This is a genomic window from Granulicella sp. S190, from assembly GCF_009766095.1.
In the GTDB taxonomy this organism is placed as follows: domain Bacteria; phylum Acidobacteriota; class Terriglobia; order Terriglobales; family Acidobacteriaceae; genus Edaphobacter.
The window spans coordinates 98,252-151,082 of record NZ_LMUD01000008.1 but is presented as its reverse complement, the minus strand read 5'-3'; the positions used below and the strand labels follow the sequence as shown (position 1 = coordinate 151,082).

48 protein-coding genes and 1 tRNA gene (1 of these 49 only partly in view) are annotated in these 52,831 nt (G+C 59.1%); 25 read left to right on the top strand and 24 right to left on the bottom strand.

What is annotated here, in order from left to right; genetic code table 11:
* Window positions 1-112: 112 nt before the first annotated feature.
* The 4 genes from GSQ94_RS03815 to GSQ94_RS03800 all read right to left on the bottom strand — a co-directional run bounded on the left by GSQ94_RS03815 (window position 113) and on the right by GSQ94_RS03800 (window position 4,144).
* The gene (locus tag GSQ94_RS03815; RefSeq protein ID WP_158941983.1) at window positions 113-898 is read right to left on the bottom strand and encodes a response regulator transcription factor; all 786 of its coding nucleotides are present in this window, start codon (window positions 896-898) and stop codon (window positions 113-115) included.
* Between the two features lie 3 nt (window positions 899-901).
* Window positions 902-1,228 (bottom strand): PilZ domain-containing protein, encoded by a 327-nt coding sequence (locus GSQ94_RS03810; RefSeq protein ID WP_254063623.1) that lies wholly within the window; start codon window positions 1,226-1,228, stop codon window positions 902-904.
* A 119-nt stretch (window positions 1,229-1,347) separates the two neighbouring features.
* Window positions 1,348-2,562 (bottom strand): hypothetical protein, encoded by a 1,215-nt coding sequence (locus tag GSQ94_RS03805; protein WP_158941982.1) that lies wholly within the window; start codon window positions 2,560-2,562, stop codon window positions 1,348-1,350.
* Between the two features lie 148 nt (window positions 2,563-2,710).
* Window positions 2,711-4,144 carry a glycosyltransferase family 39 protein gene (locus GSQ94_RS03800; protein ID WP_158941981.1) on the bottom strand — a complete coding sequence of 478 codons (1,434 nt, stop codon included), beginning with the start codon at window positions 4,142-4,144 and terminating at the stop codon, window positions 2,711-2,713.
* 114 nt (window positions 4,145-4,258) lie between these two features.
* Between GSQ94_RS03800 and GSQ94_RS03795 the strand changes: the two genes are divergently transcribed.
* The gene (locus tag GSQ94_RS03795; protein ID WP_158941980.1) at window positions 4,259-7,816 is read left to right on the top strand and encodes a polysaccharide deacetylase family protein; all 3,558 of its coding nucleotides are present in this window, start codon (window positions 4,259-4,261) and stop codon (window positions 7,814-7,816) included.
* A gap of 112 nt (window positions 7,817-7,928) precedes the next feature.
* Window positions 7,929-9,548, top strand: a complete 1,620-nt coding sequence (pruA, locus tag GSQ94_RS03790) for an L-glutamate gamma-semialdehyde dehydrogenase (RefSeq protein ID WP_158941979.1) — start codon at window positions 7,929-7,931, stop codon at window positions 9,546-9,548.
* 144 nt (window positions 9,549-9,692) lie between these two features.
* On the opposite strand, the gene GSQ94_RS03785 is transcribed toward pruA, so the two are convergent.
* Window positions 9,693-10,349, bottom strand: a complete 657-nt coding sequence (locus GSQ94_RS03785; protein WP_158941978.1) for a response regulator transcription factor — start codon at window positions 10,347-10,349, stop codon at window positions 9,693-9,695.
* Window positions 10,350-10,586: 237 nt separating this feature from the next.
* Here GSQ94_RS03785 and GSQ94_RS03780 point away from each other — a divergent pair, with 237 nt between their 5' ends.
* The 7 genes from GSQ94_RS03780 (at window position 10,587) to bshA (ending at window position 19,213) form a co-directional block, all read left to right on the top strand.
* Window positions 10,587-12,233 (top strand): FAD-dependent oxidoreductase, encoded by a 1,647-nt coding sequence (locus GSQ94_RS03780; RefSeq protein ID WP_158941977.1) that lies wholly within the window; start codon window positions 10,587-10,589, stop codon window positions 12,231-12,233.
* Between the two features lie 22 nt (window positions 12,234-12,255).
* Window positions 12,256-13,722 (top strand): ATP-binding protein, encoded by a 1,467-nt coding sequence (locus tag GSQ94_RS03775; protein WP_158941976.1) that lies wholly within the window; start codon window positions 12,256-12,258, stop codon window positions 13,720-13,722.
* Between the two features lie 109 nt (window positions 13,723-13,831).
* Window positions 13,832-14,170, top strand: coding sequence for a hypothetical protein (locus GSQ94_RS03770; RefSeq protein WP_158941975.1), 339 nt, complete (start codon window positions 13,832-13,834; stop codon window positions 14,168-14,170).
* Between the two features lie 52 nt (window positions 14,171-14,222).
* Window positions 14,223-14,645 (top strand): VOC family protein, encoded by a 423-nt coding sequence (locus tag GSQ94_RS03765; protein WP_254063622.1) that lies wholly within the window; start codon window positions 14,223-14,225, stop codon window positions 14,643-14,645.
* 144 nt (window positions 14,646-14,789) lie between these two features.
* Complete coding sequence (locus GSQ94_RS03760; RefSeq protein ID WP_158941973.1) at window positions 14,790-17,009, top strand: beta-glucosidase; 2,220 nt, start codon at window positions 14,790-14,792, stop codon at window positions 17,007-17,009.
* Window positions 17,010-17,079: 70 nt separating this feature from the next.
* Complete coding sequence (locus tag GSQ94_RS03755) at window positions 17,080-17,949, top strand: ChbG/HpnK family deacetylase (protein WP_158941972.1); 870 nt, start codon at window positions 17,080-17,082, stop codon at window positions 17,947-17,949.
* A gap of 112 nt (window positions 17,950-18,061) precedes the next feature.
* Complete coding sequence (gene bshA, locus GSQ94_RS03750; protein WP_158942001.1) at window positions 18,062-19,213, top strand: N-acetyl-alpha-D-glucosaminyl L-malate synthase BshA; 1,152 nt, start codon at window positions 18,062-18,064, stop codon at window positions 19,211-19,213.
* Here bshA and GSQ94_RS03745 read toward each other — a convergent pair.
* On the bottom strand, window positions 19,171-20,574 hold the full coding sequence (locus tag GSQ94_RS03745) for a sensor histidine kinase (RefSeq protein ID WP_158941971.1): 1,404 nt from the start codon (window positions 20,572-20,574) through the stop codon (window positions 19,171-19,173). The two genes, bshA and GSQ94_RS03745, sit on opposite strands and share 43 nt — an antisense overlap.
* 91 nt (window positions 20,575-20,665) lie before the next feature.
* Here GSQ94_RS03745 and ribA point away from each other — a divergent pair, with 91 nt between their 5' ends.
* Entirely contained in the window at window positions 20,666-21,304 is a 639-nt protein-coding gene (ribA, locus tag GSQ94_RS03740) for a GTP cyclohydrolase II (protein ID WP_158941970.1), read from the top strand.
* On the opposite strand, the gene GSQ94_RS03735 is transcribed toward ribA, so the two are convergent.
* The 6 genes from GSQ94_RS03735 to GSQ94_RS03710 are packed head-to-tail and all read right to left on the bottom strand — an operon-like array spanning window position 21,297 to window position 25,525.
* A complete protein-coding gene (locus tag GSQ94_RS03735) occupies window positions 21,297-21,806 on the bottom strand; it encodes a DinB family protein (protein ID WP_158941969.1) in 510 nt (169 codons plus the stop codon). The genes ribA and GSQ94_RS03735 overlap by 8 nt on opposite strands.
* A 17-nt stretch (window positions 21,807-21,823) precedes the next feature.
* A complete protein-coding gene (locus GSQ94_RS03730) occupies window positions 21,824-22,378 on the bottom strand; it encodes a DUF1203 domain-containing protein (RefSeq protein ID WP_158941968.1) in 555 nt (184 codons plus the stop codon).
* Window positions 22,375-23,295, bottom strand: a complete 921-nt coding sequence (locus GSQ94_RS03725) for a glycine betaine ABC transporter substrate-binding protein (RefSeq protein WP_254063620.1) — start codon at window positions 23,293-23,295, stop codon at window positions 22,375-22,377. Before GSQ94_RS03725 ends, GSQ94_RS03730 begins: the two co-directional genes overlap by 4 nt.
* On the bottom strand, window positions 23,295-23,927 hold the full coding sequence (locus GSQ94_RS03720) for an ABC transporter permease (protein WP_174240878.1): 633 nt from the start codon (window positions 23,925-23,927) through the stop codon (window positions 23,295-23,297). Before GSQ94_RS03720 ends, GSQ94_RS03725 begins: the two co-directional genes overlap by 1 nt.
* Entirely contained in the window at window positions 23,924-24,673 is a 750-nt protein-coding gene (locus GSQ94_RS03715) for an ATP-binding cassette domain-containing protein (protein ID WP_158941967.1), read from the bottom strand. The genes GSQ94_RS03720 and GSQ94_RS03715 overlap by 4 nt, the downstream gene beginning before the upstream one ends.
* A gap of 36 nt (window positions 24,674-24,709) precedes the next feature.
* Window positions 24,710-25,525 (bottom strand): ATP-binding protein, encoded by an 816-nt coding sequence (locus GSQ94_RS03710; RefSeq protein ID WP_158941966.1) that lies wholly within the window; start codon window positions 25,523-25,525, stop codon window positions 24,710-24,712.
* Between the two features lie 306 nt (window positions 25,526-25,831).
* On the opposite strand from GSQ94_RS03710, the gene gap reads away from it, so the two are divergent.
* The 7 genes from gap (at window position 25,832) to tpiA (ending at window position 31,289) form a co-directional block, all read left to right on the top strand.
* Window positions 25,832-26,842: a type I glyceraldehyde-3-phosphate dehydrogenase gene (gap, locus tag GSQ94_RS03705; protein ID WP_158941965.1), complete on the top strand. Its 1,011-nt coding sequence runs from the start codon at window positions 25,832-25,834 to the stop codon at window positions 26,840-26,842.
* 126 nt (window positions 26,843-26,968) lie between these two features.
* Window positions 26,969-27,610: a pyridoxamine 5'-phosphate oxidase family protein gene (locus GSQ94_RS03700; RefSeq protein WP_158941964.1), complete on the top strand. Its 642-nt coding sequence runs from the start codon at window positions 26,969-26,971 to the stop codon at window positions 27,608-27,610.
* 235 nt (window positions 27,611-27,845) lie between these two features.
* Complete coding sequence (locus GSQ94_RS03695; RefSeq protein WP_158941963.1) at window positions 27,846-28,322, top strand: hypothetical protein; 477 nt, start codon at window positions 27,846-27,848, stop codon at window positions 28,320-28,322.
* 1 nt (window position 28,323) lies between these two features.
* Window positions 28,324-28,698 carry a RidA family protein gene (locus GSQ94_RS03690; protein ID WP_158941962.1) on the top strand — a complete coding sequence of 125 codons (375 nt, stop codon included), beginning with the start codon at window positions 28,324-28,326 and terminating at the stop codon, window positions 28,696-28,698.
* Window positions 28,699-28,734: 36 nt separating this feature from the next.
* Window positions 28,735-29,223, top strand: a complete 489-nt coding sequence (locus tag GSQ94_RS03685; protein ID WP_158941961.1) for a hypothetical protein — start codon at window positions 28,735-28,737, stop codon at window positions 29,221-29,223.
* 1 nt (window position 29,224) lies between these two features.
* The gene (gene pgk, locus GSQ94_RS03680) at window positions 29,225-30,433 is read left to right on the top strand and encodes a phosphoglycerate kinase (protein ID WP_158941960.1); all 1,209 of its coding nucleotides are present in this window, start codon (window positions 29,225-29,227) and stop codon (window positions 30,431-30,433) included.
* Window positions 30,434-30,530: 97 nt separating this feature from the next.
* The gene (gene tpiA, locus GSQ94_RS03675) at window positions 30,531-31,289 is read left to right on the top strand and encodes a triose-phosphate isomerase (protein ID WP_158941959.1); all 759 of its coding nucleotides are present in this window, start codon (window positions 30,531-30,533) and stop codon (window positions 31,287-31,289) included.
* Window positions 31,290-31,315: 26 nt separating this feature from the next.
* On the opposite strand, the gene lepB is transcribed toward tpiA, so the two are convergent.
* Complete coding sequence (lepB, locus tag GSQ94_RS03670; protein ID WP_254063634.1) at window positions 31,316-31,816, bottom strand: signal peptidase I; 501 nt, start codon at window positions 31,814-31,816, stop codon at window positions 31,316-31,318.
* Window positions 31,817-32,247: 431 nt separating this feature from the next.
* Here lepB and murQ point away from each other — a divergent pair, with 431 nt between their 5' ends.
* Window positions 32,248-33,216, top strand: coding sequence for an N-acetylmuramic acid 6-phosphate etherase (murQ, locus tag GSQ94_RS03665; RefSeq protein ID WP_158941958.1), 969 nt, complete (start codon window positions 32,248-32,250; stop codon window positions 33,214-33,216).
* Window positions 33,217-33,283: 67 nt separating this feature from the next.
* Here the strand turns inward: murQ and GSQ94_RS03660 are convergent, their stop codons facing one another.
* The 3 genes from GSQ94_RS03660 to GSQ94_RS03650 form a co-directional block, all read right to left on the bottom strand.
* Window positions 33,284-34,801 (bottom strand): hypothetical protein, encoded by a 1,518-nt coding sequence (locus GSQ94_RS03660; protein ID WP_158941957.1) that lies wholly within the window; start codon window positions 34,799-34,801, stop codon window positions 33,284-33,286.
* Window positions 34,802-34,820: 19 nt separating this feature from the next.
* The gene (locus tag GSQ94_RS03655; RefSeq protein WP_158941956.1) at window positions 34,821-35,336 is read right to left on the bottom strand and encodes a class D sortase; all 516 of its coding nucleotides are present in this window, start codon (window positions 35,334-35,336) and stop codon (window positions 34,821-34,823) included.
* Window positions 35,337-35,407: 71 nt separating this feature from the next.
* Window positions 35,408-36,145, bottom strand: coding sequence for a hypothetical protein (locus tag GSQ94_RS03650; protein WP_158941955.1), 738 nt, complete (start codon window positions 36,143-36,145; stop codon window positions 35,408-35,410).
* Between the two features lie 371 nt (window positions 36,146-36,516).
* Between GSQ94_RS03650 and murA the strand changes: the two genes are divergently transcribed.
* Entirely contained in the window at window positions 36,517-37,797 is a 1,281-nt protein-coding gene (gene murA / locus GSQ94_RS03645; protein WP_158941954.1) for a UDP-N-acetylglucosamine 1-carboxyvinyltransferase, read from the top strand.
* A 9-nt stretch (window positions 37,798-37,806) separates the two neighbouring features.
* Here the strand turns inward: murA and GSQ94_RS03640 are convergent, their stop codons facing one another.
* From GSQ94_RS03640 to araA, 4 genes are all read right to left on the bottom strand, one after another.
* On the bottom strand, window positions 37,807-38,283 hold the full coding sequence (locus GSQ94_RS03640) for an N-acetyltransferase (RefSeq protein WP_158941953.1): 477 nt from the start codon (window positions 38,281-38,283) through the stop codon (window positions 37,807-37,809).
* 50 nt (window positions 38,284-38,333) lie between these two features.
* A complete protein-coding gene (locus GSQ94_RS03635) occupies window positions 38,334-39,386 on the bottom strand; it encodes a LacI family DNA-binding transcriptional regulator (protein ID WP_158941952.1) in 1,053 nt (350 codons plus the stop codon).
* A gap of 160 nt (window positions 39,387-39,546) precedes the next feature.
* Window positions 39,547-41,124 carry a ribulokinase gene (locus tag GSQ94_RS03630; protein WP_158941951.1) on the bottom strand — a complete coding sequence of 526 codons (1,578 nt, stop codon included), beginning with the start codon at window positions 41,122-41,124 and terminating at the stop codon, window positions 39,547-39,549.
* Window positions 41,125-41,220: 96 nt separating this feature from the next.
* Window positions 41,221-42,699, bottom strand: a complete 1,479-nt coding sequence (araA, locus tag GSQ94_RS03625; protein WP_158941950.1) for an L-arabinose isomerase — start codon at window positions 42,697-42,699, stop codon at window positions 41,221-41,223.
* A gap of 206 nt (window positions 42,700-42,905) precedes the next feature.
* On the opposite strand from araA, the gene GSQ94_RS03620 reads away from it, so the two are divergent.
* On the top strand, window positions 42,906-44,864 hold the full coding sequence (locus GSQ94_RS03620; protein WP_254063616.1) for an alpha-L-arabinofuranosidase C-terminal domain-containing protein: 1,959 nt from the start codon (window positions 42,906-42,908) through the stop codon (window positions 44,862-44,864).
* 71 nt (window positions 44,865-44,935) lie between these two features.
* On the opposite strand, the gene GSQ94_RS03615 is transcribed toward GSQ94_RS03620, so the two are convergent.
* Window positions 44,936-45,646 (bottom strand): L-ribulose-5-phosphate 4-epimerase, encoded by a 711-nt coding sequence (locus GSQ94_RS03615; protein ID WP_158941949.1) that lies wholly within the window; start codon window positions 45,644-45,646, stop codon window positions 44,936-44,938.
* 324 nt (window positions 45,647-45,970) lie between these two features.
* Here GSQ94_RS03615 and GSQ94_RS03610 point away from each other — a divergent pair.
* Window positions 45,971-46,047, top strand: a tRNA-Arg gene (locus GSQ94_RS03610).
* Between the two features lie 84 nt (window positions 46,048-46,131).
* On the opposite strand, the gene GSQ94_RS03605 is transcribed toward GSQ94_RS03610, so the two are convergent.
* Window positions 46,132-46,512 carry a hypothetical protein gene (locus tag GSQ94_RS03605; protein ID WP_158941948.1) on the bottom strand — a complete coding sequence of 127 codons (381 nt, stop codon included), beginning with the start codon at window positions 46,510-46,512 and terminating at the stop codon, window positions 46,132-46,134.
* Between the two features lie 114 nt (window positions 46,513-46,626).
* On the bottom strand, window positions 46,627-47,319 hold the full coding sequence (locus GSQ94_RS03600; RefSeq protein WP_158941947.1) for a GNAT family N-acetyltransferase: 693 nt from the start codon (window positions 47,317-47,319) through the stop codon (window positions 46,627-46,629).
* Between the two features lie 224 nt (window positions 47,320-47,543).
* On the opposite strand from GSQ94_RS03600, the gene GSQ94_RS03595 reads away from it, so the two are divergent.
* The 4 genes from GSQ94_RS03595 to GSQ94_RS03580 all read left to right on the top strand — a co-directional run bounded on the left by GSQ94_RS03595 (window position 47,544) and on the right by GSQ94_RS03580 (window position 52,257).
* Window positions 47,544-48,818 carry a Fe-S-containing protein gene (locus GSQ94_RS03595; protein ID WP_158941946.1) on the top strand — a complete coding sequence of 425 codons (1,275 nt, stop codon included), beginning with the start codon at window positions 47,544-47,546 and terminating at the stop codon, window positions 48,816-48,818.
* A 193-nt stretch (window positions 48,819-49,011) separates the two neighbouring features.
* Window positions 49,012-50,322, top strand: a complete 1,311-nt coding sequence (locus tag GSQ94_RS03590) for an ABC transporter permease (RefSeq protein ID WP_158941945.1) — start codon at window positions 49,012-49,014, stop codon at window positions 50,320-50,322.
* Window positions 50,322-51,443 carry an ABC transporter permease gene (locus GSQ94_RS03585; RefSeq protein ID WP_158941944.1) on the top strand — a complete coding sequence of 374 codons (1,122 nt, stop codon included), beginning with the start codon at window positions 50,322-50,324 and terminating at the stop codon, window positions 51,441-51,443. The genes GSQ94_RS03590 and GSQ94_RS03585 overlap by 1 nt, the downstream gene beginning before the upstream one ends.
* A gap of 25 nt (window positions 51,444-51,468) precedes the next feature.
* A complete protein-coding gene (locus GSQ94_RS03580; RefSeq protein ID WP_254063614.1) occupies window positions 51,469-52,257 on the top strand; it encodes an ABC transporter ATP-binding protein in 789 nt (262 codons plus the stop codon).
* 212 nt (window positions 52,258-52,469) lie between these two features.
* Here GSQ94_RS03580 and GSQ94_RS03575 read toward each other — a convergent pair whose 3' ends face one another.
* Window positions 52,470-52,831: the final stretch of an NAD(+)/NADH kinase gene (locus tag GSQ94_RS03575; RefSeq protein WP_158941942.1), read on the bottom strand. 496 nt of this gene lie beyond the right edge of the window; 362 of the gene's 858 nt are visible here — the last part of the coding sequence; its start codon lies beyond the right edge, outside the window — the gene reads right to left on this strand; it ends in the stop codon at window positions 52,470-52,472.

The window sequence follows — 52,831 nt, the reverse complement described above, 5'->3', positions numbered from 1 at the left end:
TCTGCATAGCGATGATCCTCCTTGTCACAAGCTGCTTCTACGATCTTCCTGCTCATGCAGGAGAATCAAGCGGCGGACCATCTCATTAGTCGGCTTCTCGGTTAGGGAGCGCTTACATTTTGGCGCGAAGAGGCTGCGACGGCTCGTTGTGGGAGGCCATCGGGATATCGGTATCTACCAGATACTTCTTCAGCAGCTCATGATGCAAGCAATAGAGGGCCAGCTCCAGACGGTCGGAGACTCCCAGCTTGTCGTAGACCTTGCGCAGGTAGTTCTTGATGACCTGCTCGGTGGTGCCGATCTGGTAGGCGATCTCTTTGTTGCGCATGCCGCGAGTGATGCAGCTGATGATGGCGAGCTCTTTTTTGGAGAGCTTGGGCTGGACCTTGGGGTCGGTGAGGCTGGTGGCCTGGGAGCGATAGGCTTCGATGACCCAGCTGATGGACTGATTGTCGATCCAGGTCTCTCCTTCGGCGATCTTGCGGACGCACTTTACCAGCAGATCGGGGGAGATGGAGCGGGGCACGACTCCGCGAACACCGCGGCGATAGAGCTCGACGGTGTTAGACTCATCGGTCTCCGTGACCTGAACGATGAGTTTGGCTTCGGGGGCCTGGCGAACGAGCTCGGGGATCGCGTCGATGGTACCGGAGATGAGCTGGCCTTCGAGCAGGACGACGTCGGTGGGGTAGCGCTGGAGAGCTGCGTAAAGATTTTGGAGGGTCTCTACCTGAGCGACGACACGGATATCGTCTTCAAGGGCAAAGACCTTCTTCATTCCTACTCTGTAGATGGCCTGAGAGTCTGCCAAAACAACACGGATTCCCGCACCAGGGGTAGACTCTTCTTCCTGAAGATCATCGTTGTTGCGGGTTGGATCAAAATTTACTACGGTCATAGATCAAGCCTTTAGGAAATATTCGTCGATCACTGCTGCGGCTTTTTTCGTACCGTCTTGCAAGTAGTGGCGTACGACCCGGCCGAGGCAATGTATGGTGACATCGTTTGCTGCACCCATCACGGCTGCCGGCATTGCTATGGTGAATTCGATCTTGCTCTCTACCGGCGGAAGCTGGTCACTGACAAAGAGCAGGCCATTGGCGGAGATATTTTCGGTCATTGCCTCCAGTTCGCCTTGTTCGGTCTGCACCCTTATTGGGAGTCTCATAGGAAAACGCACAGCGGTGCGAACTGGATTCTCCCCATTTGGCATCTGCCACTGAGCCACTCGTCCTCCTCCGGACCTGAACTGCGGTAATGACATAAATACCCTAAAACTGCCAATGCCTGACACTGTGGAGTTTACCCCACCTTCTCCAAAGCGCCAGCATTTTTATGCGAAATGTGTTACTTGGGGGGAGACAGCGCGGCGGATCCTCCCACCCACAGGTGATTGCGGTTGTGGTCGACTCCCATCATGAGACCCCGCCCGAGGCGGACGAGGGAGATGGCGGGCTGGAGTGCGCCGCCGTCGGGCCAGAGATACATGATGCGGATCTCGGCCTGGGTGGGGCCGTGGGGCGTTTGAATGACAGGGGCGAAGGAGACGCGCTCCTGCAGGAGATAAAGATTGCGGTCGGAGGATGGAATAGCGTTGAGATCGGCGTCGGTGGGAGCGAACTGAATTCCCTTCCCTGCGAAGGAGTAGAGCGGCTTGAGGAGCAGCTGGTTGCGGTCTTCGGGCAGGCCGGAGAGGTTGCGGCCGGCGTACCAGTCGTCGAGAAAGACGGCTTTTGGGACGGAGGGGTGATCGAGGTAGGGCAACGAGAACTTGCTGATGCGGAAGTACCAGTTGGGATGGCCTGCCCACTCGACGTCGAGGGGGTCGCGATAGTCGAAGGGGAGCTGGATGTTTTTGCGCTCGAGCTCGTCGACGATGGCGCGGTTGTAGATGCGGTGGATGGGGACTTCGCGGCCGTTGCGAGGATAGAAGAGGCGGTTGCCACGCTTGATGAGAGTGGTGATGTCGACGGTGGCGATGCCGAGCTTGTCTTCGTAGAGATGGAAGTCGGGGAGGGTCTTCTGATTGCCGGGGTCGATCTCGAGGAGGATTACGTTTTCGGGGTCGTGATGATTGAGGATGACTTTGCTTAATAGCTGCCAGTAGCTTTCGCTGTTGAGTCCGCCCAGATGCCAGGTGAGAGCGGGGTCGAGGTTGTAGGTCTCAATATATTGGCGGGCGAGCATGTCCTGGTAGCCGAAGATGGAGGGGAAGGCTTGAAGCTCGACCAGCTTCGGAATGAGGGTGCCGTCGGGATTGCGCGTCAGACCGAAGTCTACGGTCATGAAGTTGGGCTGGGGGTTCTCGTTGGGCATGCGGTACTGCGCGGGAACGCACTGCTCGGAGGCCTGCATGTAGGCGGGGTTGTCGAGGAGTTGATGAGTGAGGGCTGCGCCGGTTTGCGAGAGCTCGTCCATCAGGGAGGCTGGGAAGAAACAGGGTGTTTCGGCGACGCGGAACTCGATATGCGTGCGGGCGAGGTGGTCGAGGCGCGCGAGAAGATCTTCGTAGGCGGCGGTGGTGAAGTGCGCGTTGAACTGGTCGCGGTAGGGCTGCAGCATGGGAGTCAGTGTAGCCCACTTCGTGGGGTGTATACCGGCTTCGCCGTGGGCCTAACCGTTGGTCGGCGGAAGACTTTTCTCCCGGCCAACGGGAGCGCCAACCGAAGGATTCACAAGTCACGAAGTGATCGCCCTGCGCGGGCGGCGGTCACTTCGTGACTTGTATACCGGCTTCGCCCTGGGTCTCCCGTTGGTCGACGCGGAAGAGATAGCTGGCCCAGACGATGAGGAGGGGAAAGAGTTCGAGGGTGTAGCGGGGCTCGGAGTTGTCGAGGGTGAGCAGGAGGGCGCAACGCAGGACGGTGAAGGCGAGCATGGCGCAGACGATCGGGGCGTGGGGCGTCCAGCCGCGGCGTCGCCAGCGCCAGAGGCCGATGGCTGCAAGAGCGAAGTACGCGAGGTTGAGGGCTGCCGAGGCGTAGGAGAGGAGGGTCTTGCCGCGGTACTCGTGCCAGTTCCACCAGTCGAGGCCAATCTGCATCATCTCGGGGCGGGGGCGGAAGAGCATGTTGGCGAGACGTGCTGCAGGGAGAAAGACGTAGTAGCGCAGGAGGCTGGCGTGGATGCGCTGCTGGGCGAGGGCCTCGAAGCGTTGATCGAAGGCTCGGGTGGCGTTGTCCTTTTGGTTGTATTCGGAGAAGAGAGCGGCGGTTTCGGCGTACTGCTCGTCGGAGTCGAAGGCTCGGGTGGGAAGATCGCCGACGCGGAGGTCGGTGCTGTCGTAGTTCCAGTAGACCTGCTCGGTGGAGGCGAAGTCGATGGCCCAGGTGCGATACCAATGCTGGAAGCCGACGGGGACGACCTCTCCGGGGTCGGTTGCGTTGCGCGGAGCCAGGGGCTGGATGACACGGAAGGTGTGCCAGTTTCTTGCGGCCCATGGAGCCAGCGGCAGAACAACACAACATGCAGCGAGGACGACGGGACTTAGGGTCGCGAGCGAGAGACGGCGTCCGGACCTTTGCCAGACGATCCAGATCATCGCCGGGACGACGGTGGCGGGGAGGAGACCCTGCTCCGGACGCAGGAGGACGGAGTAGGCCATGGCGACGGTGGTGGCAAAGAGCCAGCGGTTGGGGGTGGGATTTGGGATCGCTCCCGCGCTGCGCCAACGTTCCAGGCAGTAGAAGGTGAGTGCGATGGAGAAGAGGGTGAGGGTTTCGGTGAGAAGAGCGGCGGCGTAGATGGCAGTGAAGGGACAGAGTGCGGCCAGCCAAAGAGCGGCGAGGGCGGCTCTTTGACCGAAGAAGCGCCTTGCCAGAGCGGAGATGAGAAGGCAGGTGCAGAGGTCGATCAGGCTCTGCAGAACCATGATGGCGGTGTAGTGACTGAAGCCGAGGAGACGGAAGCAGACGGCCAGAAAGATGGGGTAGCCGGGCAGGCGAATCAGCGTGGGGACGGGGCCGTTCGGTCCGACGCTAAAGCCGTAGACGCCGGCCTTCAACCAGTTTTTGGCGATGCTTGCGTAGATGAGCGAGTCGCCTTCGACGCGGCCTGCATGCATGACATACCAAAGGCGCAGGGCAAGCCCTGCGACGAGCGGGAGTGCAGTCCAGAGAACTGTCTTCAGCTTTCCTTTGTTCATGTCTTTTGCATCATACTGCCGTGGCGCGTGGGAACTTGCCGCTTGCGTTGACTCAGGGGATTCACCTGCATACGATGGATAGAGCCGCATGCGCCGAGCCGCAAATATTCCCTAATGAATAGACAAGTTTTTTACGATCCACAACGCAAGCGCTGGAAGCGGCTTCGCCGAATCTTTGACGTGCTTGCCCTGTTGGGGCTGTTGCTGGGGACCGTCTTCGTCATTGGGCTGCTGCGGATGAAGCCGCTGCCGGAGCTGTTTCTGCAGGCGCAGAAGCGCAACTACCGGACGCTGGCAAACCAGACGACACCGCAGTTGAAGCCGGGGCAGAAGCTGCATCGCTCCGCCCACCGCAAGACCGACTTGAAGCCGGGAGACGTGCCGCTAAACTCAGGCGAAGGCCTGCGCGCGGCGTACTACGTGGAAGATGACCCGGCGAGCTACTCGTCGTTGAAGCAGCACATCGCGCAGGTGGACCTGCTGTTTCCTGAGTGGCTACACGTAGTGACGACCGATGGCGAGGTGGTCTCTTATACACAGGACAACCGCGCCTATGACGTCGCGGACAAAGCCGGAGTGCACCAGGTCGACCGCGAGGGCAAGGTTGCGCGAACGGTGGCGGCGAATCATGTGAATCTCGACATCTTTCCGCTGGTCAACAACTACGACGCGCGGAGACAGATGTGGGTGCCAGAGGTTGGTGGATTTCTTTCAAGCGACGCGGCGCGTGCCTCGTTCGTGCAGCAGATTCATACGTTTCTGGCTGGGAATCCCAGCTATCGGGGACTGTCGCTCGACTTTGAAGATATTCCTACGAGTGCTCAACCCGGCTTCAGGGCTCTGATCGCTGCGCTCTATGATGATTTTCATCCGCGGAATCTGCGGCTCTACATCAATACGCCGGTGGGCGACGATGACTGGGATCTGAAGTTCATGGCGGACCACTCCGATGGTTTGCTGCTGATGAACTACGACGAACACCAGACCGATAGCGGGCCGGGCCCGATTGCCTCGCAGGACTGGTTTGTCGACAACCTGAAGAACGTTTTGAAGACGGTTCCCAAGGAAAAGATTATCTGTGCGCTGGGCAGCTATGGCTATGACTGGACGACGGCGCTGCCTGCGGCTGCGAGCCCCGCTAAGCGAGGCGCAAAGAAGGCAAAGGCACCGGCTCCGGAGAAGGTGCTCGCTGCGCATGACCTGTCGACGCAGGAGGCCTGGCAGGCGGCCTACGACTCCGACTCGCAGATCGACCTCGACGACGACTCGATGAATGTGCACTTCGCCTATGACGATGAGGATGCGCATGTTCGCCACCAGGTGTGGTTTCTGGATTCGGTGACGATTCTGAACGAGATGCGCGCGGCGCGGGTGCTGGGGATTCAGACGTATGCGCTCTGGCGGCTGGGCCAGGAAGATAACTCGATGTGGAAGATCTGGGACCATCCGCTGCAGGTGGACCCGGTGAAGGAGCTGACGCAGGTTGAGCCGGGGTATGACGTCGATACGGAGGGCCAGGGCGATATTTTGCGCGTGACGCGCAAGCCGCAGACCGGCAATCGCGTGGTGACGCTGGATGACGACGACTCGGTGCCGCTGGAGTACCGGATGGTGACCCAGGAGTCGATGGAGTCGTATCCGCTTTCGTACACGGTGGAGCAGTACGGCTACAACGATAAGAAGGTGGCGCTGAGCTTCGATGACGGGCCTGACCCGGAGTGGACGCCGAAGATCCTCGACATCCTGAAGAAGTACAACGTGAAGGGTACGTTCTTCATGATCGGCGAGGTGGCCGAGGACTACGTTGGCGTGATGCAGCGGGTGTATCGCGAGGGCCATGAGATTGGGAATCACACGTGGTCGCATCCGGATATCAGCGAGATTTCGAACCGGCAGGTGGACCTCGAGTTGAACCTGACGGAGCGGCTGTTTGCGTCGAAGCTCGGGGTTCAGCCGCTCTACTTCCGTCCGCCTTACTCGATCGACCAGGAGCCGGATACGAACGACCAGGCTGCACCGGTGGAGAAGATTCAGGGTCTTGGGTACGTGATTGTCGGCAACAAAATCGACACGAACGACTGGGATGAGCATCCGCGGAAGTCTCCGCAGGAGATCACTGCCAGTGTCTTCGAGCAAATTGACGACATGAAGGCGAAGCCGTGGAATCGTGGCTCGGTGATTCTGCTGCACGATGGCGGGGGCGACCGTTCGGCTACGGTTGCGGCGTTGCCCGTGTTGATTGAGGCGTTGAGGGCTCGTGGTTATGAGATTGTCCCGGTCTCGGAGCTGGTGGGCAAGACGCGGGCGGAGGTGATGCCGGCGTTGACGCCGCGCCAGCGCTGGCAGGCTCGCGCGGACTCGGTGACGTTCTTCTTCTACAGCTTCTTCCATTACTTTGTGGTGGGCGTGTTCTTTGTCGGCGATGTGCTGATGAGCGCACGGCTGATCATTATCGGTGTCTTTGCGATCATCGACCGCTTCCGCAAGAGGAAGAACTATGCGACGCCGGAGTATCAGCCGAGGGTCGCGGTGCTGATTCCTGCTTACAACGAGGAGAAGGTTATCGTGCGGACGATTCGCTCGGTGATGATGTCCACGTACAAGAACATTCGAATCATCGTGATCGATGATGGGTCGAAGGACAATACGTTCGATGTGGCGCGTGAGGCGTATCCGGCGGATATCGCGTCTGGCCGTCTGACGGTGATGAGCAAGCCGAACGGAGGCAAGGCGGACGCGCTGAACTACGCGCTGGAGCGGATCGATGAAGAGATCTATGTCGGCATCGACGCTGACGGCGTGATTGCGCATGACGCGATTGCGCGGCTGGTGCCGCACTTTGCGAATCCCAAGATTGGCGCTGTGGCCGGCAATGCGAAGGTAGGCAACCGCGTGAACCTGTGGACGCGGTGGCAGGCGCTGGAGTACATCACGAGCCAGAACTTCGAGCGGCGTGCTCTGGATCTGTTCGACGTGGTGATGGTGGTGCCGGGTGCGATTGGCGCGTGGCGTACGGCGCCGGTGAAGGCCGGCGGAGGGTATCACTCGAACACGGTGGCCGAGGACGCCGACCTGACGATGAACCTGCTGGAGCAGGGATACTGCGTGATCTATGAGGACCAGGCGCTCGCGTTTACCGAGGCTCCGGTGAATGCCGACGGGCTGACGCGGCAGAGGTTCCGGTGGTCGTTCGGAATTCTGCAGGCGATCTACAAGCATAAGGGCGCGATCAGCAAGCACCGTGCGATGGGACTGTTTGCGCTGCCGAATATTCTGATCTTCCAGATTATTCTGCCACTGGTTTCGCCGCTGATCGACCTGATGTTTGTGATTGGAGTCTTCCACTACATCATCGACAAGCACTTTCATCCGGAGACTGCTTCAACGGACAGCTTCTACAAGCTACTGGCTTTCTTTGCGGCTTTCCTGGTGATTGATTTTGCCGCGTCGGCGCTGGCATTTGCGCTGGAGCGAAAGCACCCGGCGAGCAAAGGCGACGGCTGGTTGCTGTTCCATATCTGGATACAGCGGTTTACCTACCGGCAGCTCTTTTCCGTGGTGCTGTTCAAGACAGTGAAGCGTGCGATCGACGGCAAACCGTTCAACTGGGACAAGCTGGAGCGTACGGCGCAGATGTCGAAGTCGACGGAGAAGCTTACGGAGGGCGCTTAGTTTCTTTGAGCGGCCCCATCGAATCAGAAGTGCAGTGCATCCAATAAGAGAAGCACTGTGATGCCTTTATTCCAACGAGCGCCGAGAAAACTCGCGCTAGAATCGACGCGTTATGGCTACTATGAATCTCACTCACTCCGCCCCGGCAAGCCTGCCGAAGACACCTTACTCCAACGAGCCGTTTGTTGATTTTTCGACTCCAGAGAACAAGCGCAAGATGCAAGAGGCGCTGACGCTGGTGGAGAGCGAGCTAGGCCGTGAGTATGACCTTGTGATCGGGGGCAAACGGCTGAAGACGGCAGCCAAGATTGTGTCGACGAATCCGGCGCGGCCGGCGCAGGTGATCGGGATTCATCAGCATGCAGCGGCAGAGCATGTGGAAGGCGCGATGCAGGCCGCGCAGAAGGCATTTTTGAGCTGGAGCAAGGTGCCGGTGGCCGCTCGTGCGGCGCTGCTGTTTCGTGTGGCGGAGCTGATCCGCGAGCGCAGCTTTGAGTTTTGCGCGTGGCTGGCCTTCGAGGTGGGTAAGAACTGGGGCGAGGCGGACGCGGATGTGGGCGAGACGATCGACTTCCTGGAGTTCTACGGGCGCGAGGCGCTGCGGCTGGATGAGTCGAAGACGCCGATTCAGTTTCCGGGGGAGCGCAACCAGCTTCGGCATGTACCGCTGGGCGTGGGCGCAGTGATTCCGCCGTGGAACTTTCCGTTCGCCATTATGGCGGGGATGACGGCAGCGGCGATTGTGACTGGGAACACGGTGATTCTGAAGCCTTCGGTGGATGCTCCTACGATTGCGGCGAAGTTTATGGACCTGCTGGAGGAGGCTGGGCTGCCGGATGGCGTTGTGAACTTGTGCCCCGGCGAAGGGCCTGAGTTCGGGCGAGAGGTTGTGGCGCATCCGCAGACACGGTTTATCGCGTTTACGGGGTCGAAGGCCGTGGGGTTGGAGATTCACGAGCGCGCCGCGAAGACGCAGCCGGGACAGATCTTCATCAAGCGGACGATCCTCGAGATGGGTGGGAAGGACTCGATCATCGTCGAGGCGGACTGCGATCTGGATGCGGCGGTAGAGGGTGTGGTGGCGAGCGCGTTCGGCTTCAACGGGCAGAAGTGTTCGGCGTGCTCGCGTGCGATCGTTGCGGCGGATATCTACGATGTGTTCTGCGACCGGCTGCAGGAGCGCGTGGCGCGGATCAAGACGGGCGATCCGGTGCAGAACGTCTATACCGGGCCGGTGATCAGCGAGAAGTCCTACCGGAAGACGCTGGACTACATCGAGCTCGGCAAGAAGGAGGGCACAGTGCTGAACGGAGGGCATGCCATTGAGAATCCGGAGGGCGGGTACTACATTGCGCCCACGGTGATCGCGGATGTGGCTCCGACGGCACGGATTGCGCTCGAGGAGATCTTTGGGCCGGTGCTGGCGGTGATCAAGTCGAAGAGCTTCGACGATGCGCTGGCGATTGCGAATAATACGGAGTACGGGCTTACGGGCGCGATCTACTCGGGCTCTCGCGACAAGCTGGACCGGGCGCGTGAAGAGTTCCACGTCGGCAATCTGTACTTCAACCGTAAGTGCACGGGGGCGATGGTAGGCGCGCATCCGTTTGGCGGGTTCAACATGAGCGGAACCGACTCGAAGGCGGGCGGCCCGGATTATCTGCTGCTGTTTACGCAGGCCAAGAGCATCGCGGAGAAGCTTGGGCATGCCGGGGCGGCGACGGAGAAGTAAGCCGAGAAGGTGTGTCCTGCCGGACGGGCCTCCTGCGCGGAGGGCGGTCACTTCGTGACTTGTGTCCCGGTTTTGGCAGGCTAGGAGAATCGGGCCTCCCGTTGGTCGGCGTTATCTTTATTCCGACTAGCGGGAGGCTTTCGTTCAGGCGGACTTCATCTGGAGGAGGTGCCCGGCCTTGGCTGCGGCTTCGGCCAGGACGCGGTGATGGATGGTGAAGAGGGCCAGTTCGAGCCGGTCAGAGACGCCTGACTTGTCGTAGATGCTGCGGAGGTAGTTCTTGATGACCTGTTCCTTGGTGCCGAGCTGCTGCGCGATGTCCTTGTTTTTGCAGCCCTGAACGATGAGGGCGACGATCTGCATCTCTTTTGGGGTGAGGCGGTCCCGGACGCGGGCGCCTACACTGTCGGCTCCCTGCATGGTGGTGACGTTGGCACGCTGGACAAAGCGCTGACCGCGGGTGACACGGCGAACGCAGTCCGCCAGCACAGTGCCGGAGACGTTGCGGTGAAGGACTCCATCGAAGAGCTCAGCCAGTTCCTCCGCCACCAGCTCTGAGTTCTCAGCCACGAAGATGGTGCGGCTGCCCGCCTCCTGGGTGCGCAGAAGAAGATCCTTCAGATCAAGACGCAGACTGGAGCTGACGATAACAACCGAGCCGCGAAGTCCGTCAATGGCGACGTAAAGTTTGGCTGCATCCTCGCACTGGGCGACGATCCGCATATCCTCCTCGAGGGAGAGCGTTCTGGCTGCGCCAGCCCTGAAGATTGCCTGGTTATCGGCAAGAATGATTCGGTTCATAGGTATCCTGATCTCCTGCCGTGGCGCTAAATGTCTCCCCAGCTACCCTTGTATCGGCAGGTTTTGTTGCAAAGGCTACGCCCTGTCCTCGATTCGGACATTTTTAGGCTGTCGATGGCACTTTGGGTGTAGAAGACCCTGCCCGCCAGACCGGCAACTTTCTGAACCTTCGGGGCCTAAATCTAATCGAATTGTACGTGGGCGGTATCAAACCTCGTCAACGCAGTATAAAGGGATATGCCTAAGCCTATTTTGCTAGCTATCGATGACGACACCAGCGTGCTGGAGGCGGTGGTCCAGGACCTGCGTCGGCATTACGGTCAGGACTACCGCATCGTCCGTGCTGCGTCCGGCGCCGCTGCCCTGGATATTTGCCGCCAGTTGAAGGAACGTAAGGACACGGTTGCGCTGTTTCTCTCCGACCAGCGGATGCCGGGGATGACCGGAGTCGACTTTCTTCAGCAGGCCCTGTGTATCTACCCGAATGCCAAGCGTGTTCTGCTGACCGCTTATGCCGATACAGAAGCGGCCATTCGCGCGATCAACTCTGCCAAGATTCACTATTACCTGAACAAGCCGTGGGATCCGCCTGAAGAGAAGCTTTATCCGGTGCTGGATGACCTGCTGGGAAGCTGGAAGGAAGGCTACCGACCTCCGTTTGAAGGGATTCGGGTGGTGGGTGTGCGCTGGTCGGCGATGGATCACGCTGTCCGCGACTTCCTTTCGCGCAACCGTATTCCCTACCAGTGGCTGAACCCTGAGACGAATCCGGATGCACTGGCGCTACTGAAGGAAAAAGGCATCGACGACACCAAGCTGCCGGTCATCCTCTTTGGAGACGGCACGGCTCTGGTGCAGCCGACCTCGACCGAGATGGCGAACAAGGTCGGGCTACGTACCCAGGCGCAGCAGGAGTTCTACGACGTGGTCGTGGTGGGCGCAGGGCCTGCCGGGCTGGCGGCTGGCGTCTACGGGGCCTCCGAGGGGCTGCGGACGCTGGTGATTGAAGCAGCAGCACCGGGCGGACAGGCGGGTTCCAGCTCGAAGATTGAGAACTACCTTGGCTTTCCCGAGGGGCTTAGCGGCGAGGAGCTGGCAAAGCGGGCTTTTCTGCAGGCCAATCGGCTGGGAGCGGAGTTTCTGACCCAGAAGGTCTCGTGCATTCGCGCGGAGAATCAATACCGCATACTGACGATGGCCGATGGGCAGGAGGTGACCTGCCACGTGTGCCTGCTGGCGACAGGCGTCGACTACTGCAAGCTCGACGTGCCGGGAGCCGATAAGCTGAGCGGGGCGGGCGTGTACTACGGTGCTGCGCTGACTGAGGCGATGTCGTGCAAGGAAGAGATTGTTTACATCGTCGGCGGGGCGAACTCGGCCGGGCAGGCTGCTATGCACTTCTCCCGTTATGCCGATCATGTTCATATGCTGGTGCGCGGCAAGTCGCTGGAGAGCAGCATGTCGAAGTATCTGATCGACCAGATCGAAGCGACTCCGAATATCACGGTTGAGACGGGTACCGAGGTTCTTTCGATGGGTGGTGAGACTCACCTGGAGTGCCTGACGCTGAGGACTCCGCGCGGAGAAGAGGCGCGACAGGCCAGTTCCCTGTTCATCTTTATTGGGGCTGCGCCGAAGACGGACTGGATGCCGGCTGAGCTTTGCCGCGACAGCAAAGGATTTATTCTTGCCGGTCCGGATCTAAAGGCGCAGTCGCCGAAGTCGTGGACGCTGGAGCGCGACCCATATCTGCTGGAGACGAGTGTTCCCGGCATCTTTGTCGCAGGCGATGTACGATTCAACTCGGTCAAACGGTGTGCCTCCGCCGTTGGCGAAGGCTCGATCGCTATCCAGTTTGTGCATCAGTATCTGGCAACACTTTGAAAGGTATCTAGACAATAACCCGATGAGCGATCAAACCCAAACCGTCCAAAGTCATGTCGTCGACAACGCCCATGAAGAACTAGTTGGCCTTCTGCGCAAAGTTCCCATTCTGTCGTCGCTGCGAGACGACGAGCTGATGTGCCTGGATGGTGTCAGGGACTTCCACATCGAAAAGGGTGAAGTCATTACAAGGCAGGGTGAGCTGCCGCATTGCTATTGGATTCTGCTGGACGGTGAGTTGCAGGTGAGCCAGAAGACTGCCGACCAGAGCGACATTATGCTGGCCAAGGTGGAAGCCGGCAGCGCCTTTGGAGAGATGGCGCTGCTGACTAACGTTCCGAACTCAGGGACCGTTGAGGCTGCGGCTCCAAGTCATCTGCTGGAGCTCGATGAAGAGCAGTTCTGGGGCCTGATGACGAGTTGCCCCCAGGTTCGCAAGGCCATTCTCGGGAATATGGCGTACCGGTTTCAGAAGCTTCAGAGCACGACGGTACAGCAAGAGAAGATGGCGTCCCTGGGGACTCTCGCTGCCGGCCTGATGCATGAACTCAACAATCCGGGCTCCGCCGCGCGTCGTGCTGCGTCTCAACTACGCGAAAACCTGATGCGAATGCACGAGCTTTCGCTGAAGTTTAAAGAGCGGGAGCTTTCGCAAGAGCAGAAGCATTGCATGTTCGACATGCAGAAGCAGGTTCTCGCGTCGAGACAGCCAGTGATGATGAACTCACTCGACCAGAGCGACGCGGAAGAGGCGCTTGCGGAGTGGATGGAAGCTGCCAACATCGAGAATGCCTGGAAGATGGCGCCAACACTGGTTTCCATTGGTATGTCCGCTGCGGAGCTGGAGCGTGTAAAGAGTGACTTTGACGGGCCCCTGCTCGGTGAGGCGCTGAGCTGGCTGGAGGCGATGGCCTCGAGCATGCAGCTGGTGGGCACGATCGAGGAGAGCATTGGCCGTGTCACCGACTTGGTACACGCCGTCAAGTCCTACGCCTATGAGGGCAAGGGACAACGACAGACGATCGATATCAACAACAGCATTCATGCGACGCTGATTATTCTTGGGCATAAGCTGCGCGAGAAGGAGATCGTATTGGAGAAGAACTTTGCTCCGGATCTGCCTGCGCTGCACAGCGAGTGCACGGGGCTTAACCAGATCTGGACGAACCTGTTGGATAACGCGATCGATGCGGTGCCGCAGCATGGGCACATCAGTGTGCATACCTGGGCGGAGGAGTCGAAGGCCGATCCGAACAAGCCGCATCTCGATCTCTGCATCAGTGTGAGCGATAACGGGTCGGGCATTCCGTTGGAGAGCCAGGAGCACATCTTCGATCCGTTCTATACGACCAAGCCTGTCGGCGTTGGCACGGGCATCGGCCTAGGGATCGTGCAGCGCATCGTGGACCAATATCATGGCGCGATCCGCTTCAGCTCTGAACCCGGGAGTACGGAGTTTGTCGTTCGTCTGCCCAGCGATAGCGAGTAAGAGTCGCGGAAAGTCTTCGACCGTAACAACATTTTTCTCCGAGTAGCGTTTACTCCTTCGAACGCTCGCGCCAATCAAGGTTGCGAGCAGAACGAATCGTGAGGACGCTATGAAGTTCGCTCATCTTGCTTTGCCTGTAGTTGCCGCGGCTTGTTTGTTGACCGCCGGCTGTGCGTCACACCCCGCTTACTATGCTCCGCCTCCACCACCGCCTCCAGGGTACGGCGTCCCACCGCTGATTGCGAGAGCCGATCATGAAGGGTTTCGCTCCGGAACAGAAGACGGGGCGCGCGATGCTTACAACGGCTTTGGGTATCATCCACGACACGATGGGAAGTTTCATAGCACCCCAGGGTATGATCCTGGGCTCGGACCGTACGGAGCGTATCGCGATGAGTTCCGTAGATCGTATCTGCGCGGCTACGACCAGGGATTCCACCGGCGCTAGGCGTGCGCTACGGGTGGTCTGCTGCGTCGTATGATCGATGCAGGAGACCACCTTGCCGCTGACACCTTTTCACATCGCCTTTCCAGTTGACGACCTGGACGCTGCCCGAATGTTTTACGGAACCACGCTCGGCTGCGCGGAGGGTCGCAGCTCGTCGCAGTGGATCGACTTCGATCTCTTCGGCCACCAGATTGTCGCGCATTTAAAACCCGGCTCCTCCGCGAATAAGGCGCACCATAATCCTGTCGATGGACATGATGTTCCTGTGCCTCACTTCGGCGTCGTGCTTCCGATGGAGGTGTGGGAGACGCTTGCTGAGCGGCTGCGACGAGCAGGCGTTGTGTTTGTGATCGAGCCCTACATCCGTTTCAAGGGCGAGGTTGGCGAACAGGCGACGATGTTCTTTCTCGATCCGGCGGGTAATGCGCTTGAGTTCAAGGCGTTTGCAGATATTGGCCAGCTGTTCGCGAAGTAGCTTTTGCGTTGCCTGCTCCGATGACGTGGCGTACGTAGAATCTAAGAAAAACGCTTTACTACAACGTTTTAGCAGAGTTAGACTCTGTGAGGCAGACGAACGGCTTCCCGCCCGTCCGGCCGTATCCGACTTCCAGGAGCATCGATGTTCTCTTTTCTGAAGACTGTCGTGGTGGTGGCACTGCTGATTGTGGTGGGCGTATTTGCGTATCGCTGGTTTGGACCGGAGCAGGAGACGCACCCCGACCGGTCGAAGATGCCGTGGATGAACAAGACACTTTCTCCTGATGAGCGCGCCGATATGGTGCTCGACCAGATGACGTTCCGAGAGAAGATCCGGATGGTTCACGGAACGGGTTGGGGAGTTTTGAAGGCGGGCGATCCTATTGCTGCGAACTCGAACTTTGCTGCCGGGTATATGGAGGGGATTGAACGGCTGGGGATTCCTGGCATCGATCTGGCTGACTCGGCTGTGGGCGCTCGCATGGCGGCGTATCAGTCTCGTTATGCGACGCTGCTGCCTTCGACTCTTGGCGCTGCGTCGAGCTGGGATCCGGCCTCTGCTTTTCTTTACGGCTCCGTGATTGGTCGCGAGCTTCGCGCCTGGGGCACGAACATGTCGATCGGCGGAGGCGTGAACATTACGCGCGAGCCGCGCAATGGCCGCAACTTCGAGTACGCCGGGGAGGATCCAATCCTCGCGGGAACCATGACCGGCAATCTTGAGAAGGGCGTCTTCTCGCAGCATGTGATGAGCGACATCAAGCACTATGCGTTGAACGATCAAGAGACCGGGCGGACGATCGTGAATGTGCTGCTCGACAAGAAGGCGATGCGCGAGTCGGACCTGCTTGCGTTCGAGGTGTCGATCGGCATCGCTGAACCTTCTGCGGTGATGTGCTCCTACAATCTCGTAGAGGGCGACCATGCATGTGAGAACGATTACCTGCTGAATCAGGTGCTCAAGAAGGACTTCAAGTTCAAGGGCTGGGTGGTCTCTGACTGGAGTGCGACGCACAGCACGGTGAAGGCCGCGCTGAACGGGCTCGACCAGGAGATGCCCGGCGACGATGGATACTTTGGCCGGGCGCTCGGCCTGGCTGTGCTGGAGCGGAAGGTTCCGATGGCGCGGCTGAACGACATGGTGCACAGGATTCTGCGCAGCATGTTCGCGGCAGGCGTGATCGACGATCCGCCGGTGCGTACGGTAGTAGATCCTTTTCGTGGACGTGACGATGCTCAGCATATTGCGGAGGAGAGTATTGTGCTGCTGAAGAATGCCGATCAGATTCTTCCGCTGAAGGCATCGGCTTCGAGCTCTATCGCGGTGATCGGTTCGCATGCCGATGTTGGCGTTCTCTCGGGCGGCGGCTCGGCCCAGGTGGATGCGCCGGGAGGCAACGCGATGGACCCCAAGCCGGGCGGCTCGGGCTGGACGGAGCACATCTACTTCCCTTCTTCTCCGCTGAAGTCCATTCAAGCGCACTCGCCACAGGCCTCTGTCCACTACGTCGACGGGACGGATACCGCAGCAGCCGTCGCACTGGCGAAGTCTTCTGCCGTGGCGATTGTCTTTGTGAACCAACCGATGCAGGAGGAGATGGACGCTCCAACTCTCTCTCTGCCTAACAACCAGGATGCGCTGGTCGATGCAGTGGCTGCGGCAAACCCGAACACCATCGTCGTGCTGGAGACGGGTGGCCCTGTGAGCATGCCGTGGGTTGACCACGTAAAGGGCGTGGTCGAGATGTGGTACCCGGGCATCGGCGGAGCGCAGGCCCTGGCGAACATCCTCTTCGGCGAGGTAAACCCTTCCGGCAAACTGCCGGTGACCTTCGCCAAAGACGATTCGCAGCTGCCACACCCTGTCGTCCCCGGACTTGAAGGAGTGACAGGCGGGCCAGCCTCTCATCGCGATATCAAGCCGTTCGATGTCACCTACACTGAGGGCGCCAAAGTTGGTTACAAATGGTTTGAGGCGACCGATAAGCAGCCGCTCTTCCCCTTTGGCTTCGGCTTGTCCTATACCAACTATGCGTACTCCGGCCTCACGGTTGACGATACCAGTAGAACGGTTCACTTCACGGTTCGCAACGCAGGGACGCACGAAGGCACCGAGATCGCAGAGGTTTATGTTGCTCTGCCTGCAGCTGCGAAGGAGAACTACAAGCGGCTGGCCGCATGGCAGCGCGTGAAGCTTGCTCCGGGCGAGTCGAAGGAGATCACGCTTCCCCTGCATCCGCTCTCGCTGACGGTCTTCAACACGGAGCAGAACGGCTGGCAGTTGTTGCCAGGCGAGTACACGGTTGCGGCTGGTCCGTCGTCGAACGATACTCCGCTCAAAGCAACGCTCCACGTTCAATAGAAGATGGCGGCTGAGTCGAATGATCCGAGACTCAGCCGCTGAGCGCTTCCGTCTCCTACAATAGGGATCTATGGCTCGGCGACTCATCATCAACGCAGACGACTTTGGCCTGACGCCGGGCGTTAATCGTGCTATCGGAGAGCTTCACGAAGCGAAGGCGCTGAGCTCTGCAACCCTGATGGCTACAGGCGCCGCGTTCGACGACGCGATCGCAGTTGCTCGCGCTCATCCTTCGCTTGGCGTTGGCTGCCACATCACTCTCACGGATGGAGTTCCTGTATCGCCGCCGCAGACCGTCCCCACGCTGCTTGGCGCGGATGGAAAGACCTTTCGTCCTTCGCTGGGGGATTTTGTGCAGGCGCTGGTGCGGGGCAAGATCAGCGAGTACGAGATTGAGCGAGAGGCAGCGGCACAGGTGGAGAAGCTGCAACGCGCCGGGATTCATGTCACTCATCTCGATACACATAAGCATACTCACCTCTTCCCCGCGGTGACGCGCCCGCTTCTGCGTGTAGCAGAACGGTACTCGGTCGGCGCCATTCGGAATCCCTTCGAGCAGAGATGGAGCCTGGAGCTGGGTCATGGCAACCGCCTGCGCCGTCTGCAGGTGAAGCTGCTCAGCACCTTTAAACAGCGGTTCGAGCATCAACCGCAGGTTCGCGACGCTCGAGTGCTCACGACCGACGGGACGATTGGCATCTCCGCGACAGGCCATCTGGACGCGCCTACCCTGCATGAGCTGCTCCAGGCCATGCCCGCAGAGGGAACCTTCGAACTCTGTTGTCACCCCGGCTATAACGATGGGGATCTTGACCGTGTGACGACCCGGCTTCGCACCCACCGCGATGTCGAGCGAAGCGCACTGCTCGGCGAGCTTTCCAAGTGGGCTTTGCAGCCGGACGCGCCGCAGCTGATCCACTATGGAGACCTGCGCCGGTAGCACGATCTGGATAGAGCGCACAATGCTCGACGGCCTTGAGACGAAAGAGTCTTCTACGGTTCTGCTTCGTCCAATAACAGGGCCACACACAGCTCAAGAGAATGGGAAGACCATGAAGATCGGCATCACCTGTTATCCCACGTATGGCGGCAGCGGCGTTGTAGCGACAGAACTCGGCATTGAGCTTGCAGCTCGTGGGCACGAGATCCACTTCATCACTTATTCGCAGCCCTTTCGGCTGAGCGGTCGTGAGTCGAATATTCACTTTCACGAGGTGGCGATCTCAAACTATCCCTTGTTCGAGCATCCTCCGTACGACCTTGCGCTTGCGACCCGCATGGCCGAGGTGGCGGAGTTTTATTCGCTCGATCTTCTGCATGTGCACTACGCGATTCCACACTCTGTGAGCGCGCTGCTGGCGCGACAGATGCTCGCCACGCGGGGAATTCATCTGCCTTTTATCACTACGCTGCACGGCACCGATATCACGCTGGTAGGGCTGGACCGTTCGTACCTGCCCATCACAAAGTTCGGCATCGAACAGTCAGACGGCGTGACCAGCATCTCAAGCTACCTTCGCGACCGTACCCGCGAGGCCTTCGAAATCACCTCCGAGATAGAGGTCGTGCGTAACTTCGTCAACTGTGACGTCTACTTTCGCAACCCTGAACTAGTAGCGACGATGCGGCCACGTTTTGCCGAGCCGAACGAACGGCTTCTGGTTCATCTTTCCAACTTTCGTCCTGTGAAGCGGATTCAGGATGTGGTGAAGGTGTTCGCCCGCGTCGCCAAGGCGATGCCCGCTCGCCTGATGCTGATCGGCGACGGCCCCGACCGGAGCGTTGCCGAGTATCTCGCGCGCGAGCACGAGGTGCAGGACCGCGTGCACTTCATTGGGAAGCAGGATAACGTCAACGAACTTTTACCACTAGCTGACCTGATGTTGATGCCGAGCGAGATGGAGTCGTTTGGGCTGGCTGCGCTGGAGGCGATGGCGTGCAGCGTCCCGACGATTGGCACGCGGGTAGGCGGCGTTGCGGAGCTTATCGAGGACGGCCACAACGGTCTTCTCTTCGAGGTGGGCGACGTCGATTCGATGTCTGCTGCCGCGATCTCGCTGCTGAGGGATCAGCCACGCCTGGAGGGGATGGCACGGGCTGGAAGGAAGACGGCGCAGGATCACTTCTGCGCCTCCCGCGTGATTCCACTGTATGAGGAGTACTACGACCGCGTCATCGCGCGCACTGCATCTTCCACCATGTGAGTGATGGCCTGTCCGGCAGCGCCACCGATGGGGCCCCAGGCCTCGGCGCCGGCATCGAGGATTGGCATGATGAGGGTCACCTTGGTGCCGCGACCGGGGCGGCTGTTAATTTCGACGGTCGCGAGATCGCCATAGAGCACCTGCATGCGCTCGCGTACGTTGCGCATGCCGATGCCGTTGCCCGGGCGCACCAGGCCGCTGACGAGGGAGACCTCCGGGCGCTCAGGGGCTATGCCCACGCCGTCGTCCTCCACCTCTACCATCAGGCGTCCTTCGTCGGTGATGCGGCTGCGCAGGGTGACGGTGCCACCGCTGATTCTGGGCTCCAGACCATGCTTGATGCTGTTTTCAATGAGGGGCTGCAGAAGCATTCCCGGAACGACGATGTCGAGCGTATCGCTGGCAATCTCTTTGACGACTCTAAGTTTTTCGCCGAAGCGCACTACCTCAATGTCGAGATAGTCGTCGGTAAACCGTAGCTCTTCGCTGAGGGGTAGGAAGGCCTCGCGGTCCTTCAGCAGGACACGGAGAATGTTCGCGAGTTTGACGATCATCTCTCGTGCCAGCTCCGGCTGCGAGCGTACCAGCGAGGTAATCGAGTTCAGCGTATTGAAGAGGAAGTGCGGGTTGATCTGGCGCTGCAGCGCGTCGAGGCGAGCCTCGAGCAGCAGCCTTCCCTGCTCCTCGAGCTTTCTCTCCACGCGGATCGCGTTCCAGATCTTGAGGGGGATTCCGACCACAATCGGAGCTGCGCCGCAGATCAACAGCTGCACCCACCACTCCCTGGAGTTGAGCTCGAAGAAGTATCGCGGAAAGTAGTGCGCGAGCGTACTGGTTCCAAGCTGCATGCCGGCGACCAGCAGCAGAAGCAGGATCTGACGGTCGAGCTGCGGCCGCCGCAGGTTTCGCGTGACCCAGCGATAGATGCTGAGGTCGATCATCGGAGAGAACGACCATACGTCTTCCGGGTCGGCGAAGCGGCCGAAGGCTCCGGAGATTCCGGCAACGGCGAGGTTGACCGGAAGCGCCCAGTACTCGTGATGCAGAACGGCGGGAATGGCAAGTGCCGCTCCGCCAGCCATCGCGGCTAGCGGACCTACGAGGATGCCGAGGAGAATGGTGGTCTCAAAGGAGAGATCCGCAGCCAGAAAGTTCGGGACGGCGGTGCGAACCCAAACTCCGAGCGTCAGCGGCACGCAGATGATGATGACCAGCCACGCGGTCTGCCGCGGGGTGCGGCGCGACATGAGGAGGAGATTTTTGAAGCGATTAGACCGCGCCAGCGAGCTGGAGACCGCCGCAGCAACGCCCAGCTCCACCAGCAATGTGATCAAAATCAGCTTGGGATCGGTCTGGGTCACACCATTACTTTACGCCCGCAGAGCAACTTCGCATCCAATGACCTGCCAGAGCAGTCTAATCTCCATGAAGCACGAAACGTATAATGAGAAGATGCCGTTTGCAAGTGTGACCAAAGTAGCCGATGCCGACTTCCCCACCCGCTGGGGCCACTTCCGTATCCTCGGCTTCGAGGGTGTGATTGAAAACCCTGCTGCCTGCAACGACAATATTCCGGCACCGGCTGTTCGGGTGGAGTCCGCCGTGGCGCTGGTGATGGGCGACATTCATGCCGCTCCCCCGATTGTGCGGATTCATTCGCAGTGCCTTACAGGCGATGTCTTTCACTCGCTGCGCTGCGACTGCCGGCAGCAGTTCGAACTTGCGATGGCTGCGATTACCGATGCCGGTACGGGGATTTTGCTCTATGAGCAGCAGGAGGGGCGCGGGATCGGCCTGATGGCCAAGCTGCGCGCCTATGAGCTTCAGGATCAAGGGCTCGACACGATTGAGGCCAACCTGGAGCTCGGCTACGAGGCGGATTGCCGCCACTTCGAGTTACCGGCGCAGATCCTCAAGCAGATGGGCATCGCTGAGGTTCGCCTGATCACGAATAATCCTGAGAAGGTGGAAGCACTCGAGCTTGCCGGGATCAAGGTGGTAGAGCGCCTCTCCGCCGAAGTGCCGAGCGAGCCGACCAACGAGCGCTACCTCCAGACCAAGCGCGAGAAGATGGGCCACCTGGTTACATAGTCTTCCAGGACCGCTGCGCAAGTACCATCTTCGCAGTGGTGATGGCCTGCCCTACGTGACGTTGCGTGTGCTCCGCGCAGTGGACGAGCAAGCCGCCTACCGTACTTGGCAACATCGCCCTGCCTACTCCACGCGACTCTTCGTAACTTGCCTGCGAGATCATCAGCACACGCTGCGCCGCGTCGTCCAGTCCAGCGCGTACCTCGGCTAACACTACTTCGGAATAAGCGTTGTTTTCCAGCTCGGTGATCAGCGCGTCTCTCTGCGCGCCCGTGAGGGCTCGTCCCTCCGCGTAGGTCAGAAGACGGTCCAGACTTCGCGCGATGTGACGAAGATGAAACGCGACTGGAGGAAGATCGAAGGGACGCGCATTCATCTCCGCATCGCTCAGCCCAGCACACCATCGCTCAATATCTTCAAGCGCAAGATCGAGGGCGTGCAGCACCTGCCGTCGTACGGCGTCAATCTCGGTGCGTGTGCCGCGTAGCCAGGGTTCGACCATTAGTCTCCCTCCATTCGCTATTGTCTCCGTTCGACGCGAAAGTCATAGCAGCCGGCGTTGCCATCCCGAACCATCACGTAGCGGACGAGTGGGTCGCGCATCATCTCCGCAATGGCTGTCTCGTGCGATCCGTCCGATACTGTTTTGCGCTGTCGTACCATCTGTTCGGTATCGTAGCCGTCCAGCACTGCGGCGAAGCGCAGTAGTCCGGCTGGATAACCTGCATCTTCCGCGTGTCGCTCGCACACCTCTTCGTGAACGAAGACCGGCCCAGGTTGGGGGATTGGCGCTACGCCGTCGAACGAATTCAGCGTAAACAGTAGCCGTACCTCCTGCCCAATCGCGAAGGGTCGCAGGCAATGCCGACATGGCCCATGCCCGGTTGCCACCTTCGCCGTGACCGGATGTCCGTATCCGGGCGACACTCTCGAGGCTCTCACCTTCTCTACCAGCTCGCTTGCAATGGCAATGACCTTCAATCCGCTCATACTCGCTGCTCCCGTCGTGAACTCAACCGCTGGAGCTATCTTCGGGGATTCACGCTGCGCGCACACTCCGAATTGTTCAGTCAAACTCCGAGTCCTTTCGACTGGCGAAACTCCCTCACTACATCGCGCACGTCTCTGTGTTCGGAGTCCACGGCATAGTTCATGCCGCGTACCTCGTCCGCAGTGACCTTGCCGGCTAGCCGGTCCATCGCCACCTGAATCTTTGGATGCAGCCGCAGCGAGTCGTTACGGAATAAAGGGACTGCTTCATAGGGCGGGAAGTAGTGCTTATCATCTTCGAGGACGACGAACCCCAGCGCTCGGATGGGCCCGTCGGTTGAGTTGCCTGCAACCATGTCCACCTGACTGTTCGACAGGGCTCGATAGAGGAGCCCCAGGTCCATCGTTCGGGGTTCGCCTGCGAACTTCAGTCCGTAGATTGCTTCGAGGCCGCGCAGCCCGTCGGGACGAGATTGAAACTCGTACCCTACGCCTAGTCTCCAGCCCTTCGGATCGGGTGTGGTCTTCACGGCATCGGAGATTGTCTTCACGCCCAAACGCTTCGCGTCGTCGCCACGCACTACCATGGCAAAGGTGTCCTCGAACCCCAGGCCGCGCCCTACCGTGACCTGATATTTGGATGCGTAGAGTGTGCTGACTTCACGAAAGACCGTTGCTTCGTCCCGCTGTCCGATAGGCGGAAGGGGCTGCTTCAGGATCGCCGTCAGCGCAGTTCCTGTGTACTCGACGTAGCCGTCGATGCGCCCGCTGACCAAGGCCTGCTGACAGAGGTAGCTTCCGGCAAGATAGAAACGCCGCGCCACCGGCTCTCCGGTCAGCGCTTCGATCTCCTGCGCCAGCAGCTCGCCCAGGACTACCTGCTCAGTGAAGTTCTTCGCTCCGATGGTGATGCGCGAGGATCTTGGCGGCGCGCAGGCCGTCAATCCAAACAGCGCAGACAGCAGAAGCAACATCAGCCCACGCAAGCAGCCCTGACCCATCACACTCGCCTCACGGCCAGTTTTTTTTCCAGCAGGCCTAATCCGGCATCCGCCACCAGGGCGAGTAGAGCGGCGGGGATGGCTCCGGCTAGGACGAGGCCGTTGTCTACGCTGGCTACTCCACGGAAGATCAGTTCGCCCAGGCCACCTGCGCCGATCGCCGCTGCAATGGTCGCGACACCGACGCAGGTCACGGTCGCGGTCCGCAGACCGGCAAGAATGACGCTCGCCGCGAGCGGCAGCTCCACCTTGATCAGACGCTGCCACGAGGTCATTCCCATGGCATTGGCTACATCCACCAGAGCGGGGTCCACGCTTCCGATTCCGGCGTAGGTGTTCCGCAGAATCGGGAGCAGAGCATAGCCAGTGAGTGCAAGGATGGCGAGCCGCGCAGCGTTTTCACCGAGCCACGGTACAGGGAGCAGAAGACCAAACAGTGCGAGGCTGGGTATGGTTTGAAGCACGTTTGCGATGCCGATCACGGGCCTGGCTAACGCCTGCCTTCGCGTGAGCAGAATGCCCAGAGGCAGCCCGATTGCAGCAGCTAGAAGCATCGCGGACAGCGTCAGCCACAGGTGTTCAAAGGTTAGACGGCCGATGTCGTAGCCGTTCTGACGCAGGAAGCTCATCATACTGGCACCGCGCGGTGTACAGCATGAACATAATCCCTTACTTGAGGGTTTTCCGACCGCGCGACTTCCTGCGCGGGCAAGTCGGCCACGACAACTCCGACTGCAAGGAACACAACCCTCTTGGCAAGGTAAAGCGCCTCGTCGAGGTCGTGAGTGACCAGCAGCACCGTCTTTCCGACCTTCTTCAAGAGGTCTCGCAGCATGGTTTGCATCTCGGCACGGGTGAGAGGATCGAGCGCGCCGAACGGCTCGTCCATCAGCAGAACCGCGGGGTCGGTTGCGAGGGCGCGTGCCAACCCAACCCGCTGGCGCTGGCCGCCGGAGAGCTGCCACGGATAGCGGGCGCGATACTCCTCATACTCAAGGCCCACCAGCGGCAAGACCTCGCGCACTCGCGCCTCTATCTCCTGTTTGCTATGGCCGGCCAGTTCGAGCGCCATGCCGGCGTTGCGCTCGATGGTCATATGGGGAAAGAGCCCTGTCTCCTGGATGACATACCCGATGCTGCGCCGCAGCGCCACAAGGTCGGCCTCGTGGGCAGGCTTGCCCGCGACCGAGACCTTGCCCTCGCTCGGCATGACCAGGCCATTCACCATGCGCAGCAGCGTGGTTTTGCCGGATCCGCTTCGCCCCAGAAGAGCCGTCGTGGTTCCGGCCTCAAGTTGCAAAGAGACATCGCGCAATAAGACACGCCCACCTGCCACCGTGTAGCTCACCTTCGCGAACTCAACGCCAACCGTGGGCATGTCTTTTACTCTAACTTGTCGTGGTGGGATGCCGGGTTACTCTGCGGTCTCCGGAACAGCCTCTGATACGGGCTCGCCTGCTGCGCCGGGCTGACCTTTCACGCGAACGACCGTGATCTTTTCGAAGCCTTCCTTGAAGGTGGGCGGCTTCAGACGCTCGGCCATCTTCTGCATCACCTCATCGGTCACCTGACGGTCGCGCTTGGAGTTTCGCTCCATGCATACAGCCAGCGGTACATCGAAGAAGACCGCCTGAACCTCGTAGCCGAAGCTCTTGGCCATCTTGATCCACTGCTTGCGCTCGTGCGGAGAGAGATTGGTCGCATCGACGTAGTTCCACGGCATCTTGGCGATCAACCGCGCTCGCAACAGGCTGCGCAGAGTGGAAAAGACAAGGCCCTGGTAACGCTGTTCGGTGATGTCGTCGAAGAGCAGCGTCCGGAGAAGGTCGCTCGACAGCGGAGTCACGCCCCGGCGCTTGTACCAGGTCGTCTTACCCGAGCCGGGCAGCCCGATCGCGAGAACCACATACCCTTTTGGCGACTTGAGCGCTGTCAGCTCGGCTGGAGGTGTTGCCAGTGACTCCGGCTGGGTCTCCATGACCATCTTCGGCTCTGCCGGCGCGGCGTGCTCGGCCACTGGTGCGGGCGCATCGAGATGTGCGGCGGCGACCGGTTCTGCAACTGGGGTTGGCGGGGCGGAAACCGGGACGGTTGTTGGTTCCGCGGCGCGTACGGGCACGGGCTCCGGGTAGCTTGGCCTCAAGGGAGCTTGCTGGTTCGAGGGCAGCTCCTGCCCACTTTTCCCCGTGGACTCCGAATCATTCGGTCCACGTCTAGGGCGTCGTCTCATCTTTTCGCTTATCCATTCGCGCAAATCGCGCATACGACGCTTGTAACACAGCGCGGAAGGCTCCCGCAAATCCCCTGCACCTCCAGCGCCACCCCGTTTTCGATTCTGTGTCGTTGAACCTCGACACGCTCATCCTGTCTTTTCCCATCGTCTTACCTCCTCATTCACGCCCCTGCAATAGGAAGTTTGCACCGCCATCGCGCCAGTGATAGCATCCCGCTCTGATGGCGTGCAGAGCCGTACGTCGCGATCTACAATGGTTGAACGGATAAATCACGCAGCACAGGACAGGAGCAACCGAAAATCATGGCAGCTGTAAAGGTAGGCATCAACGGCTTCGGCCGCATTGGACGCAACGTCTTCCGCACCGCGATAGGCAATCCCGACATCGAATTCGTCGCTGTCAACGACCTCACCACCCCCGCCACGCTGGCCCACCTCCTCAAGTACGACTCCATCCTCGGCAACCTGAAGCAGGAGATCACCCACGGAGCCGACTTCATCGCGGTCGACGGCAAGAAGATCAAGGTCTTCGCCGAGCGCGATCCTGCGAAGCTCGACTGGGCCTCGGTGGGAGCGCAGATTGTGGTTGAGTCCACCGGATTCTTCACCGACGCGGAGAAGGCCAAGGCGCACCTTGGCAGCACGGTCAAGAAGGTCATCATCTCTGCCCCTGCGACGAACGAGGATATTACCCTCGTCCTGGGCGTGAATGACGTGAAGTATGACGCCGCGAAGCACAACGTGATCTCGAATGCGAGCTGCACCACGAACTGCCTCGCGCCCGTCGTCAAAGTGCTCAACGATACCTTCGGCATCGCATCCGGCATCATGACCACGATCCACAGCTACACCAACGATCAGGTGATTCTCGATACTCCGCACAAGGATCTCCGCCGCGCCCGCGCTGCTGCACTCTCGATGATTCCGTCGAGCACCGGAGCTGCCAAAGCGCTGAAGCTCGTTGTTCCTGCGATGGATGGGAAGCTTGACGGCTTTGCGATTCGCGTCCCGACCCCGAACGTCTCGGTCGTCGACCTCACCTTTGTCTCCGAGAAGCCGATCACCGACAAGTCGATCAACGAAGCGCTCAAGAAGGCTGCTGATGGCGAATTGAAAGGTATTCTGGGCTTCACCGAGGAAGAGCTCGTCTCGTCCGACTTCAAGGGCAACCCACTCAGCAGCATCGTCGACAGCAAGTTGACCAAGGTCGTCGGCCAGAATACCGGCAAGGTGATCAGCTGGTACGACAACGAATGGGGCTACTCCAGCCGGGTGAAGGATCTCATCCTGTTCCTCGTCAAAAAGGGCCTGTAGACCGCACAAAAGATTGCCCAGGCAGAGGTCGATTCGCGACCATGCCTGGGCATTTCTGCATCCTGCCGGACTGATGGTGAATCTACAGGACAGGCAGCGAGTCCACCTGCCCGGATCGAGCACGCTATGAGTCGCTTCCAGCAACTGGCCTTTACCCCACTCGTCAAAAAGCATCAGGAAGAACACGGCAGCCGGCGCCAGTATGAGCGAATGGCGGAGCTCTCTCCTGCAGGAAGTACCCTGGGGCGAGACGAGCAGGCCTTCATCGCCCTGCGCGACAGCTTCTACATGGCCTCGGTCAGTGAGACCGGATGGCCCTACGTGCAGCATCGCGGCGGTCCCAAGGGCTTCGTTCGGGTGATCGATCCGGGAGTGCTTGGATTCGCCGACCTGCGCGGCAACAAGCAGTACATCAGCCTCGGCAACTTCGACCATGACGATCGGGTCGCCCTGTTCTTCATGGACTATCCCAATCAGACTCGTCTGAAGATCCTCGGCCGCGTGAAGGTGCACGAGCAGGACTCCCAGGCAACGGATCTCATCGAATCTTTTCGTTCCGCCGACAGGTCGTCCGTCGTCGAGCGAGTCATTCTGATCCGAGTCGAAGGTTTCGACTGGAACTGCCCTCAGCACATCACTCCCCGGTACACGGTCGAGGAGTTCGAGGAGGCTTTGGCTCCGCTCCGCGAGCGGCTTGCAACGCTGGAGACCGAGAATGCAGCCCTGCGCAAAAAATCTTCGCTGCCAGCCGGCAAACCACGCACTTGATCTACGAATCCTCTCGGCTCGTGCCATTCGCGTGAAACCTTTCAGAGTGCTGCGATATCTTTAGTAAAATTAGAGTGGGAGCGTCGCTTGAACAAGACCGTTCGCAAAATCATAGATCTGACCGAGCAGCAGGCGGAGACCTACCGCTATTGGCGCAGCCGCCCATCGGCAGAGCGGTTCGAAGCAACCTACCAGCACAGCGTCGCCGTGTATCGGCAGAAAGGAGTCGTGTCCCATGGAGAAAGATCAACGAGATCTTTTGCGCGTATTCAACGAACGAAGAGTTAGATACCTGATCGTCGGTGGCTATGCGGTCTCCTACTTCACCGAGCCGCGCGTGACCAAAGATCTGGATATCTTCATCGACACAAGTGATGCGAACGTTTCAAACGTCTTCACTGCACTTGCAGACTTCGGTGCTCCGCTGACAGGACTGACTCCCCGCGATTTTCAGGATCCAGCCTGGGGCTACCAGATTGGCCAGCCTCCGAGCCGAATCGACATCCTTCAAGAGTTGGATGGAATCAACTTTGAAGCTGCCTGGAACTCCAGCGAAGATGGAATCATTGATGACGATATCCCCGTGCGATATCTCTCGGTGGAACACCTGATAAAGAACAAACTGGCCATAGGCAGACTTCGGGATCTGGCAGATGTAGAGGCCTTGCGGGACTCGGAAGCTGCAAATGCAAAATCGCCAAAGAAAGACTGACATGACCCGCACGAACGTTCCCGGCACGTCTCCCTTCGAGCCCATTATTGGCTTCTCCCGCGCCGTCCGCATCGGCAACAGCGTCCATGTGTCAGGCACAGGGCCTGTCGGCGCGGATACCGCAGGCGTTGCCGAGCAGACTCGCCAGTGCCTCGCGCTGATCGCCGTTGCGTTGAAGAATGCCGGGAGTTCTGTCGATCACGTCTACCGTACGCGGATGTACCTTACCCATGCCGAGGACTGGGAGGCCGCTGGCCGAGCGCATGGTGAGGTCTTCGGACTTATCCGTCCCGCAGCCACCATGGTTGTCGTTGCCGCGCTGCTTAATCCAGACTGGCGCATCGAGATCGAAGCTGACGCCTCTATCCCGGAGTAGCCAGCCTCGATCCTTCTCCGTGCTCTAAAATTCCCTATGCCAAGCGACCCCAGCCGCTCCGTCCCGAAGGCCATCCTGATCGGTGCGATCGTAGCCGCGTTGCTCGACATGATTGATCCCATCCTCTTCTACGGCTTGCGCGGTGTTGCTCCCGTAAAGATTCCACAGTCCATCGCGAGCGGCATCCTGGGCCGTACTGCCTACTCCGACGGAATCCGAAGCGTTCTTCTAGGGCTTGCAACCCACCTCTTCTTGGCACTTTTCTGGGCAACGCTCTTCGTCCTCGCAGCTCGCGTTTTGCCATTTCTTAAGCGCTACGCCATCGCAGCCGGTCTGCTCTACGGAGGTTTTGTCTATGCCGTGATGTATGGCCTGGTGCTCCCACACACGAACCTTTACCCAAGGAGTCATCCGACCGGTGCGGTTCTACTGAACGGCATTGCGGCGATGGTCTTCCTGGTCGGGCTGCCCATATCTTTGGCGAACCGACGCTTCGCACCGTCATCTCGGGTATCCTCTAACTGACATGGCCAAGCTATCGATCCGCGACCTCGACCTCACCGACAAGCGCGTCCTCATTCGCGTTGACTTCAACGTCCCGCTCAAGGACGGCATCATCACTGACGACACCCGCATCCGGGAGACGCTGCCCACCATCGAGTATGCGCTGCGTCATAAAGCAAAGGTCATCCTGTGCTCGCACCTCGGCCGCCCCAAGGGTAAGCCGGTTGCCTCGATGAGCCTGCGCCCGCTCGTCGACCATCTCCGCACCATGCTCGATCACATCCTCGGCGACGACGAAAACGTAGCGTTCTCACCCGACTGTATCGGCGACATCGCCAGCGAGATGGCGGCCAACCTCGAATCGGGCCAGCCGCTCCTGCTGGAGAACCTCCGCTTCCACGCTGAGGAGGAGGCGAACGACCCTGCCTTCGCGAAGAAACTCGCCTCGCTCTGCGACGTCTACGTCAACGATGCGTTTGGCAGCGCACATCGCACCCACGCCTCTACCGAAGGCGTGACGCACTTCGTCAAACAATCTGCCGCTGGGCTGCTCATGGAAAAAGAGCTGAACTACATGGGCAAGGCGCTGACGGAGCCGGATAAGCCCTTCGTCGCAATCATCGGCGGAGCCAAGGTCTCGGACAAGATCCAGGTGATCGACAACCTGCTGGAGAAGGCCGACGCCATCATCATCGGCGGAGGCATGGCCTACACCTTCCTCAACGCGCAGGGACAAAGCACGGGCAAATCGCTGGTCGAGACTGACAAGATCGACGTGGCGAAGGCAGCGCTCGAAAAAGCAAAGGCCAAAGGCGTACGCTTTCTCCTGCCCGTCGATCACATCCTCGCCGACAAGTTCGCCCCGAACGCCCAGACCCAGGTCTTCTCTGGCGAAGGCCCCTTCCCTGCCGATCTGATGGCCCTGGATATCGGCCCGAAGTCCATCGCACTGTTTGAAGAGGAGATCGGCGAGGCTCGCACCATCATCTGGAACGGACCGATGGGGGTCTTCGAGATGCCTGCCTTCGCGCGAGGCACCAACGAGATCGCCGCAGCCGTAGCTCGTAACCACGACGCCACAACCATCGTAGGCGGCGGAGATTCAGTCGCCGCGATCCAGCAGTCCGGCTTCGCCGACAGGATCACGCACATCTCCACCGGTGGGGGAGCAAGCCTTGAGTTTCTCGAAGGCAAAACGCTGCCCGGAGTCGCCGCGCTTTCAGAGAAGTAGGAAGCTGCGCACGCTTCCTACTCGCTTCTCGACGATGAGATTGTTCTAGCAATCTGCCCTTCCCTCAAACCCATCAAAATGGAATACTGATCCGCACATGCGCAAGCCACTGATCGCCGCCAACTGGAAGATGTACAAGACGCCTAAAGAGTCATTAGCTTTCCTCAGCGAGTTTCTGCCCGAGGTCAAAGATCACACCGCCAGCGAGATCGCGATCTTTCCCACGATGTCCTCGCTTGGCTACGTTATCGAGGCGACGAAGGGGACAAATGTCACCGCGGGCGCCCAGACCATGCACTGGCTGAATGAAGGCCCCTATACGGGCCAGACCTCTCCCACCATGCTCGAAAGCATCGGTTGCACCCGTGTTTTGCTCGGCCACTCCGAGCGCCGCATCTATGCCCACGAGACCGACGATATGGTGAACCTGAAGCTGAAGGCCGCGCTTGAGCATGACCTGGTTCCCGTGGTGTGCGTGGGCGAGACGCAGGAGAAGCGTGAGTCCGGCCTGACCGAAGCAGTCCTGCGCTGGCAGATCGCCTGCGCCCTCAATGGCATCGCCGGAAGCCTGTGCAGCCAGATGGTGATCGCCTATGAGCCTGTATGGGCCATCGGCACCGGCAGCGTTGCCACGCCGGAACAGGCGAACGACGCCCATGCCATCATCCGCCGCGAAGTTGCTGTCCATCTCGGAGAGGCCTGCGCCAGCCGCATGCGCATCCTCTACGGCGGATCGGTCAAGCCCGACAACGTCGCCAGCCTGATGACTCAACCCGAGATCGACGGCGCACTCGTCGGAGGAGCGAGCCTGAAGGCCAAGTCTTTTGCTGAGATCGTTCAAAACGCTTCGGCCTAGCGGGGCACAGAGATAGAGCTGATGGCCTACCGAACGACCCCGGCCTGGTCCATCGGCCAGTACACAAAGGCCGCCTTGCCATAGATCAGATCCCGATCGACTGGCCCAAAGTCGCGGCTGTCGCTTGAGATCGACCTATGATCTCCCATCACGAAAAACTCGTGGGCAGGGACGATCATCTCCGGCTGCGATCTCTCATCCGAGAAGCGCTTCGGAACGTAGCTCTCCGTGATACGGGCACCGTTCACGATCACCTGGCCATGGTCGATTCGCAGCATGTCTCCAGGCAACGCGATCACACGCTTGATGTAACTCTTCTCATGGTCATGCGGATAGAGAAAGACGACCACGTCTCCCCGGTGAATCTCTCCGACCCTGTAGGCGATCTTGTTGATAAACAGCCTGTCCTGATCCTCCAGCATGGGCAGCATGCTGGTGCCCTCCACGCGCACTGGTTGATACAGAAAGATAATGATGAACGCGGACACCACAACCGAAATCACCAGGTCGCGCAGCCAGGAGTGCATTGCTGCCTTATGCGGTTCCGATGAATCCGTTCCTTGCTGCTCCGGGGACTTTGGTCCGACCTTTTCTTCTGTATTCACGCGATCTTCCAAACTCTCCATGTTGTTAGACGTACCAATTTTAGAGTTGCCATCGACACCCCCCTGCAGCTCTTCGGGTCGTACCAGTACCGGGCGCGGGGTAACCAATTCAGCGGATCTGCATCCTAATGTCTATGGCCTACGAATGCTCCCGTTTCAGGCCTTGTGAAACTCCTGAAAAGTAATTCTCTTGACTCCGAATTTTCCGTTATCACAGGTCGGATAAGTTCACCACTCCAATGATCCCGTGGCGTAGACCCGACTCTCTATGATAACTCTCAGGGTGGAAAGCTTTCTTGCCGCATTCAAGAAGGTTAGGACTAGAATCACCCCAGCAGAACAGTAGGATACCTATGGCAACCCTTACCATGCTCGAGCAGGCCCCGACCCCAAAACCCGCAAACCGTGGCGCAGCAAATTATAACGATCTCACGACAGAGACCGCCAACGCCGCGTCGGAGGGACTGGATACAAAGTCCGCCCTCGAGATCGCCCGCATCATCAACCATGAAGACGCGAAGATCGCAGCCGCAGTCAAAAAAGCGCTGCCTGAGATCGCCATCGTGATCGACACCGTAGCTCGTTCTCTACGCGATGGAGGCCGGCTCATCTATGTCGGCGCCGGTTCCAGCGGTCGCATCGCCTCGCTCGATGCCTCGGAGTGCCCACCAACCTACTCCACCTCTCCTTCGCAAGTCCAGTACATTATGGCCGGCGGTCCGAAGGCTCTTGCCTCCGCGTCCGACGTCAACGAAGATTCTCCGGAGATCGGTCAGCGCGATATCGCCCGCCGCCGCCCCACACGCAAAGACATCGTCATCGGCGTCTCTGCCAGCGGGCGCACCCCGTACGTGGTCGGCGCAGTGGAGTACGCGCGAGCCCGCGGAGCCAAGACCGCCGCGATCACCTGCAATCTCAACACGCCTCTCTCCGACGCTGCCGATACGACCGTCATCACTGAGGTCGGAGCTGAGGTCCTCTCCGGCTCCACGCGCATGAAGTCCGCGTCCGCGCAGAAGATGGTGCTCAACATGATCACCACTGGTGCAATGACACGTCTCGGCTACGTCTACGACAATCTCATGGTCAACGTGCACATGAAGAACGCGAAGCTTGTTGAGCGTGGCATCCGCGTCCTCATGAAGGTCTGCGATATCGATCGCGAGACGGCGATCCGCACCATCAAGTCCGCAGGCAAATCGATTCCCATTGCTGTGGTGATGCTCAAAGCTAACGTCGATAAGATGGAGGCCGTGCGGCGGCTTACCAAATCAGATGGCAACGTTCGCCTCGCTATCGACGACTCCCGCCTCGAACTATAATCGTCCGCCTCTGACTCTAATCGTAAGGAAGCGCAGAAGTCTGCGCTTCCTTACGATCCCCCTGTAATCATCTTCTACTGGGCCATGGAGTGACCGAGAGAGCAGGAAGATCCTGCTCCGAGGTGATCTTCCACCTTCCATCGATGCGCTTCAACGTGAGACGCGAAGGCACAAACGACTCCTGAATCTCCGCCTGTTCGGGTTCATCGATGAAGTGCTTCACGAGTTTTACCTCCGCCTGGGTGGATGTCTTCCGCTCGATGACGATATCTTCCATCTTCACGGTCCACAACCCTTTCCGCATGCGGTTCGTCGCCTCGCGATCGCGAAGAACCGCTCCCTTGCCGACCTTACGTTGGTTCAGATACCTATCCAGCGTATCCGCATAAAAGGCAGCCTGTGCATTTGCATCTCTTGTGCGCATAGCAGCGGCCCAACTCTGCAGCCACTGCTTAAGCTCCGGACCGCTCGTCACAGGCTCAACCTCCGAGCCCTGCGAAGCGGTTGTTTTGGCTGGCGACGCAGCTTCCATCTTTTCTGCATCTACAGCAGGCGCCGCATCCGCAGCAGGCACCGTATTCGCATCAGGAACTGCATTCGCGGTTGCGCCTGTGGACTGCGTAGCCACAGGAGACGCGGGCGCACTGGTACCGCGATAGGACAGATAGTAGAAGTAGGCTCCCACGACCGAAGACAAGAGGACAGCCAGCGCAATCAGCCACAGAGCAATTTGCTTCGACTCTGACTTCCTCTCTTCAGGCATCTCTCGACGCTGGGCTATTGGGATTCTCGCCACCCACGTGGGTTCTTCCGCAAGCGGTGCCACCGCGACCGGCTCCGGCTGCGCTACCTGATGAACCGCAACTGGCTGTGGAGGCTCGATCGCCTCTTCAAGCTCAAGTGTGTTCTCAGGCGAACTCTTTGCTGCCGGCTCTTCTTTGACCTCTGACGCGGGATGAGGCGCGGCCGAGACGCTGTCTTCTGGCTCTTCGTTCTGAGGAGATTCGACGCACTGCCTGGGTTCAGCCACAAGCTCCGTCTCGGAGAGTAATGCTGCTGCAGCCCATACGGAATGTGGCTCGGTATCCAGGGCCTCCATCCACGTCTCCGGAGATATCGAGGGGGCAACTTCATCCTCGCCGACCATGGACCTATGCGTTTCTTCTTCATGAGCGTCGGAAGGGTTTTCCGCAACGGAGGTGGCAGTCGAGGTCGCCGCCGACCTTCTGGCCGCCGAGTACGCCGTGACGCGCAGGGTATCCAGATGAATCTGCGCCTTCATCTGCTCGAAGAGATCTTCCAGCTTCGATTTCATCACATCCTGCTGGGGCGTCTCGCCCAGCAGCGCAGAGGCTTGAAAGTTGACCTCGCCCTGAATCACGGTCTGGTCGTCCTCCGCATTCACGCAGAACACCGTCATGTCGTGTTTATTCTTCGATCGCGGGGAGGGTCCCAGGCCGCGCAGCGTAATGCGGTCCCCGTACCGCTCCACATCGTTGGAGAGCTCACGCGAACACATCTCCAGCGCACGCAACACCATCTCCGGATCCGGAGTCTGCACAGTTTCACGGATCTCAAATCTCATAGCGCCTCTTCCTGTCTTCCTAATGGATGGCAGAAACCCGGTCCGGGGAAGCCGACAACAAATGAGCGTGAACAATAAATCGTTCCGGCGCTGCGCCCACATAGTCGAAAGGAAAACAGGTAATAAGTGTCAGTTCTGGCCTGGAGGCGATATCCAGAACCTGCACCTTGTCCGGGCTCACAACCTCGGTTGAGTCCACGATGTAATGATAGGTGCCGGTCTTATCGATCAGCCGAACCTCCATCTTCACGGCGATCCTGCGCAACGGCCGGAAGTACGAATCGCGATGTCCGGCCAGCCCAACCGTGCCAAGGCCCCCGGGTACCGCAGTCCCGGGAATGTGCCCCACTCCTTTGTGCAGGCTGTTTCCATCATAGTCGGCGGTGATAGGCGCAGACAAGGCCAGCGCAGGAATCTCAATCCTGCCAATCACATCGTCATCAGTCTGCACCCCCGCAGAGAGATTTGTCGTCGGAGGGTTTTGGCTGATGCGATCCGCTATTCTCTGGCTCCCCTTTGCCTGGACACCGAGCACAACGCAGTATCCAGCGCAAAGGAGACAACACGTCCAAAGAAGACGTTCAGCATATGCGGGCGGCCGCATCTCTATTCCCGCAGCGGGGATCTTTGACTAAGAGCGGACGTGCGGCTCTGGGAGGCGATCAACCGTAGCAGCGCCGCACCGATCAAAGAGCAGAAGCCCACAAACCACACCAACGGAACCAGGCTGGCGGTATGGGGCAACGCTTTGATAACCGGCTTCTGGACACTGGCTACCTGCGTGTAGCGCTCTGCCTTGATACCTGGCTTCGCTGCCTGGTCGCTGGGGCCTACCTGCTGAAGCGATAGAAGCCAGAGTGTCAACAACTGCATATCGCCCTGCGACAGAGTGTTATCCGACACCTTTCCCTCGGACTCTGGATCGACTGCAGGAACCTTCGCCGGATTCGAGCTTGCAATCGCGACGGCTTCGGCCTTCGGGTAGACGAACTCTACAACCGATGCACTGCCCGGAAAGTACCACCCTTTCAGGTACTGCGACCCATCGGTCGAGTTGGCCCACTTTACCGGGCCGCTCATGGCGGGCTTCTCAATCTGAGTATTAGGAATACCGATAAACGTAGAGTGCAGATCGCCCTTCACAGAATCGATCTTCAAAATGACCCGGTCGGAGAGATGATTTACAACATGAATTGTGTAAGAACCCGGTTCCAGCGTGGCGCCAGGGATGTGCGAAGCGTTGGAGACTGTGAAATCAGTCGCAGGATTTGCCGGAGCGGCAGCCCACAGCACGGAGTGGAAGAGACACAGGGTAGCGCAATATACGAGAGCTTTGAGTCGCATGATTTTTCTCCTCGCAGGATCGACTTACGTCCCGTTCATGAAAGGTGTACGCCAAAAGTGAACACTTAGGTTGAGAGAAAAAAGAAGTAACTGAACATTTTTGGTACAGGTAATCGCAAGCACCAAAAGAGGAGAAATGGTAATCAAATCAATAGTTACGCTGGGTCCCAGAGTTGAAAAAGATTTCACAGTCAATCATCTGAGAGCAAATCAGTCCCGCGATGCGGTTCGCCAGATAGCGACTTCTCAGTTGCGATCGGAACAGTGAAATCTACGACAAATTCAGAGGTCGAGGGGCATATCCTCCGATAACTCTCCCACGAACCACCACCGTTACTCATTTCCACCCCAAATCTCCGTAAACTGGCGAGATGGATAAGTTCGTAGTTCGCGGCGGAAATCCCCTTCTCGGCACCATCAAAGTCTCCGGAGCAAAAAACTCCGCCCTTCCTTGCATGGCCGCCGCCATCCTGACGGAGGATGAGGTCATCCTCGAAAACATCCCCCAGGTCCAGGACATCGAGACCGAGCGCAAGCTCCTGACCAGCATGGGCGCTGAGGTCGAACTCGGCTACGGCCGCGCCCAGCACCGCACTCACATCAAATGCGCTATCCTCTCCGATCCCGTCGCGAAGTACGAGATCGTCAAAACCATGCGCGCCAGCTCTCTGGTGCTCGGACCGCTCATCGCGCGCACCGGCATCGCGCGCGTTGCCATGCCGGGAGGCTGCGCTATCGGCGGCCGCCCCATCGACCTTCACATCAACGGACTCGAAGCTATGGGCGCGACCATCACCCAGGACCACGGCTACCTAGAGGCCCGCGCCGATCGCCTGAAGGGCGCTCACATCGTCTTCGATAAGATCACCGTCACCGGCACCGAAGACCTCCTGATGGCCGCTACCCTGGCCGAAGGAGAGTCCGTCTTCGAGAACTGCGCCCGCGAGCCCGAGGTAACCGACCTTGCTGCTCTGCTCGTCGCCATGGGAGCCAAGATCGAAGGCGCAGGCACCAGCACCATCCGCATTCAGGGCGTCTCGAAACTTCACGGCGCACGTCATCGCATCAACCCCGACCGCATCGAGGCTGGAACCTTCCTTATCGCGGGAGCCATCACCGGTGGCGATCTCAACGTTGACTGCTGCGAACCCAAACACCTTGCCGCGCTGATCTCCAAGCTTGAACAGTGCGGCGTCAAGATCGACGTCGGCGCCGATCACGTCCGTGTCCGTTCGGGCGGTGAGTTGAAGGCAGCCGACATCACCACCGAAGAGTATCCGGGCTTCCCCACCGACATGCAGGCGCAGTACATGGCACTCGCGACACAGTCCGAAGGCACCAGCACCGTCATCGAAAACATCTTCGAAAATCGCTTCATGCATGTGCAGGAGCTGATTCGCATGGGTGCGAACATCACCATCTCCGGCCGTGCCGCCACGGTTCGAGGCAAGACTCCTCTGCAATCGGCTGCTGTGATGTGCTCGGATCTTCGCGCCTCCGCCTCGCTCGTGCTTGCCGCTCTCGTCGCGGACGGAGAGACCATCCTCGACCGTGTCTACCATCTCGATCGCGGCTACGAACACTTCGAAGAGAAGCTTCGCGGTGTCGGCGCTCAGATTCGCCGGATGGGAGACGTCTTCGGAAAAAGGTAACCCATAACGTTACAAACTAGTGAGAGGCTTGCGGTAGACAAACGCATCCAACCCAGCTTTGCCATAGAACCTGCGCTTTATGTCTCTCCGCGTATACCCTGAACGCTCGTAGAAACGGATCGCACCCTCGTTCCCGGTAAAGACATGCAACTCCATCCACGATGCACCTGTGGCAGCGGCACGCTCCTCAACCGTCAGCAGGAGTCGCCCCGCCAAACCTGTTCGCCTGTGCTCCTGGGCCACATCCAGTGTCACCACATATCCGCGTCTTCCCGCTGAAACAGGCTCCATGTGGACGATCACGAATCCAGCGATCTCACCCTCTGTCGTCTCTGCAACGCAAACCAGGGCGTCGGAGTCTTCTGCAAAGAGCCGCATCGACTCTCGATCAAACCTGAACTCCTCCGAAAAGCAATCCTGGTCCAATCGATACATCGCATCGAGATCAGCCGGACGATAATCACGCAGGACAATCTCAGGGTTCATTAGATATTCAGGATTCCGCGGCCTGCCTCGGCTTAGTTTCGAAGACGATTCTAGGTGCCGCTCTTCTTGACCCGTTTGCTGGTACGCAGATGCTCCATCGTCCCTTTGGGAAAGGTTGTGGACTCTCGAACGATAAGGTCAGTGCTGATCTCATATTCGCGCTTATGAGCGAGTTTAGGCTCTTCCAGTGGCGCTCGAAGCGCAGCCACACAAGCTTTAGCAATCTCGAAACGGGACATCTGCACCGTCGTAAGCGGCGGGATCGTGACCTCTGCGATATGAATATCGTCGAACCCAATCACCGAGAGATCGTCGGGCACGCGAACGCCAGCTCTGTAAGCCTTGTGCAACACGCCGATCGCCGTCATATCGTTCGAGCACATGACAGCCGTCGGAGTATTACTCAGCGCGAGCAGCTTCTCCATCGCTGCCATTCCACCCTCAAGCGTATGGTTTCCCTCCAGAACCCAGGCGGCATTCTGCGTGATGCCGCACTCTTCCAGGGACAGAGAGAACGCTTTCAAGCGCGACTGTGAAGAGTGAAGATGCTTTGGTCCAGTGATGAAGGCGATATTCCTATGACCCAGCGCCGCCAGATGCTGTACCCCCTGACGGATTCCATGATGGTAATCGACCTTCAACACACTCACTCCGGCGCGGTCAGGCCCTACGTCGATGAAGACGAGAGGAACCTTTCGCTGAGAGAGTTGTTCGAGTAGTGGCTCTTCGATACCGAATGTCATGATCGCCACCCCGTCCACCTTGCGCTCCAGCATTCGCCGGATGCAGTGCGACATGCGCTTGGGATCATGATTCGTCGAGCTGACGAGAATCTCGTAACCGTGCTCGATGGCGATCTCTTCAAAGCCCTGGATCAACTCGGGAAAGAAGGGATTGGTGATCTCCGAGACGATGAGCCCCAAAATCCAGCTTCGCCCCGACACCAGCGATCGAGCCTGCGTATTCGGGAAGTAGTCGAGCTCCTCGATCACATCCCAGACACGCTTTGCCAGTTTGGGATTTACCGTCGGCAGACGATTGATGGTGCGCGAGACCGTGGCAATCGAGACGTTCGCAAGCCGCGCAACCGCGCGGATATCCATTCTCTCCGGCTTGACGGTTTTTTCTTTTTTAGTGCGTGTTGAGGGTGAGGGGTCTGCCATAGTTTAGGGAGTTCGTATCCACAATAGTCTCAGATAAACCGCCGAAACCAATCATATCGTGTGGGCCGAATGCCCCTCGACCCCGCAAAATCACTCGGAGCTAGGCACGAACCGTTGCAGCAATTCGTCGGAGCTCAGGGAGGATCTTCCCCATCGAGGCAGCTTCAGCATTCGACTGACCCATGGCAAAGTAGGCCGTACGGTAGAGCCCATAGAGCTCTTCGTAGACCTCGACCGCCGCAGGCTCCGGCGAATACATCTCGTACGGAAGACACATCTTCCTCTGCGCGTCTTCGATCGTGGCGAACGCACCTGCCGCGAGAAGAGCAAAGATTCCCGATCCGAGGCTGGTCGGGGTTCCCTTAGGCACCAGGACTGGCTTGTTCAGGACATTGGCATACACCTGATTCAGGACAGCATTGTTCTGCGGAATGCCGCCGGCATTGATTACTCGTTCCACCGGAACGCCAAACTCCTCCATCCGTTCGAGGATGATGCGCGTATGAAACGCCGTTCCCTCAATCGCCGCGAACAGTTCGTCCTGCGCAGTATGAACGAGGTTCCAGCCAAAGGTCACTCCACCAAGCTCGGGATTCACCAGCACTGTTCGGTCGCCGTTATCCCAACTGAGGCGCAGCAAACCCGTCTGGCCGGCGCGATACTGATCGAGCCCCACGGCCAGCTCACGAACCTTCACGCCTGCCCTGCGTGCGATCGCCTCGAAGATGTCACCGGTCGCCGAGAGACCAGCCTCAATGCCGGTGTATTGTGGATGCACGCTGCCAGGCACGACCCCGCAGACACCGTGGACTAACTCTGCCTGACCGGCCATCGCAATGATGCAGGTAGAGGTTCCAACCACGTTGACCACATCTCCCGTACGGCATCCCGCGCCAATCGCATCCCAGTGTGCATCGAACGCTCCCACCGGAATAGGAATACCCGCGCGAAGCCCCATCTTCTCTGCCCACTCTTGAGACAAACCGCCAGCGAGGTGATCGGAGGTGAGGTACTCTCCGCCGATCTTTTCGCGAATACCATCCAACAGCGGATCCACCTTCGACAGGAAGGACTGTGACGGAAGACCACCCCACTTCGGATTCCACATCCACTTATGGCCCATGGCGCAGATGCTGCGGCGAACCTTCTTCGGATCGGTGATGCCCGCCAATGTCGCCGCGACCATATCGCAATGCTCAAGCGCACTGGCAAACCGCGCGCGCTTTTCCGGATTGTGGCGCAGCCAGTGCAGCAGCTTCGCGAATCCCCACTCGTGCGAGTAGACGCCACCGCACCATTCGATCGCCTCCAGATTCTCCGCGTGCGCAAGATCAGTAATCTCCTTCGCCTCGGCATGCGCGCGGTGGTCGCACCAGAGGTAGTAGTCATCGAGAGGCTGCATCTGCTCATCGACAGGAACAACGCTGGAGCCAGTTGTAGCCAGAGCCAGAGCCTCTACTCCAGCACCGGAAAATCTCGTCTCTGCAAGTACCTTCCGAGTCGCCACTACCAGAGCTTCCATCTGCTCGGCGTGCGACTGAGTCGCGAAGTCAGGATCTTCGCGTTTGCGCTTCAGAGGGTACTCCGACGACGCCGTGCCAATGGGGCCACGCTGACTATCGACGAGTGTCACCCGCACGCTTAGGGTTCCAAAATCAACTCCAGCAACAACAGCCATCAAGCATCTCCTGGCACTTGTCTTTCTTTGTCCTTCATCGTCTATGGCACGCTTGAAGCGATGATAGTCTGTCGGAGCTCTCATCCGGGCACGATGCTACCGGGAGTACGCGGCCTCATCCCAACGAAGCTGGCGTCGAAAATCGGAGATACGCGTGTCCGCGTCGATGCGGATCAGCTCTACCCCCGCGATCTCGGTGAAGTCTTCCAGATGCTCCATCGTCAGTGCGTGACTGAACCCGGTGTGGTGCGCTCCACCCGCGTAGATCCATGCCGCAGCAGCGACCTTCAGGCTGGGCTGGGGCAGCCATACCGCACGTGCTACCGGAAGTTTCGGCAAAGCCTGTTCTGGAGCTATGACCTCCACCTCATTCACAATCATGCGAAACCGGTCTCCCATATCGACCAGCGACGCAACAATGGCGGGTCCACTCGACGCAGTAAACACAAGGCGCACAGGATCTGACTTGCCGCCGATGGCAAGAGGATGAACCTCGAGCGCCGGCTTATCAACCGCGATCGAAGGGCATAGCTCCAGCATGTGCGAGCCCAGCACCTTCGGCGTGCCGTTAAAGTCGTAGGTGTAGTCCTCCATAAAAGAGGTGCCCCCGGGAAGACCGTGAGCCATCACCTTCATCGTGCGCACCAGTGCAGCGGTCTTCCAATCCCCTTCTCCGCCAAAGCCATATCCATCAGCCATCAAACGCTGCGTGGCAATTCCGGGCAGCTGATCCATGCCGTGAAGGTCCTGAAAATTATCCGTGAACGCTCCGAAGCCGCCTTCTTCCAAAAAGGCACGCAGACCCAGCTCGATCTTTGCGGCGTCGCGAAGCGAGTCGGGCCGGTCATGCTCCCGGCTGATCGAGTAAGCCTCCCGATACTCCCTCACGAGTTTGTCGACTTCAGTGTCCGTAAATTGATTCATCCGCGCAACCAGATCGCCTACGCCATACCCGCTGACGCTGTAACCAAGCTGCGCCTGCGCCGCTATCTTGTCACCATCGGTCACGGCAACCTCACGCATGTTATCGCCAAACCGAACGACCTTCAGATTCTGCGACTCATGCCATCCCGCGGCGGCGCGTGTCCACGCAGCGATCTCCGCGACCGTCTCCGCATCCTTCCAGAATCCGACCACCACCTTGCGCGCAAGGCGCAGCCGCGCCGTCAGATGACCGAACTCACGGTCCCCATGCGCCGCCTGGTTCAGATTCATGAAGTCCATATCGATGGACGACCACGGAAGCTCTCGATTGAACTGCGTATGCAGATGGAGAAACGGCTTGGTCAACAGACTCAAACCTGCAATCCACATCTTCGCAGGAGAAAAAGTATGCATCCACAAGATGAGGCCAATGCAGCTCTCCGTATTGTTCGCCTCGCGACAGAGACGAGTAATCTCATCGGGTGTCGTCATGACCGGTTTGAACACCACGCGGTAAGGTATCGACGTCTCAAGATCCAGCGACTGAGCAACGTTCTGCGCGTTGGCGGCCACCTGACCAAGAGCCTCAGCCCCGTACAGATGCTGACTTCCAGTAACAAACCAAACTTCCAGCGTTTCAATATTCTTCATGATGTTGTCCCTTGGGAATCCTTCGTTGATGGGGGGAAGAGAGAGTTTGTGGCATACAAAGTGCAAGGAAAACGTTTCCCAATCTGTATACCCTATCGATCTCATTTCCTTGCTGTCAATCTCACAGTGGCTGCTCCCGTGCAAACGAGGTTATACTCCGTCGGTAATCGTTTTCGCAAATTTCGAGTGCCGAGGAACAGACCTCCATGACGGGAACCAATTTGAAGACTCTTCTCCCCACGATGGAGAACTTGCGATGGGCAACGTCGCGAATCGCCCTAGTGATTCTCATCACTGCAATATCTCCTCATCCCGGCCACGCACAATCGCCGAAGGCGACACTTAATATCCAACTGGATAAGTCCTTGCATCCGGTAAGCCCGACGCTCTACGGTCTTATGACCGAAGAGATCAACTACTCCTACGACGGCGGCCTCTACGCGGAGATGGTGCGAAACCGAACCTTTCAGGATCACGGCTTCGGAGGCGTGGCGCACTGGGATATGGAGCAAAAAGGAGATTCGATAGCCTCCATGGCGATTGACGACTCCGAAGGGCCAAGCGCTGCGCTGCAGCATAGCCTTGCGATCACGGTAAAAAAAGCCGATGCAGACAATCCCGCAGGCGTAAGAAACGAAGGCTACTGGGGGATGGCTCTACGGCCCGAGACCACCTACAAAGGATCGCTTTACCTGAAGGCGAACTCCTCGGATATGGGGCCGCTGTCCATCGAGCTGATCAACGACAACACCGGCACAGCAGTCGCCTCCGCCACGATTCCAACACTCTCTACCGATTGGAAGCAGTACGAGTTCACCCTAAACACCGCGAAGATAGAGGTCTCCTCTCAAAACCATCTTCTGCTGACGGTCCGTCGTACAGGAAAGATCTGGATCGATCTCGTCTCTCTGTTTCCGCACACCTATAAAAATCGACAAAACGGAAACCGGCCGGACCTGATGCAGATGATGGCGGAGATGCATCCGAAGTTCCTGCGACTTCCCGGAGGAAACTATCTCGAAGGCGATCAGATCGATGAGAGATTCGATTGGAAAAATACCATCGGTCCACTTGTCGATCGGCCCACCCACCGCAGCCCGTGGAACTACCAATCCTCCGATGGAATGGGCCTCCTGGAGTTTCTCGAGTGGACCGAAGACCTCAAGATCCAGACGGTGCTGGCGGTCTATGCCGGATACTCGCTGAAGGGAGATCACATTCATCCCGGTCCAACACTTACGCCTTTTGTCGAGGACGCACTGGATGAGATCGAGTTTGCCACCGGAGACGGTTCGACGAAGTGGGGCGCCCTTCGAGCAAAGCTGGGCCACCCCGAACCCTTCCCCATCCAATACGTCGAGATCGGAAACGAGGACTGGTTCGACCGTTCCGGCAGCTACGAGGCCCGCTATCAGCAGTTCTACAAAGCCATCAAGGCGAGGTACCCACAACTGCAACTCATCGCCACCGCGCCGCTGGAAAAGTTCAAGCCTGATGTTCTCGACGATCACTACTATAAGCGCGCAGACGAGTTCTACGCCGACGTCAAGCACTACGACACCGTAGATAGAAACGGCCCGAAGATCTTCGTAGGAGAATGGGCGACTCGCGAGGGATCACCCACCACCAACATGGGCGCAGCTTTGGGCGATGCCGCATGGATGACCGGGATGGAACGAAACAGCGACCTCATCGTCATGGCATCGTATGCGCCTCTGTTCGTCAACGTGAACCCGGGCGGAATGCAGTGGGAGTCAGACCTGATCGGCTACGACGCACTCACCAGCTATGGAGCACCCAGCTACTACGCGCAGTCCATCTTTGCAAAGTACTTGGGTACCGAGGTGCCGGCCTCTGCTCTCACTGGCGGAGGCGGACGCTTCTTCTACTCCGTCACGAGCAGCCCTGAAAAGGGGAAGGTCTATCTGAAGCTGGTCAATGCATCCTCTGTGTCGCAGACGGTGGACATTGCCATGACCGGAGTCAGCAACGTGGCGAAGACGGCCACGCTGGTGACAATATCCGGCCATAGTCTCGCAGAGACGAACACAATCTCTGTTCCCACTCGCATCGTTCCACTCGTCACCGCAATAAAGAGCGCAGCAGGATTCAGTCACACCATGCCGCCGTACTCGATCCAGGTGTTGGAGCTGGAGGCGAAGTAACTCAGCCCAGGGCTCGCTGCGCTTATGGTCAGCGAGCCCTTCTCCTGCTGTAAAGCGAATGATCCAAGGCGCTACTTCTGCCCGTAGGTCGCTGCGCTGCCATGCTTTCTGAAGTAGTGTCGGTCGAGCAGCGCCTGCGAGACGCAAAGCGTATCCGCCTTGAGCGTAAGCGTGCGGTAAGCCATACGAGCCACTGCCTCAAGCACGACAGCATTGTGCGCTGCATCATGCGCTGTCTTGCCCCACACAAAGGGGGCATGTCCGTTGACCAGGCAAGCTGGCACGGCGAGAGGATCGATCGCTGGAGTCTCTGCGTCGCCGCGAAAACAGGAGACGATAGCAACTCCAGTCTCGTGAACGTATCTCCCGCCAATAGCATCATCGGTCAGCGGAGCAGTTACCGGCACAGGGCCGTAGAAGTAGTCAGCGTGCGTGGTGCCAAGCGCAGGAATGCTCAGGCCGGCCTGCGCAAAACTCGTCGCAAACTCCGAGTGCGTATGCACCACTGCCCCGATCTGCTCAAACTCGCGGTAGAGCAAAGTATGTGTATCGAGATCGGAGGAAGGCCGCAGCGAACCTTCGACTACCTTGCCGTTCAGATCTGTCACCGCCATATGCTCTGGCTTCAACTTGTCATAGTCGACTCCCGACGGCTTGATGACGACCAATCCCTGTTCGCGATCCACTCCGGAGACGTTGCCGAAGGTATACAACACCAGGCCGCGGCGAACCAGCTCCAGGTTCGCTTCCAGAACCTCTTCCCGCAGAGCCTTCAGCAGCATGTCATCTTCCCTCTCTCGGCGTATCGCCGGCTAGCTCGTCTACTTTGGTTCTGTCTCTGGCTCAAGCGACAGGGGGTCGTAGCTCGGTAAACATTTTCCCTGATTTTACATCTCGAAAATCCTTCGCTAGAACTCCTGCTTAAATCTAGTTCTGCAACGGAGCAAAGGTGTACAGCATGCAGAGAGCAGAGTAGTTTCGTTATTCCACAAGACTTGACTTGTCAGTAGAATCCTCACCGTTCCCACTCTTCCTCAACACCGGAGCCGGGCTTGCTGCAAAGCGCAAATTCCTATATCTTTAAAAGGTTGCAACCCACGCAATGTGCGCCCGTAGCTCAGCTGGATAGAGCATTTGGCTACGAACCAAAGGGTCGGAGGTTCGAATCCTTCCGGGCGCACCATATCTCCTAAACAAGCACATCTTCCATTCCCCTGAGCCGTCAGCCTCGGTCCGCTCCGGCAGATCTTGCACGTGACAGAATTTCTTAATCGAATCGCCGCATGCGGCTAATCTCCACCCACAGCAGCACAAAAACCAATCCCAGCAGGACACCCATGGTGTCAGTCGCGATGTCGTAAAGCTCCAGCGGATTATTGAAGAGAATATGCTGCAAGAACTCCACGCAGTAACCGAAGAACGCGACCAGTGAGGCCATGGCAAACCGCGCAGACAAGGATCTCCGGCTGCTGGCAAGCAGAACGGTTGTCGCTGCGAACGCGACCAGGTGGCCCCAGCGATGGAAGTGGCCCTCTGTATGAAGAAGAACCTTATCGTGATTGGGCAGGAAAGACAGAATGGCGAGTATCGCCATTCCGACGAACCCCAGAAAGATCGCTAAGGATCGACGATAGCGTGCGTCCGGCATACTCTAATCGTCTCATTCCCTGTTCCTCGCGTCGATGAAGATCTTCGACAAGTCACCCGTCGACAGGACGAGCCAATCGGCGCTTCTTTCAAGGAGTAAGCCGTCGTGCCCCCATCAGTCGCTGCAGGTTATGCGATGCAACATCACTCTGCGAACCTCGACAAATCCCATTCGCCGATAAAGTTCAATCGCCCGATCATTCGTTGCGCTGACATGAAGCCACGAAATCACTCCCTGCTGTCGATGCATTCGCGCCAGGTGCCAGATGAGGCTCTCCGCATATCCTCTCCCGCGATAGTCGGGATGGGTGCAGATCCCGCTTACCTCCGGATACCCGTCCAGCGTAAGGCGCTCTCCGCCCATCGCGATCAGCTGTCCTCCAGCTCGTATCCCGAAGTACGAACCCATCTCGCACGTCCTGCTGCGAAAGAATCCTGGAAAAGCGATATCCGTCAGCGCGACCATATCCGGCGCCTCTTCATTGGGGAGCGGCACAATCTCAACCTTTGCCTCAGGTACGGCCACCTCCGCCGGAAGAACCATCTGAAGAACCTCCAGCTTCCGTTCAAACACCAGCTCCGGCACCTGCGGAAAGCTCTCTCCCACAATCCATACGGACTCACCCGGCACAAGCAAAGAGTGGAGCTGCACCAGCGCCTCTGCACTCGCAGAAGACACCGCAACAAACGGCGTAACGTCGGCTGGATAGCGGCACGCCTCGCCCGCGCACACAGAAAATCGCCGGTGCTTCGTATGCAGGGCGCTCCACACCGGGTTCGCAAAGAGACTCTCTGGAAGATCTGTCATCCTCGAAAATGATACGTTGCCTGCTTTCGCGCCTCCCTTGAATCCCATGGCAGCCCCCCGCACATAAAAATTCAACGCTGATAATCGTCCGCCCTCAATTGACGACCAAATTAGTCCTCATTACACTAGAGAGTGGACGGGGGGCAGCACTGACCTCGTGCGGATGGGGCTCAAGATCGGTGGTTACCGATCCGTAGAAGCGCCACCGGGAAGAGAAAGACGTTATGCTTCAGGCATTTATCATCACGCTCCGCGAGGGGGTCGAGGCCTCCCTGATCGTCGGCATCGTCTTCGCCTACCTCACGAAGATCGGCCGACCAGAGCTCAAGCGAACGGTCTTCTGGGCGCTCGGCTCGGCTATCGCCGCCAGCGTCGCAGGGGCTGTCGTCATTGCCCGCACCCAGTTCAACACCGACATCTTCGAGGGTTGGGTCATGCTCGCCGCCGCGGCCTTCGTCATCAGCATGATCTGGTTCATGCACAAGACCGCCCGCACCATGAAAGGCTCCATCGAAGAGAAGATCGCCCAGTACACCGGCGCCGCTGGAGTTTCAAAGACCGGCCTCTTCTTCTTCGTCTTTCTCCTCGTCCTCCGCGAAGGCGTCGAGACCGTCCTCATCCTCTCTGCCGTCACGCTCAACTCGACCGAGCTCCTGAGCTTCACCGGCACCCTCCTAGGCATCGCCATCGCAGTCGTCTTCGGAGTCCTCTTCATCCGCGGCAGCGTCAAGATCAACCTGCAGCGCTTCTTCCGTGTCACCACCGTCATCCTCTACTTCGTCGCCTTCCAGCTCATCGTCAGCGGCCTTCACGAACTCAGCGAAAACGGTGTCCTTCCCTCAAGCCCCACCGAGATGCGCCTCATCGGCCCCATCGTCCGCAACGATCTCTTCTTCTTCGTCACCATGCTCGCGCTCGCCGGGCTCATGATGTTGCTCGAGTACAAGCGCCGCATCCCCGCCGCGCTCAGCGCAACCGCCACCCCGGCGGACAAGCGCCGCGCCGAGTGGACCCAGCGCCGCGAGAAGATGTGGATGACCGCCGTCGTCGCCACCAGCTTCGTCTTCATCTTTCTCTCCACGGCAGAGTTCATCTACGCCAAAAGCTCCACCGCGCTCTCTCCCACTGCTGCCGTCACGCTCGTAGGTTCGCAGGTCACCCTCTCCACGGTGGATATCAACGACGACAAGCTCCACCGCTACGGCGTTCATCTGGACGACGGCAAGGGCGGCAACGTCGAGATCCGTTTTCTTCTCTTCAAAAAGCCTGACGGCACCATCGTCTCGGTCGCAGACGCCTGCCAGATCTGCGGGCCGGTGGGCTTCTACATTGGCGACCAGGGCATCACCTGCAAGATGTGCGCCTCGCCCCTCAACGCCGCCTCCATGGGACAGAAGGGCGGCTGCAATCCGATTCCGCTGAAGTCGACCGTCGGTGGAGGACAGTTGGTCATTCAGGCTGCGGATCTCCGCGAGCTGGCGCCGGTCTTCGAACGCTAAAAATGTACTCTTACGCTTACAGATGCGGATGCCCCCTCTTCGCGCAGTTTCATCGCGTTAAGGTGGGCATTCGCGCAAGCGAACTATCTTCCTCTCTCAGCCCCAAAAAACCGGGTGCCCCATCCTTCGCAGTCTCACAGCGAAAGGTGGGATGTGAACCCTTCCCCAGCCGTAGCAACGGGGAGGCCAACTAATGTTCTTTCGCCTGCTCATGGAGAGCTTTCGCAGACAGCGCCGCCGCAAGATGCTCGCCGGCATTGCGATTCTGCTGGGAACCACGGCAGTCACTGCGATGCTCGCGCTCGCCACCACCATCGGCGACCGCATCCACAAAGAGCTGGCCGTCTACGGAGCCAACATCGTCATCTATCCCAAGGCCGACCTCCTCGATGTAAAGGTAGGCGGAGTCGACGTAAAGCCTGCTTCAGGCGGCGCCTACCTGAAGGAGAGCGACCTCGCAAAACTCAAGACCATCTTCTGGGGAAACAACATTACGGGCGTCTCCCCGGAGCTGCCCGTCCAGATGTCTGTAGCTCGGCATGCGGGCGATCCTCTCGTCGCAGCGAGCGCAGTTGGCTACTGGTTCGATCACGACTTCAGCGGCTTAAAGACAGGTGCCCCCGCGCTGCATCCCTGGTGGCGGCTTCAGGGATCGTGGCCCACCGCGCAGAATGATCCCGGACACAGAAATGTCGTCGTCGGCGCGAACCTCGCAAAGAAACTCAGCCTCAATGTAGGCGACAACTTCACCGTGCAGCAGACGCAGACCGCCGGCTCCGCGCAGTCCAGCGCGGTTGTCACAGGCATCGTCACGACAGGAAACGAGACCGACAATGAGATCCTGATGACCCTGCGCGATGCCCAGACCTTTACCGGTGCTAACGACGCCGTACGCCGCGTCGAAGTAAGCGCACGCACCAAACCCGAAGACGCCTTCGCCCGCGTCGATCCCGACTCCCTCCCCCCGAAGCAGCGCGAGATCTGGTACTGCCGCCCTTACGCCAACTCCATCGCCTACCAGATCCGTGAAGCCATCCCCGGCGCACAGGCCGAGCAGGTCCGCCGCGTCGAGCAGAGCGAAGGCAACGTGCTCAAGCGCATCAGCGGCCTCATGTGGTTGATCAGTGCAGCAGCTCTCCTCGCTGCAGGCTTCGCAGTCAGCGCCGCCATGGCCACCGCGATCCTGGAGCGGCGCGGCGAGATCGGACTCATGCGCTCCCTCGGCGCCAGCAAAGGCGCCATCGCTCTGCTCTTCTACGCCGAGGCGGGGCTCCTCGCAGTCCTCGCCGGAACCATGGGTTATCTGCTCGGCTCCGGCCTCGCCGCATGGCTGGGCGCACGCATCTTCGCAGGCGACGGCGGCACCGCAGAGGCCATCCTCATTCCCGTCCTGCTGCCGGTCGTAGTCGCGCTGGCGCTCATCGTCGCCATCGCTGGCAGTACCCCTTCGATACGCACCGCTCTACGCATGGACCCCTCCGCCATCCTGAGAGCAGACGCCTGATGACCAAGCCCGGTCTCTCAGGAAAGTTGAGCCTCTTCGGGATGCTGCGAAGGTCGCTCATCCATCGCAGGGCGCGCAGTATCTCGGCGCTCATCGCGATGACCGTCTCGGCTGGCGTCGCAACTGCCCTCCTCACCCTCTATGCGGACCTCGACGCCAAGCTGCACAAGGAGTTTCGCAGCTTCGGTGCCAATATTGTGATCACCGCTCCCGCCTCCGCTCCTCTGCGTCCCGACGCGCTGGCTCGAGTGCAGGATATCGCTGGAAAAGACGCGCTCGCAGCGCAGTTTGCCTATGCCGTAGCCACTACCGATACAGGAACACCCGTCGTCGTCGCTGGCACAGACTTCGCGGCGGTCAAGCGGCTCGACTCGTGGTGGCAGGTCGATAGCTGGCCCGAACCCTCAACCGCCGATGCCGCTCTGCTTGGCCAAAGGGCAGCGCAGTTTGTCGGAAACGAGAAGGCAGTCGCCCTCAATTTCGCCGGACACCTCATCACACTTCATGGCGTCGGACGCATCAAAACCGGCGGTGAAGAAGACAGCCGCATCTACATGCCCCTCGCAGCGTTCACCGCGTGGACCGGCGTCGGCCCCAGCGTCATCGAGCTGCAGATGCCCGGCGGCGCAGCCACAGTCGAGGCCACGATGGCGCGTCTGCGGCAGACCCTCCCGGAGATGCAGGTCCAGCCCGTTCGCCAACTCGTCGAAGGAGAGTCGAAGATCGTCGACCGCACCCACGCTCTCATGTACGGAGCCGTTCTGCTGATCGCTCTGACCGTCGCAGTCAGCGTACTGGCTACCCTGTCGGCCAGCGTCCTCGAACGACGGCGCGACTTCGCCCTGATGAAGGCTCTCGGCGGATCGCAGATGCAGTTGATGGGAATGTTTCTGCTCGAGGCACTCACGCTCGCGCTGGCCGGTGTAGCTGCTGGCTTCGTCGTGGGATCGGCCGCGGCATGGGCCATCAGCGAAGGCAACTTTCACACAGCGGCCCTGCCGCACCTCTCGGTTCTTCCGCTCGTCTTTCTCCTGAACGTGACCATCGCTGCAATGGCCGCACTCTTCCCTGCCCGCGTGCTGCGCGGTCTGCAGCCCGCAGCGCTCCTCAAGGGAGAGTGACAAGGAGAATGAGAAGATAATGTCTGTGAGCGAAGCGAAAGTAGTCACTGGCCAGCTGGCCAATCTCTCTGGGAACGACCCCTCCGGAAACACGCGCGACGACTGCGCCGTGATCTCCCTGAAGCACGTAACCCGCGAGTACGCCGGTCACGGCAGCGTGGTCCGTGCCCTCGAAGACGCAACCTTCTCCATCGTCGCCGGCGAGTGGGTTGCCATCACAGGCCCCTCCGGCTCCGGCAAAAGCACTCTGGTCAACATGATCGGATGTCTCGACCGCCCCACCTCGGGCGAGCTGAAGATCGACAACATCAACACCGCCGCCATGACGGCCACCGAGCTCGACCGCTTCCGCGCCGACAAGATCGGCTTCATCTTTCAGCAGTTCCATCTGATTCCCTACCTATCAGCGCTTGAAAACGTAATGCTGGCCCAGTACTTTCACTCGATGACCGACGAGACCGAAGCAAAAACTGCGCTCCAGCGGGTCGGACTGGGCGACCGCATCTCGCACCTGCCCAGCGAGCTCTCCGGCGGAGAACAGCAGCGGGTCTGCATCGCACGCGCGTTAATCAACAATCCGCCCATCCTCCTGGCCGATGAGCCCACCGGCAATCTTGACGCAGCCAACCAGAAGATCGTAGCCGAGCTTCTCCAGGACCTGCACCGGAACGGCCACACCATCGTCATGGTCACCCACGACCCCGAGATGGCAGGCCTCGCGCAGAGACGCATCGCGCTAAGCCACGGCAAGGTCTTCTGCCATCCCGTCGGCGGCCCTATGGTCACCCTGCGCAGAGCCACAGACCGCCTTTAAGGCGGATCGCGTCCAGATTCCGGCAGCTCACAAAAATAATCGAAGAATCTTCAGATTTGGTGGCGTATCTTTCGCGCGTCAAAAAGTGACGGTCAGCACACCACGTTAGCCACGCATCCCACCACGTTTACACCAGCAAAAAACCACCACGAAAACATCGTTTTTCGTAAAAAACCCCGCCAAAAACCCCACTCCACCACCGCGAAAAAAAACTACCGCTCACCCCACTTCAGCTTGGACCGAAGAACGCTGAAGAGTCCATTCGGACGATGACGGATCAGGCGAACAGCAGCCTCGGAGCGCTGGCAGTAAACATGATCGTTAAGCCGCAGCTGCACCGCCTCCTGCCCGTCCACCGTGAGATAGATCTCATTCGGCACACCCACCACCTCAACGCTCACCTTCGAATCCCCAGGAACAACAATAGGCCGGATAGTAAGCAGGTGAGGACAGATAGGCGTCACCAGCATTGCGTTCACATTAGGCATAACGATAGGCCCGTTGGCAGCGAGGTTGTAAGCGGTAGAGCCGGTAGGCGTGGAGACAATGATGCCGTCAGCACGAAAAGTAGCCA

Coding starts and splice junctions, on each gene's coding strand:
- GSQ94_RS03775 (WP_158941976.1), top strand. CDS start 12,256: ATGAGCGATCAAACCCAAACCGTCCAAAGTCATGTCGTCGACAACGCC.
- GSQ94_RS03795 (WP_158941980.1), top strand. CDS start 4,259: ATGAATAGACAAGTTTTTTACGATCCACAACGCAAGCGCTGGAAGCGG.
- GSQ94_RS03660 (WP_158941957.1), bottom strand. CDS start 34,801: ATGAGATTTGAGATCCGTGAAACTGTGCAGACTCCGGATCCGGAGATG.
- GSQ94_RS03780 (WP_158941977.1), top strand. CDS start 10,587: ATGCCTAAGCCTATTTTGCTAGCTATCGATGACGACACCAGCGTGCTG.
- GSQ94_RS03815 (WP_158941983.1), bottom strand. CDS start 898: ATGACCGTAGTAAATTTTGATCCAACCCGCAACAACGATGATCTTCAG.
- GSQ94_RS03715 (WP_158941967.1), bottom strand. CDS start 24,673: ATGCCCACGGTTGGCGTTGAGTTCGCGAAGGTGAGCTACACGGTGGCA.
- GSQ94_RS03755 (WP_158941972.1), top strand. CDS start 17,080: ATGGCTCGGCGACTCATCATCAACGCAGACGACTTTGGCCTGACGCCG.
- GSQ94_RS03690 (WP_158941962.1), top strand. CDS start 28,324: ATGACCCGCACGAACGTTCCCGGCACGTCTCCCTTCGAGCCCATTATT.
- GSQ94_RS03635 (WP_158941952.1), bottom strand. CDS start 39,386: ATGGATATCCGCGCGGTTGCGCGGCTTGCGAACGTCTCGATTGCCACG.
- GSQ94_RS03590 (WP_158941945.1), top strand. CDS start 49,012: ATGTTCTTTCGCCTGCTCATGGAGAGCTTTCGCAGACAGCGCCGCCGC.
- GSQ94_RS03770 (WP_158941975.1), top strand. CDS start 13,832: ATGAAGTTCGCTCATCTTGCTTTGCCTGTAGTTGCCGCGGCTTGTTTG.
- GSQ94_RS03785 (WP_158941978.1), bottom strand. CDS start 10,349: ATGAACCGAATCATTCTTGCCGATAACCAGGCAATCTTCAGGGCTGGC.
- lepB (WP_254063634.1), bottom strand. CDS start 31,816: ATGCACTCCTGGCTGCGCGACCTGGTGATTTCGGTTGTGGTGTCCGCG.
- GSQ94_RS03685 (WP_158941961.1), top strand. CDS start 28,735: ATGCCAAGCGACCCCAGCCGCTCCGTCCCGAAGGCCATCCTGATCGGT.
- GSQ94_RS03605 (WP_158941948.1), bottom strand. CDS start 46,512: ATGCCGGACGCACGCTATCGTCGATCCTTAGCGATCTTTCTGGGGTTC.
- bshA (WP_158942001.1), top strand. CDS start 18,062: ATGAAGATCGGCATCACCTGTTATCCCACGTATGGCGGCAGCGGCGTT.
- GSQ94_RS03700 (WP_158941964.1), top strand. CDS start 26,969: ATGAGTCGCTTCCAGCAACTGGCCTTTACCCCACTCGTCAAAAAGCAT.
- GSQ94_RS03695 (WP_158941963.1), top strand. CDS start 27,846: ATGGAGAAAGATCAACGAGATCTTTTGCGCGTATTCAACGAACGAAGA.
- tpiA (WP_158941959.1), top strand. CDS start 30,531: ATGCGCAAGCCACTGATCGCCGCCAACTGGAAGATGTACAAGACGCCT.
- ribA (WP_158941970.1), top strand. CDS start 20,666: ATGCCGTTTGCAAGTGTGACCAAAGTAGCCGATGCCGACTTCCCCACC.
- GSQ94_RS03650 (WP_158941955.1), bottom strand. CDS start 36,145: ATGCGACTCAAAGCTCTCGTATATTGCGCTACCCTGTGTCTCTTCCAC.
- GSQ94_RS03725 (WP_254063620.1), bottom strand. CDS start 23,295: ATGGGTCAGGGCTGCTTGCGTGGGCTGATGTTGCTTCTGCTGTCTGCG.
- pgk (WP_158941960.1), top strand. CDS start 29,225: ATGGCCAAGCTATCGATCCGCGACCTCGACCTCACCGACAAGCGCGTC.
- GSQ94_RS03600 (WP_158941947.1), bottom strand. CDS start 47,319: ATGACAGATCTTCCAGAGAGTCTCTTTGCGAACCCGGTGTGGAGCGCC.
- GSQ94_RS03735 (WP_158941969.1), bottom strand. CDS start 21,806: ATGGTCGAACCCTGGCTACGCGGCACACGCACCGAGATTGACGCCGTA.
- gap (WP_158941965.1), top strand. CDS start 25,832: ATGGCAGCTGTAAAGGTAGGCATCAACGGCTTCGGCCGCATTGGACGC.
- GSQ94_RS03720 (WP_174240878.1), bottom strand. CDS start 23,927: ATGATGAGCTTCCTGCGTCAGAACGGCTACGACATCGGCCGTCTAACC.
- araA (WP_158941950.1), bottom strand. CDS start 42,699: ATGAAGAATATTGAAACGCTGGAAGTTTGGTTTGTTACTGGAAGTCAG.
- GSQ94_RS03630 (WP_158941951.1), bottom strand. CDS start 41,124: ATGGCTGTTGTTGCTGGAGTTGATTTTGGAACCCTAAGCGTGCGGGTG.
- GSQ94_RS03710 (WP_158941966.1), bottom strand. CDS start 25,525: ATGAGACGACGCCCTAGACGTGGACCGAATGATTCGGAGTCCACGGGG.
- GSQ94_RS03615 (WP_158941949.1), bottom strand. CDS start 45,646: ATGCTGCTGAAGGCTCTGCGGGAAGAGGTTCTGGAAGCGAACCTGGAG.
- GSQ94_RS03805 (WP_158941982.1), bottom strand. CDS start 2,562: ATGCTGCAGCCCTACCGCGACCAGTTCAACGCGCACTTCACCACCGCC.
- murQ (WP_158941958.1), top strand. CDS start 32,248: ATGGCAACCCTTACCATGCTCGAGCAGGCCCCGACCCCAAAACCCGCA.
- GSQ94_RS03585 (WP_158941944.1), top strand. CDS start 50,322: ATGACCAAGCCCGGTCTCTCAGGAAAGTTGAGCCTCTTCGGGATGCTG.
- GSQ94_RS03595 (WP_158941946.1), top strand. CDS start 47,544: ATGCTTCAGGCATTTATCATCACGCTCCGCGAGGGGGTCGAGGCCTCC.
- GSQ94_RS03640 (WP_158941953.1), bottom strand. CDS start 38,283: ATGAACCCTGAGATTGTCCTGCGTGATTATCGTCCGGCTGATCTCGAT.
- GSQ94_RS03800 (WP_158941981.1), bottom strand. CDS start 4,144: ATGAACAAAGGAAAGCTGAAGACAGTTCTCTGGACTGCACTCCCGCTC.
- pruA (WP_158941979.1), top strand. CDS start 7,929: ATGGCTACTATGAATCTCACTCACTCCGCCCCGGCAAGCCTGCCGAAG.
- GSQ94_RS03760 (WP_158941973.1), top strand. CDS start 14,790: ATGTTCTCTTTTCTGAAGACTGTCGTGGTGGTGGCACTGCTGATTGTG.
- GSQ94_RS03620 (WP_254063616.1), top strand. CDS start 42,906: ATGACGGGAACCAATTTGAAGACTCTTCTCCCCACGATGGAGAACTTG.
- murA (WP_158941954.1), top strand. CDS start 36,517: ATGGATAAGTTCGTAGTTCGCGGCGGAAATCCCCTTCTCGGCACCATC.